This window comes from Rhodococcus sp. UFZ-B548, from assembly GCF_903819475.1.
GTDB lineage: Bacteria > Actinomycetota > Actinomycetes > Mycobacteriales > Mycobacteriaceae > Rhodococcus_F > Rhodococcus_F erythropolis.
Map to the genome: position 1 here is coordinate 1 of NZ_CAIJDS010000050.1, position 57,671 is coordinate 57,671.

Here is a 57,671-nt window from a genome sequence, read left to right on the forward strand (position 1 = left end):
GATCAACCGGTCGCACACAAATGACAGTGTGTGCATGAGACCCGGGATGGTTCAGTGTCCATGATGTCGACGATCGGGGTCACCGACTCCGATTGCAGCAGCCGGATGACCGACGCCACCCCGATCAGCCGGCCGGCGTCGGTGAGCACGTGCACCTTCAGCAGAGCCTCGGGCTGCATGGACCGTGCTGCTGAGATTGCCGACAGGGCCTGCGCCGCAGTGGCGGTGGCGGCGCAGGAGATGACGTCGACGCTCATCAGGCCGCCGGCGCTGGACGAATTGAACCCCATTAGTGTGATCACCTTCGTGCGTTGGCCGGCCGGCATCAGATCGAGCACTCGTCGACGGCGGGACTGTCGTAACTCTGCGACTGCGTCGGCGGCGTCGTCTGCGCGCATGAGACCAAGCACACCGGCCACCTCGACGTCGCTCATGTCGGCGAGCAGCTTGTTGGCCTTGCCCGGGTCGAGCTCTTCGAAAACGTCCGCCTCAAGCTCGGGGTCGGTGTGGACGCGGTCAAGGATTTCCCCACCCTCGCGCTTGTCTGCGCCCTCGAGCAGATCTGCAATCTGCGCCGGTTTAAGGGTGCCGACTCGCCCGCCGACCCGCCGCACTACCATGCTGTGTTTGTGGCCGATCAAGGGTTCGAACGCTTTCCAATCCCGACTGGCGTGTCCTCCATGGGATTTGATTAAGCCGAAGAACCGGGCCGGGCGGCGAGTGTCGAGCCGTGCGAGTACCCACCCGTGACCGGGGTTCTCGAGTTCGATGTCGTAGGCGTGCACCAGCTCCGCGGCCGGGACGTCGATCAGCCGATGGCCAAGGACGTCGGAACGCAGCAGTACCTCGCCCTCGCGGCGCTCGAACCCGCGCAGGTCCACCTTGTTCTGCGCCAGCATCACCCGGTCCCCGTCGAGGTGCTCGATCCGTTCGACAGAAACGTACACTCGCCGACCACCGACATTGACTACCAGCCCGGATACCGTCGGGTAGGTGTCCACGCCGAGCAATCGCACGATCAGATCGTCTAGGGCGCCGACGATGTCCCCATTCCGTGCGATCACTGGTCGCTTCAGTAGCTGTGAGAGATGGATCACCGGATGCGTGGGGGCTCCGTCGGTCGCTGACTCGGTCATCGGCACTCCTCGCGTCGGTGGGTGGTGGGACGAGCCACGCAGGATGCGCACACTCGCGCGACGGCTATTGATGTCCGATTGAAAGGTCGGTGGACGGACAAGCGTGGCCTAAGTTCGGCGCGGCTCGGTCAGTTGCGACTCAGTTCGCCGGTGACGACGCATCTGCATGGTTGAAACTCGCGACCAAAACTTCAAGCACGCCACCTTCTCGCTTCGCGGACAAGCCTTCCCGCTCCGGTATTGTTACATGCGCACCTATGCATGTAAAGTCCGGTTTGGGAGCCGTTTGGGGCGACTCTCAAGCTCGGCGACTTCTGGCGTAGCGGTTCGGGTTGTGAGGTTGTCGGAGCAGAGGCTCAATGCGGATGCACGGTCGACCCCGCCTTTGGTGAGCGTATTCATACATCCGCCCATCTATCGCGCACGTGGTCCAGTGCACCTAGAAGCGTTGCCGTGAGCGCGAAGTCGCGTCCCCGGAGGGTCGGTCAGCAGATCAATGCGTCAACGTGTTCGCTCGGTGACATGGCAATGTTCGTTGCGTCAGCGAGCCCTTGCGCCCTGAGGGGTTTGGCATATCACTCAGCGCCGCGGAACGCGGTATCCGACGGCAGCCTCATTTTCCGGGTGACTCCCCGTTGAGCCACACAACATTGACTACTATCGGGCATAGTAGTCAATATGTGCCCTCGCCGACCTCTACGGGCATGCTGATCTGAACGGACGACTGATCGAAACCGCAGTGCGCCGAGGTCGGGCAATGACGCGTACGGCGGGTCCGGCGCATCCCAGACGGAATTGTAGGTTGTGCGATTCTGCCAAGTCTGCGGCACGGATTAATGGACCACGAATGACGTACGAGTAGTAGAAACTCGCTGGACGGGTGCGGCCGCATCTGATCTGAGAACCCGGATGGCTCAGGAGAGGACCCACCGTGCCCATCAACCAAACCATTGCCAGGCTGAGTGACCTGTCGTTCCAGTCGGCCTTCGCCGTGTATCTGTTAGCCCTCGTGTTGCTGATCTGGCACTACGCCGCGACACGCACCGACCACGTCCACCGGTTCGAGTTGGGGAGCAGGAAGCTTGTGGCGGCAGGGGGAGTCTCGGCGCCGTCGCCGGAAGTGCCCGGACGGATCGTTTCGGCTCCGCCGAAGCCAGTGCCCGAGCGTCTCGGCAACATGGGTGCCGCGGTTCTCGTCGTGGGCTTGGGACTGCACCTTGTGTCGATCGTGTTGCGTGGCTTCGCAACCGGACGTTTCCCGTTGGGCAACATGTACGAGTTCGTCACCATGGCCACCGCGGCCGCAACGGCGACTGGCATCGTGTTTCTGCGTGGGCAGACATACCGCGCGATGTGGGTTTTTCTTCTGGCGCCGGTCCTAATCCTGATGTTCGTTGCGGCAACCCTGCTCTACGCCGACGCAGCGCCTGTCGTTCCGGCTCTGCAGTCCTACTGGCTTCCGATCCATGTCACAATCGTCAGCATCGGCAGCGGCGTCTTCCTGGTTTCCGGCGTGGCCAGCCTCGCGTTCCTACTACGGATCCGACAGCCCGCCGGCGCGGAGCGCCGCGGGCCTGTAGGTTCGATGGCTCGTCGTTTGCCCGACGCCCAGACACTCGACCGGTTGGCCTACAGAACCGTCATCGTCGGCTTCCCTCTCTTTGGTATCGGAGTCATCCTCGGCGCGATCTGGGCGGAGGCAGCCTGGGGTCGGTTCTGGGGGTGGGATCCCAAAGAGACGATGTCGTTTATCGCCTGGGTGATTTACGCCGCCTACCTCCACGCCCGAGCGACCGCAGGTTGGCGCGAGACCAAAGCCGCTTGGATAAACATCGCAGGATTCGTCTCGATGCTGTTCAATCTGTTCATCATCAACATGGTCGTGTCCGGATTGCACTCCTACGCCGGTCTGAGCTGAGCGATTCGTGATCGAATTGAAGCTCGACGGGCACGTCCACGGTGGCGTTCGAAGCGAAGACAACGTATGAGTGCCCAAAGAATGATCTTCGTAGGCTACGTCGCGGGGCGCGACTGGTGCGTTCGAGGCGGCGGGGGGTTCCTTCGTGTCTTGCCTTCCTGCTGCTTGTTTGAATGCAGTCACGGGTTTGGTTATAGGTTATTCGGGTGAGGGCGTGACGGAAGGCGAGGTTCGAGTGCCGGTGGAGGGTGGTCTTACTGCTGGAAGCCGGTGGGATTCGCCGACTCGGCGGATTTGTCAGAACTGCCCCTGCTCGGTAGTTGTCGCGAGTATGCCCTGGGTGCTGGTGAGCCGTACGGAACCTGGGGTGGCATGACCGAAGCCGATCGAAAGCTGGGATCATCCTTTGACCCCGTCGGAGACAGGTGTGTAATTGTCCCGTGGGTCAACCGCAAATCCACGTTGCGAAGTCCGCTCGGCCGGGGAATGGTCTTCGAGATTCTCTTGCGGCGCCGCTGTATCAAGGAGGCGATTCGATGACGAATGACGAGGCGCCTCTGTCGGTTTACCGAATGACGGGCGATGACCTGGTCGCGGAGTACCAATACTTGTACGACAGGTTTGATCGCCACACCCCGAATCAAAAGGCGCGGTTCTACTATGTGAACGGGGAAATGAAAGCTCGTGGGCTCGAACATGGCATGCCAACTCCCGCTGCGCGCGATCACGACGATGCCTGGGATGGAGAGATCCGAGATTCGCGTGTTACGCGAATAACTGCACTGCATGGCTTCCCGGTCGATTTTACGGTGTCGAATCGGTGCGCAATACACACTCATCAAGGGCCTGGGATCAACGAGCACTGAGGCGGTCGCTGAAACCACTCACGCCCGCGGACTCAGGCGTTTGACGGATCACGGTGATGCTCCCTCTTCGGGTGTGGTGTCATCAGGTTCTCCTGACTGTATTGCGTAGAGGTTCGGCTTGCACTGGACTGCTTTTCGGCGGCTAGCGCACAGATAATCGAAGTTACAGATTGGAAAACTTGCGCTGCAGGCGTAGCACCGACCGTCTTGACTTTGCGACACGGCGAAAAATGCTGTGGTGGCATGGAGTTCGCTTTCGGACTGATCTCGTGAGGTCCTCCGTGCCGTTCGTGGTTCTCTGGCCGAGATCGACGAGTGAGAGCGAGCTTTCGGTGCAACTGCGAGATTGGGCCGTGCATCATTGCAGGACCATATGTGCTCTACCCAACCGATGGGGCGCTGACGCCGGGAGGGCAGTCTCGACGACCATACAAGGCAGAGGACCGATGAGACCGGTAGATGCCGGCGCCCGCTCCCGGACGTGTACGACTAGGCCGTACGCTTCGCGGGCGGTCGAGGTGAGGTTTGTCCTGTTTGCCGTGGTGCTTTGCCCCACTCTCCTCATTTCGGAAAATGCTGCCATGCACTCGCGAGTGAAACGCGACGCGATCGCACGGGTACGTGCTGAGCACACGTCGACACCATCAATCCATGTCTGCCACCATGGGGGTCGCGTAGACGAGTGTGTGTTCTAGGCGTTGCCCCCGGCCAGGCGTTGCGGCAAGATCGAAGGTTCCTAGGCGCTGTCCGGGGTGAAATTCTTCTGTACCCATGTTTTCGGCGGCCGAGCGAGGGTATGTGTTTTCGCCAGTTGGGGGGACACAGTTCCACCGTGGTTCACCAGGTCAGGGTGAGACGTCCGACCTGATGGGCCGTGCGGCCCGGTGTCAGGGTCGACGGGCGCGCAGTCAGAGGCGGCCCACCGAATTTTCGGCCTGCGCGACATCGCGTTCGGTGGGCCGAGTGCAACGCCACGTCGGGATGGTGCTGCATTGATCGACTGTAGCGAAAGCATTGTCTGCGTTCGACTCCTGACGTTTCCGCTCGGACAGATCCGCCCTGTGAAGATGCAGTCCGCGAAGGTGGGTGTGGTGGCGTAGCGGAGAGTATTGGGGGAGGGGTGATGTCGGAGGTGCTGGGCGTATTCGGGTGATGCGCCGGGTCCGCTTTCTTGCTGTTGAAGTTCGGTGTTGATGCGGCGGGCTTCCGCGAGTTGGTCTTCGAGGAAGATAATGCCTCACGCCTCGTAGAGGGCGGTGCCGGCGGCGACCAGTTTGGGCCGTTCAGTAGTAGACATCGCATCGTCGACACAAATGGTGTGACGAGATCGGTGAATCGTGGTGGGCGACAGCATCCTCGGCGGCAACGACGAAGTAATCGGTAGTGCCGGTCTTTACATAGACGTCACCGAAACGCTCGACCGCATGGGTCAGGGAGTCGGTCGACGAGTTGGTCGATGAGATCAGTAGCTCCCGTGGAGCGATCGAGCAGGCCAAAGTGATGCTGATGATCGGGTACGGAATTTCCGCGGAGCGGGCCTTCGACATTCTCATCTGGCGCTTGGAGCAGAAGAACGTCAAACTCCGCCAGGTGTCCGAGCAGTTGAGCGCCCGTGTTCGCGCAGACTTCGCTCTACTCGGTGGGTTGCGTTCGCAATTCGATCAGCTGCTGCTCGGTTTGTGACCGATGACAGACTGAATCGCGTTGTGGTCGGCACCTGCGGCTGACTGCTTAACCACAGGCACCTCGCCGACAGCACCCATTACGGCTGTCGGCTTCAATCCATTTCTACCCGTCACCGGCGGGCACAGAAACGGTATTGCCCGGACGGAGGCCGAGAAGAGGCGCAATGGACCCGATGCCCCGGATCGAACTGAAGACGAAACAACCGCTGGGTACACATCTAGGGTGATGAGATGCGCACACATTTCGCCGACAGCCTCGACGACCTCTCGTGTGGCCTGGCGTCGATGTGCGGGCTCACCGTGACAGCGATGTCGGAGGCAACGGCAGCCCTCCTCGATGCCGACCTTCGCACCGCCGAGCGAGTACTCGACGCGAACACCGACCTCGAGCGGGCCGCCTCCGACTGGGAACACAAGTCATTCTCACTTCTCGCCTTACAAGCCCCTGTGGCACATGACCTCCGATTTACCGTTGGCGGTTTGCACATCGCCGCAAGTCTGCAACGTATGGGCGCACTGGCCGTCCACATCGCCAAGATCGCGCGCCTGCGCCACCCGACGTCGGCCGTACCGCCCGAAGCGCGGGCAGTCGTAGCGGACATGGGAAGGACAGCAGTGGCTCGGGCGACCGAAACCCAGGTAATACTGCGGCACGTCGATTCTGCTCACGCGCAAGAGCTTGTGGCCGCCGACACGGTCATGGACGAACTGCACCGGCGCCTGTTCACCGTCACCCAAGCCCAACAATGGCCGCACGGAGTGCAAGCTGCTGTCGACATCACCCTGCTCGGACGGTTCTACGAACGATTCTGCGACCACACTGTGGAAATCGGACGACGCATCATCCTCCTCGAAACCGGTCGACTCCCCGCCCGACCCGACGCGCTCCTTCCGTAGGTTGAAGCTTGCCGGGATGTCAGGAGGGGAGATGACGCATTCCGGCCCCGATGTGGAAGCCGGCTGTCTGGTCAGTCGGAAGACGTGGACAGTGTGATGAGATCCGATTTGGTGTTGCGTTGGGAGTTCGATTCTCGCGCCCGACCTTGGCTGCACGACGTCGCCTCTCCCGAGGAAGGATCTTGACCCCACGTCCGTGGTCCCGCTCGTGGTTGCGAGATGAGATGCAGCACGAGTGTATCGGCGGTGAGCATGGTCGATGCCGTGCCGGGCTACTGTGCGGCGTTCTCCGAATTGAGTCGACTGATCTCCGCGCGCATGCGTCGCATCGGTCGGTCAACTCGGCTCTTTCTCTCGTTGCCCGCGGTCATCAGTCCAATTATGGCGGCCATTCCTGCTGGAATTCCGAGAACTACGACGAGGAACGGCGCCAAGCTCATGGAGTTCTCCTATGCTCGGATCGAGCGGTCTGGGACAGTGTCGATCAACAACCTACTATCGTCAATAGTAGATTGCTCATGGCGGGTGGTCCATTGACGGCGTCCCGCGGCAAAACTCGCGGGTTCCCTTCGCCACTACGTAGCGCGCAGGCAATCGAAGGCGGACGACCTTTGCTTGGGAGATGTACCTCTTCTCTAGATGGATCGAGCCCGGCGCCACCCGAGGTTGCCTGTCTCGTAGCGCCACGCGCGTTGGGAAAGTAGTCGCATTCCGTTGAGTCCGACGATGACGGTGGAGCCTTCGTGTCCGGCGACGCCGAGGGGTAACGGTAAGTGCCCGAACAGGTCCCACAGGACGAGGGTGGTGATGAAGGTGGCGGCGATCGCGAGGTTGGCGATCACGATGCGCCGGGCACGGCGTGAGAGGGCGATCACGCGCGCGATGGTGGCGAGTTCGTCACGGACGATGACGGCGTCGGCGGTGTCGAGTGCGAGGTCGGATCCGGCGCGGCCCATGGCGATGCCGGTGTGCGCGGCGGCGAGTGCGGGGGCGTCGTTGACACCGTCACCGACCAGTAGCACTTTCGCGCCGCTGCGTTCGAGGTCGGCGACGGCGGTGACCTTGTCCTCGGGGAGGAGTCCGGCTCGCATGTCGGTGATCCCGACCTGTGCGGCGAGCGCAGCGGCGGCGCGGGGATTGTCGCCGGTCAGTAGAACCGGAGTGTGTCCGGTGAGGGTGGTCAGTTCGTCGACGACGTCGCGGGCGCCGTCGCGGAGTTGATCGGCCAGTCCGAGTACTCCGATCGGTGCGGCGTCGACAATCACCACGATCGCGGTCTTTCCGCCGGCTTCCATTTCGGCGGCCGCAGACATCGCTTGCGCCGTGGCACGGTCCGCGATCGCGGCCGACGCCGCTGGAAGCAGGTGTGCGGGGCTGCCGACCTGAATCCGGCGACCGTTCAGGCGTGCTCGCACTCCCCGGCCGGGGGCGGAGTCGAACTCTTCGACAGGGGGCACCTGCAACCCGCGTTGGCGGGCAGCGGCGACGACCGCGTCAGCGAGCGGGTGCTCACTGGGATGCTCGGCCGCGGCGGCGAACGTGAGCAGCTCGTCGGCGGCGAGGTTCGCCCCGCTCATCGGCCGGATGTCCGTCAGGGCCGGGGACCCCTTGGTGAGGGTTCCGGTTTTGTCGAATGCGACGGTGGTGACCGAACCGAGCTGCTCCATCACGACGGCGGATTTGACCAACACGCCGTTGCGGCCGGCGTTGGCCATCGCCGCCAGTAGCGGCGGCATCGTGGCCAGCACGACTGCGCACGGGGAGGCGACGATCATGAACGTCATCGCTCGCAGCAGCGACGGTTGCAGGGCGCCGCCGAGCGCGAACGGGATGAAGAACACTGCGAGGGTCGCGGCCACGACTCCGACCGAGTAGTACTGCTCGACCTTCTCGATGAACAGCTGCGACTTCGCTTTGGTGGCGGACGCTTCTTCGACCATCGCCACGATCCGCGCGACGACCGTCTCCGATGCCGCGTGATCGATCCGGATTCGCAGAGTGCCGGTCCCGTTGAGGGTTCCGGCGAACACCTCGTCATCGCGATGTTTTGCCACTGGTAGGGGTTCTCCTGTGATCGAGGCCTGATCGACATCGCTGCTTCCGGAGATGATCCGGCCGTCGCCGCCGATCCGCTCGCCCGGCCGGACGACGATCACATCACCTGCCGTCAACGACGCCGCATCCACCATGGTTTCGTGCCCGTCAGGGCCGATGACGGTGGCACGTTCGGGAGCAAGATCGAGCAGGCTGCGCACCGAGTCGGCGGTGCGCTGGGTCAGGAATGCTTCCAACGCGCCGGAGGTGGCGAAGATGACGATCAGCAGGCCGCCGTCGAGGACCTGGCCGATCGCCGCGGCGCCGATCGCGGCGACGATCATGAGCAGGTCGACGTCGAGGGTTTTCTCTCGAAGCGCCTGCAAGCCCGCCAGTGCGGGCTCCCACCCGCCGGTGACGTAGCAGCCCAGATACAGCGTCCACCACAGCCAGGTCGGGGCACCGCCGAACTGAGCGGCAAGCCCGAGGACGAACAGCCCGGTCGCGATGGCTGCCCACCGCACTTCCGGGAGTGCGAACGGCCGGGTGCGGACGGCGGTTGCGGCCCGGGGCGCCGCGGGCTCGGTGTGTGGATCGCTGCGTACAGGGGTGGTCATGGCACGGCTTCCGGCTGGGGGCAGGGGGGTAGGAACGAACGCCACGATACAGGAAAACATGAAGACCTCTTCATGTAATCATGATGGGTAAGATGCTTCACATGGGTCACGGAGTCGAAGGCACGTCCACACCGCCCGCGCAGCTCGATGCGGAGTCGGCCGCGACGGTGGCTGCCACGTTGCAGGCGTTGGCGACGCCGAGTCGACTGCGGATGTTGACTCGGCTGCGGCACGGGGCGTGTTCTGTGGGTGACCTGGTGGAGGCGGTGGGGATGGAGCAGTCCGCTGTCTCGCATCAACTGCGACTGCTGCGTGCGATGGGGTTGGTGACGGGGACGCGGCAGGGCCGCAACGTCGTGTACAGCCTGTACGACAATCATGTGGCGATGCTTCTCGACGAAGCGGTCTATCACATCGAACATCTCGGGCTCGGAATCGCCGACGACCCGATCCCTGCCCTGTAAAGAGCTCACCCCATATGTGGCCAATCGACGCCGGAGTCCCTCGGCGGCGCGTCCGACGACCAGGTGATCAGTGCGTGCGGCGACACACTCGCTGAAGCTCATGCTGCAGTGGTGTTACCAACCTCGATCTACTCGCTGGGGCGAGATGAATGTGTTGATCAATCGGCAATCTCCTGATCGGGCTACCCTTCATTTCGACCCCTGACATCTCCTCCCTTGGTCGGTGGAACAAAGAAAGCGATCCAACCCGATGGATATTCGCAGTCTGCCTCGGTACATGACGGTGGCGGCTGTGGTCGCCGCCGCCGTGACATCACTCACGGCCTGCACGAACAGCGGTACCGATAGTGCGGAGCCTTCCCTTCAGTCATCGTCGAGCAAGGCCGGCGAACCCTCGGCAGTGATGAATGGGCTCGAGTCCAGCACCTCCGATATGGCGCTGATTACTGATGATTCGATGATTCCCGCCGGTCAAGCCACGACGTGGAGATTCCGAATCGACGATTCAGGGGGTGGCGCGGTAACCGAGTACGAGGCAGAGCAAGGCCAGCTCATGCATCTGTATTTCATTCGGGATGACTCGACGAGATTCGCGCATCTGCATCCGATCATGGCTGGCGACGGCACGTGGAGCGCCCCGATCTCAGGCCTCGTACCCGGGAGATACCGCGTATACGCCCAGTTTAGGGCTCTTAGCGGGAAAACCTCTGAAACGCAGGTGCTTTCGCAGCTGGTCACAGTTCCTGGGGAGGGGACTCCGGAAAGGCTTCCACACGCCATGCCGTCGACCTCGGTCGACGGCTACACGCTCACGGTCGCGGGGAAACTCACACCCGGCCAGTCGGGAGAGCTCACGGTGGACATTGCCGGAGGCGACGAGCAGGGATCCGACGTGCAGCGCTACGAGGGCGCCTATGTCCATGTCACTGCAATCCATGCACAGACTCTCGCCTTTGCTGATCTGACGCCACTGGACAGCGATCAGCGAGGTCCGGAATTCGATGTACCTGCGAAACTCTCGAAATCCGGCGACTGGCGACTGTTCATCGAGTTCCAGACAGGAGGCCAGTTGCACACCGCGGCGATCACCATCGCTCTGTAACGAACCTTCAGCAGGCGCAATGACAATCGGGATGTGCCCGCCGGCGCCTCGTGCGTGCACCCGACATTCCTGAGCAAGGCGGGGTGGCGATTCCACGCAGCGGGTGCGAACGGTCCCGAGGTCAGGAGCATTGCCGTTCTGGTCCAATCCGGTACGACAGCACGGTTAGCCGATCTGTGGTGCGCGAGGGAAACATGTGACGCTTTTTGTCATATGGGGCAGTTGATGATGTTTATCTACTATTGTCCTTAGTACATGGGTGTCGAGCGCAGTTTGAGTCGTCGAGGACGAGGGGTGTTTGTGAGGCAACGGAATCGACTCACGCATGCTCGCACGAGAGTCGCTCACGCCGTCCTTGGTCTGGCTCTCGCCGGATCGATCGTCGCAACCACTCCCGGTATCGCGATGGCGGTTCCGCCGCCGCCACCGAATCCGAGCGATACCGAGTTGCAACAGGCAGACTCACGCGTGGATCAAACTCTGGGCCGTATCGGCGATCTGATCAACGACGTTGCGTCGGCGAATGCGCAACTCGCTGAGATCGCCGCCCAGGTTGCGATCAAGCGGGAGGACGTGAACAAGGCGTTGGTGGACCTTCAGTCATCCCGTGATGTCGCGGTGGCCGCCACTGCTGCTGGGGCAGCTGCACGCACCGACATGGGAGTGGCTGGGCAGGCAATCGAGGTGGCGCAACAGCAGTTCGACGATTTCGTTGCCGCCAGCTACAGACAAGGCAGCACCGCCGGCTCGCTGACCGTCTTCCTCGGAAGCGACAGCCCCGACGATCTCTTGGCCAAAGCTGACCTGGTGCGGATGATTACGAAGAAGCACAACGCGGTCATGGACGAGCTTCAGCGCGCACGAACGGCGCGATCGAACACGGAGTCTGTGGCACGGGCGGCCCAGGCGACCGCCGACGCTGCTGCAGCCAGAGCAGAAGACAACAAAGCCCTCGCAATGGAAGCAATCCAGCGCGTGACGGATGCGCAGAAGTCGGCAACAGAGCAACAGGCAGTGGTCATGAAGGAGCGCGATTCCGCGCAAATCGAGTTGGAGGCAGCGAGAAACAGCGCGACGGGATTGCAGAACCAGCGTCAGGTCTACGACCAGTGGGATACTCAGCGCAGAGCAGAGGAAGCAGCTACCGCTGCGGCGATCGCCGCAGCGCAGCAAGCAGCATCGGAAGCTGCGACCCGGGTTGCTGCGGATCAAATTGCACGTGATCGCGCCGCGGACATTGCCAGCAGACAGCGTCCGCATACCCAGATCAGCGATGATTCCTCGGAGACGAAGGTGCCGTCGGTGACGACTACGCCGTCACCGTCTGCTGCTTCTACAAGGGCTCCCACGTCGGTGACGGCTACGCCGTCACCGCCTGCTTCTCCAACCAAGGCTCCGTCGGTTACGACGGAGCCCGGAGGTGGCGTGAGTGACGACGGTCAGAATTCGGTCACCGGTGACGGTGCCATCGAAACTGTCATCGACCGGGCAATGTCGCAACTCGGTGTCCGCTATTCGTGGGGAGGCGGAGACGCAAACGGGCCGACCGTCGGAATTCGTGACGGCGGAGTCGCGGACACTTTCGGTGATTTCGAAAATGCAGGCTTCGACTGTTCCGGAATCATGATCTATGCGTTTGCTGGTGTGGGAATCTCACTTCCGCACTACTCCGGGTACCAGTACACCGCGGGAAGGCAGGTTCCAGCCTCTCAGATGAAGCGAGGGGATCTGATCTTCTACGGGCCCAACGCAAGTCAGCACGAGGCGCTCTACCTTGGCAACAATCAGATGCTTGAATCCCCGCAGTCCGGCGATGTGGTCAAGGTTTCCCCGGTGCGTTGGGACGGCATGGTGCCCAATGTGACCAGGCTTCTCTAGCTCTTCTCCGTCGGCGGTACGGTTGGCTTCAGAGGTCGGCGAAAATCGTTGCGTACGTCTGTCTCCATAAGAGTTTCGCCGGGCGTGCGCGCGGACATGTGGGGATCGTGGGGTTGGCGTTATCGGGATTGGTGGAAGGGGCAATTGACTTTCGAGTCGCCGATGCTGTTCTCGATCAGTTTCTTGATCACCTTCTTAGTCGATGGTCTTTCGGAGGTGCTTCTGGCCAGACCACCGTTCGATTTTCAGGTCACCGACAGTTACTTCGGCGTGGCACATTTTCACTACGTGGTCTTCGGTACGGTTGTGTTCACCACGTACGCGCGGATCTACTTCTGGTTCCCTAAGATGACTGGCCGAGTGATGGATGAGTGGCTGGGCAAATGGCATTTCTAAGCGGCGTTCGCGGATTCCACATGACCTTCCTCGTGCAGCACTGGCTCGGCGTCGAGGGGATGCCGCGCCGCTAAGCGGATTACCTACCTTTGGACGACTTTGCGGTACTGAACTCCATCTCGACCGTAGAGTCCTTCGTCTTGGGTGCATTCACCATTCACCTTGCCGTTCATCTGGAACGTCTTCAGGAGCTACAGATTTGGTGAAGTCGTCACGGTCGACGATCCGTGGGGCAATGGCAATTCTCTCGAGTGGGCGACCAGCTGTCCGCCGCCACGCCACAACTTCACCGAGCCCCTATCCGCTCCGAGTGTCCGGCGTTCGAGATGCACCACCCACACATGGTGGAACGGATTCGGGCTGAAGCTCACACCGGAAGGTTCCATCCCACAACGAGCACACTGGCGGGAAACGGATCCGAGTGAGCCGTGTCGTCCGCAAACTACGTGTACGCAATATATGTCGCACGTATGACGGGAAGAAGTGAGGACACGAAGTCGCCATGAGTTCGTTCCCAATTTCGGTGATGACTGTGCCGGCGACGGATGAGACTGGCATGACCCCCATCAAGTGACCCGCAAGCTATGAGAATCCTTCCGCCCTGATCAAGGGCATGAAAGGCTGCAACTCATGGCTGGACGCAAACGGCACACGCCCGAACAGATCATCCGAAAACTGCGCCACGGCGACGAACTTGCCGCCACAGGCGCCGACGTCGAGGAAATCGCCCGACAACTCGACGTCTCGGTGCCGACGCTCTACAACTGGCGCAAGCAGTATGGCGGCATGAAAGCCGACGACGCCAAAGAGTTCAAAGAACTCAAGAACGAGAACGCCCTGCTCAAGAAGCTCCTCGCCGAAGCCGAACTCGAAAAGGCTGCACTCAAGGAGATTGCTCGGAAAATTCTGGGTCAGGCCGTTCCGTCAACGGGTTGATTCCATTATCACTGGAAAATTCTGAGCCTGACCGCCAAACGAAACGCTGTCGTCATGCTCCAGGAAACGATGGGGCTCTCACAGCGTTTCGCCTGCAAAATCGTCGGGCAACCGCGATCCACCCAACGAAAAGCGCTTGCGAGAGACACCCCGGACGATCCGGACGCCGATCTGCGGAAGTGGTTGCGAGACTGGGCCAAAGCGAATGCCCGCAAGGGGTTTCGTCGGGCGTGGGCGGACTTGCGTGCCATGGGCTGGGTGATTAACAAAGAAGAAGGTTCAGCGTCTCTGGCGCGAGGAAGGGTTGCGGGTGAAGGTCCGCAAAATCCGCAAACGAGCCGACGCTTCGACCACCCCGATTGCCGAGGCACATGCACCGAAGGTGGTGTGGGCGATCGACTTCCAGTTCGACTTCACCACCGACGAACGGAAGTTCAAGATCGCGTCAATGGTGGACGAGCATTCGCGCCAGTCGGTGCTCAACATGGTCGAGGGATCCATCCCGGCAGAGGATCTCGTCGCCGCCCTGGAGAAAGTGTTCGCGCTCTGGGGCGGCCCGCCACAGGTGTTGCGGTGCGACAACGGACCCGAATTCATCTCCGAGGCGTTGCGGACGTTCTGCGAGGACCGACTGGGAATCGGATATGTTCCCCCTGGTCAGCCGTGGAAGAACGGCTACATCGAATCCTTCAACAACCGAGTCCGTGACGAATGCCTGAACATGAACGAGTTCCACAGCCTCCTCGAAGCCCGGGTGGTCATCGAGGACGGGAAGGAGGACTACAACACCCGACATCGGCATTCATCGCTGGCTTACCGCACTCCGAATGAGTACAGCTGCCAGCTGTATTCACACGCATTGATTCTCTGATAGCGAGTGGCTCACCAAACGGGGTCCTACCAAGACGACAGCCGCACTGACCGATTCGTTGTTACGCGAACTCTTACCGCGCTCACGTTTGTCGGTGCGGGCCTCGGTTGCCCTGCCTCGACGCTGCGCAAACTCCCGCTGTCCCGCGCATCGTATTCGATCGCCGTGGAGACTTCGCTTTCACACACGTGCACCTCGGTGATACCCCTGTCGGGTGGGATGCAAGTCGTTGAAGGATTGCCGTTTCCGGTCGTCTCATACAGTGAACTACTATCTCTTTTAGTAGTTCACTGTATGAGGGAGGGACATCGGCGATGACGAATTGGTCGCTCTGGCGTTGGATTACTGCGTCGGCAGGTGCGGTGGCAGCAGCGCTCATCGTCGGCGTCCCCACCGGGATAGTGCCGACTTCGTTCTACCAGCGGATGACTCCGGTGCTGTGGTGGAACTATCCGGTGTGGATCGCGAACGCGATATTGAGTGGATTGATACTCGCGACGTATGTGCGAACGCAATCCAGTTCTGCAGCACCCTCGCGCGTGGGCATTGGCAGCAATGCGCTGGCTCTGTTGGCCGTCGGCTGTCCGGTGTGCAACAAATTGGTGATCATGACTGTCGGTGTGACGGGTGCGTTGAATCTGTGGGCACCGATACAACCGGTCCTGGGGCTGATTTCACTGGCTTTGATGGCGGGCGCGTTTCGGCAGCGGTTGAAAGGTGAGCGGGCGTGCGGAGTGCGTACTTGTGTGTCGAAGGACTCGATCGGTACTGCGGTCCCCGAACGCTCCTAGTGCGCGATTGGATGTTGTCAAGAAGGATGGGACCCCAAGGAAACGGTCTCCTGTTGACGACGGTTGAAAACTAGTCCAGAAACGACGGGTGGTCTAGTTTTCAACCGTCGTTCACATCTCCTTCATCGCTTGGGTGATCTACGCCGCCTCTCTGCACGCGCGTGCTACTTCTGGTTGGCGCGATACCCGTGCCGCCTGGATAATCATTGCCGGTTTCGTCGCAATGCTGTTCAATCTCTTCATCATCAAGATGGATGTCTCCGGCCTCCATTCGTACGCGGGACTCAACTGAGAGCGAGCGGGTGAGAGTGGCGCGGGGGCATATGGATCAGGGGAGCCCCGCGCCTGCATGCCGGGGGAGTGGCGCAGCCATTCTGATGTGAGTGTGTGAACGTGGTGATCAAACTTGTCAATCATGCGCACTTCCTGCCCTTGCAAGGCGGAAGCCGTTGTGGCGCCGCGTCAGGGAGTTTCTTTTCCCGACATCCTGCGCGACACTCGAGTTCATCGTGTATCAGTGTCAACCTGATGTGGTCGCACCTGCTCAATACCGGCTGGCTTTCGAGTCGGTACGCCTCCGCGATCAACTCGGAGTCGGTCATCCCCCGCCGAACGTCCTGCATCATGACCTCCATGTCGTCTGTTCTCGTTTGCGTACCCGGCCTGTCCCTCGTTAATCGATGGGCTCGGTTTGCGCCTGGACCTGATTGATGCAAATAGATCGGTTCGGTTCAGGCGTGGGTTTTTGTGCACCCGTTCCTACCTCGTGCTGGTGGGTATCCCACGGAGCCTGACCAGAATGTTGAGCCCGACGAATGTGACCGCGCACGCAGGACGGCGCGTGCGGATCTCGGGATATCTTCGGGTGTAATTACCAAACCCTCCAACAAATGAGGTTGCCTCGATAGTGTTCGGTGTCCTCCGGGGTATTGACCTGTCGCCTAGAAGGCTCGGTGCCTCTGCCGAGGTCAATTGTCAAGCAGAGACACCGAGCCGCGTGCGCTCACATCCGACTGAAATCTGAGCAATGAACGCCGGAAGTCGTGATCACAGCGTGGCGAGAATGCCTTCCATCGTGGTGATTTCCTGGTTTTGCGCGCTGATGATGGTCTGCGCCATGGAGATAGCTTCGGGATACTGTCCGGAATCAACTTCAGTTTGCGCCATTGCGACAGCTCCGCGGTGATGGTCGATCATCTGAGCGAGGAACAGTTTCGCGGCATCGGTTCCCTGTGCATTCTGCAGCGCGGTCATGTCATCGGCGGACATCATCCCCTCCATCATTCCCGGCGTCATCCCCATGCTCTCTGAGGGCATCGGCATGTTCATGCTGGTAGAGGGTGTCATGCCTTCCATGCTGTGGGAGGTGGTCGGCATATTCATGCCAGAGGAGGACGAACTCTGTCCCCAGCTGGTCAACCAGGCCTGCAGCTGCTCGATTTCTGGGGCTTGCGCTGCCTTGATCTGTTCTGCCAACGTCGTCACTCGGGGGTCGATACCGTCTTTGGAGAGGAGCATGTCGCTCATCTGGACGGCCTGACTGTGATGCGGGATCATCTGCTCGGCGAATGTCACATCTGCCTGATTGTGAGTGCTCGCGTTCGCCGATGAACTGGATTCGGCACTCATTGACGTTGGCGTGGAGGTAGTTTCATCGGTATTGGAGCTGTTACATGCGGTGAGGACGAATAGTGCTGCAGTTGCTGCAGCACTGATTGCGAGGACCTTCTTCATATCGGGGAATCCCTTTCGCTGGGAGATCGGTTGTCGGGTCATGAGACGTTCTGTGAGGTGGACTTCGTAGTGCTGGGTGAAGGCCGGTGTTGATCTGGGGGAGAAGGGAGGCGTAGCCGCTTCAGCAGTAGTGCATTGACTGCGACGATGAAGCTGGACCCGGACATCGACAGCGCCGCGATCTCGGGGCGAAGTACAAGTCCGAGGGAGGGTTCGAAGACTCCAGCGGCGATGGGGAGGGCGATGACGTTGTACCCGACTGCCCATCCGAGGTTCTGTCTCATCTTGCGGAGGGTGCCTCGCCCGATTTGTAGAGCGACCGGTACGTCGAGTGGGTCCGACCGCATCAGCACGAGGTCCGCTGTTTCGATTGCGACGTCGGTACCTGCGCCGATGGCGATACCGAGGTCCGCTTGTGCGAGCGCGGGAGCATCGTTGACTCCGTCCCCGACCATCGCAACCTTTTTGCCGGCATTTTGCAGCTCGACGATCTTGGCGGCTTTGTCGCCGGGGAGCACTTCCGCGATGACGGTATCGATACCGAGCTGGCCCGCGATGCGCTGTGCGGTGGCTTCGTTGTCGCCGCTGAGCATGACGACTTCGACGCCCAAGTCGTGCAGCGCCGCCACTGCGGCGGCGGAAGTCTCTCGGACAGCGTCGGCGAGTGCGATCACCCCGACGCCCTGTCCGTCGACGGCAACGAGTACTGCTGTGCGCCCGCTGGCCGCGAGGTCGTCGCGTGTACCCATCAATGTGCCGAAGTCGACGTTTTCGGCGATCATCAGTTTGCGGTTGCCCACCGCCACTCGACGACCGTCCACCTCCGCAGCCGCACCATGACCTGGCACATTACGGAAATTTGTGAGGGGAAACTCCGGGGCGCCGCGTTCGGTCGCGTAGCGGACGATCGCGCCGGCGAGGGGGTGTTCGGACTCGCGTTCGACCGCCGCGACGAGGGAAAGGAGTTCATCGGTGCCGATACCGTCGACGACGACGTCGGTGACTTCGGGTTCACCCTTGGTGAGGGTGCCGGTCTTGTCCATCACTACCGTCTCGATGCGCGCCGAGGATTCCAGCGCGGTGGCATTTTTGAACAACACTCCTCGTTGAGCTCCGAGTCCGGTGCCGACCATGATGGCGGTGGGCGTGGCCAAACCGAGAGCGTCGGGGCAGGTGATGACAACGACGGTGATCGCGAACAGAAGCGCGGTCTGCACTCCTGCACCCGCCGCCCACCAGACGAGGAAGGTGCCGGTGCCGCCGATCAAAGCAACAAGGACGAGCCAGAACGCGGCCCGATCAGCGAACCGTTGCCCCGGCGCTTTCGAGTTCTGCGCTTCCTGGACCAACGCCACTATTTGGGACAGGGCGGTGTCGGCACCGACTTTGGTTGCTCGGACGCGAAGTGTGCCCGTCGTGTTGATGGACGCACCGATGACTGTGGATCCCGGTTCTTTGGACACGGGAAGGCTTTCCCCAGTCACCATCGACTCGTCGACTTCGGAAGTTCCGCTCTCGACCGTTCCATCGACCGGGACTTTGCCGCCTGGTCGGATCAGTAACAGGTCTCCGACGACAACGTCGGCGGTGGGAACTTCGACCGGTTCGCCGTCTCTCAACACGATTGCCAATGGCGGGGTCAGTTCGAGCAGTGTGCGAATCGCGTCGTTGGCTCCACCTCTGGCTCGCATCTCGAACCAATGTCCGAGCAGGACGAAGGCCGTCAGCACCGACGCGGCCTCGTAAAAGACCTCGCCGCCGCCGGTGAACGTGACGGCGACGCTGTAGAGCCAACCCGCTCCGACGGCGACGGCAACGAGGACCATCATGTCGAGGGTGCGGGCCTTCAGAGCCCGATAAGCGCCGTCGAAAAAGATCCAGGCCGAATAGAACACCACTGGCAAGCTCAGTATCAGGGTGAATACGTCGTCGCGGAGTCCGAACGGGGCGGGAACTGTGAATCCGAACATGTCGCGCCCCATCGGGGACCACAGCATGATCGGAATGGACAGAACGAGAGCGACGAGAAAGCGATTTCGCATGTCCCGGACCATGTCGTCCATCGACATTCCGGCGTGGGCGCCTCCGTGCCCCATCATGTCCTGTGCAGAGTGTTGAGCATGTGGTTCGTGCGCCGTGTGTTCGCCGTGAGGAGATTCTCCGGGGTGTTCGACCGGTGCGTCGGTTGACGCGCCGGCGTGGTCTGAATGAACGTGGTATTCAGAGGGCGCGGCGCTGGTGCTGTCGTTTGGTTCGGAGAGGGGGTCGCAGCTGTGGGAGGGCACCGATCGCCCGGCGCAGTGATAGCCGCAGTCCCGGATCCATTGGGACAGTTCGGGTATCGAGGTTGCAGCCGGGTCGTAGGTGACCGTGGCAGTTTGGTTGAGGACGTTGGCCTCGGCAGAGACGACTCCGCGTCGGCGAAGGAGAGTTGATTCGACTGCGGCTTTCGATGTCGCCCACTGCAATCCTTGTACTTCGAGAACGGTGGTTCGATTCATCTCTGCGCCCTCTCGTTGTGACCGCCATTCTTGCGGCAGCGACTGTACGGATACCTCGGTGGCATGTTCCCGTGTTGTGGCAGATCGTCGGCACCTCTGGGCGTGATGTTGTGGGGTCCACGTGTGTCTCAATACTTGAGCCTGCCGGTGGCGGATATGCCTTGGTTAGCTGTTTGGTGAAGATTCGATGAAGGACCATGGTGTCCCCCGCAGTCGACGACTGCCCTCGTCCGCGATGGTGGTCGTCGTGGAGTGAAACCTTTGGATTCGTTGCGGGTGGACAGTGGGACCTCGCCGCGCCTCGCATCCGAAGAGTTCAGGGCAGACGGCAATTACCGGGGCAATCGAATTCGGGACCAAGTCAGTGATCGGAGTTTGTGGCATGACTGGTGAATCGTCGTAGGCGCAAACTGTTCGTGACGACGAAGATGGAGCTGAAAGCCATGGCGGCGCCGGCGATCAGCGGGTTCAACAACCCCAGCGCCGCCAGAGGCAACGCCGCCACGTTGTAGGCGAAGGCCCAGAAAAGGTTCCCTTTGATGGTTTTCAACGTCGAGCGCGACAGACGGATCGCATCTGCGGCGGAGCGCAGGTCGCCTCGGACAAGGGTGAGATCGGAGGCTTCGATGGCGACATCGCTGCCGGTGCCCATGGCCAGACCTAAGTCTGCTTGTGCCAGAGCAGCGGCGTCGTTGACGCCGTCACCGACCATAGCGACTGTGTACCCACGGCTTTGGAGGTCTTTGACGGCGTTGACTTTGTCCGCGGGCAAGACTTCGGCGATGACATCGGCGGCTTCGATCCCCACTTGTTTTGCGACGGCGACGGCGGCGCGAGCATTGTCGCCGGTCAGCAGGATGGGACGTAGTCCCAAGGTTCGGAATGCAGTGATGGCCTCTTTCGAGGTGTCCTTGACAGTGTCCGACACGACCACGATTCCGCGGATCGAACCGTCCCACGCAACCCACACCGGGGATTTTCCGTCGGCTTCCGCGGCGTGTGCGGCCACCTCCAGATTCTCGGGTGCGACGAGAGACCAGTCCTGCTCCAACCAGGTTCGCCGACCTATAGCAACGGCTCGGCCGTCTACGACACCGGAGACGCCTCGGCCGTCGTGGTTGGAGAAACCTTCGATTCTCGGCAACGATCGGCCGTCAGCTCGAGCTGCGAGAGTGATGGCCCGGGCGATCGGGTGTTCGGAGCCGTCCTCCAACGCTCCTGCGACAAAAAGCAATTCGTCGATATTCTCGCCATCTGCGGTCACTGTCGAATCGACACTCATGCGCCCGGTGGTGACGGTCCCGGTCTTGTCGAGCACGATGGTGTCGACCTGACGGGTGGATTCGAGAACCTGGGGGCCTTTGATGAGAATCCCCAACTGGGCGCCGCGGCCCGTTCCGACCATCAGAGCCGTCGGTGTGGCCAACCCCAATGCGCAGGGGCACGCGATGATCAGCACGGCAACGGCGGCGGTGAACGCCGCCACCATCGAGTGACCGGTCAAGAGCCACGCACCCAACGTCATCAGTGAGAGAACGATGACGACCGGGACGAAGATTCCGGAGATGCGGTCGGCGAGACGTTGGACCTGAGCCTTGCCGTTCTGTGCATCTTCGACCAGTCGTGCCATCTGAGCGAGCTGAGTGTCGGCGCCGATACGAGTTGCTCGAACGAGGAGTCGCCCTCCAGCGTTGACGGTGGCGCCGACAACGGCGTCGCCAGGGCGCACTTCCACTGGCACGGATTCGCCGGTCAGCATGGAGGCGTCCACCGCAGATGCGCCGTCGGTGACGATGCCGTCGGTCGCGATCTTTTCGCCGGGGCGGACGACGAAGATGTCACCGACCACCAATTGTTCGGTGGGAATTCGGATCTCGGTGCGTTCCCTCAACACCGCTACGTCTTTGGCTCCCATGTCCATCAGTGCGCGTAGGGCTGCACCCGACTGCTTCTTGGCGCGGGCTTCGAAATATCGCCCCGCGAGTATGAAGACGGTGACCGCAGCAGCGACTTCCAGATAGATGTGGTCCGCTCCGCCCTCCTGCTGTGGGAACAGACTGAACTCCATCTTCATGCCGGCCATTCCGGCGTGACCGAAGAACAACGCCCACAGTGACCACAGATAGGCCGCCGACACCCCCACCGAGATCAGAGTGTCCATCGTTGCCGCGCCGTGTCGAGCATTCGTCAGTGCAGCCCGGTGGAAGGGGAGTGCGCCCCAGACGACGACGGGGGAGGCAAGCGTCAAGGCCAGCCACTGCCAGTTCGTGAACTGCAATGGCGGGATCATCGACAATGCGACCACCGGCACAGTCAATGCGAGCGAGACGAGCAGCCGGGTCCGCAGTTGCGAAGCCTCGTCCTGGGTCCGAGTGTTCACCCCGTCGGTAGTGCCGACCTCCCCGGACGAGCCCTTGGGGGCAGGCAAGGTGGCGGTGTATCCCGTTGCCTCGACGGTGGAGATCAAGTCTTCAGGTGCTACCGCACCCGTGAAATCGACCTTCGCCTTTTCGGTCGCGTAGTTCACTGTCGCGGTGACGCCGTCGATCTTGTTGAGCTTCTTTTCGATTCGCGCGGCGCAGGAGGCGCAGGTCATGCCGCCGATGGCCAGTTCGACACTGTGTGCGGACTCGGCAGCGACGGTCGTGTTGTCCAGGGTGCTCATCAGATGTACCTCTCCTGACCTGCCTACGCTGGCGGTGTGGACGCCTGGTCAGATGTTCGCGAGATGATAGTTGCCGGCGTCGTCGAGAGCGGCAGCTACTTGTTCCTCGGTCAGCGGCGCTGAAGCTGTGACGGTCACGGTGGAGACTCCTCCGGCGACGAGATCGATATCCACCTCGCTCACTCCGGGGAGGGCGCGCAGCTCGTCCGTGACGGCGCCGACGCAATGCCCGCAGGTGAGACCGGTGACCGCGAAGGTGTTGTTGGTTGCAGACATGATGTCCTCCGTAGTGGTGGGCGCGGATGTGGTGGGTGATTTCTTCGTCGAGTTGCATCCACAGCCGCGTTGCGTCTTGTCGAGTAGATTCGGCTGCGAGTGGGTCTGACCGCTCATGATTCCCTTCCTGTCTGGTACCCCAGGGGGGTACCAGTTTCTACTATACTCGCGTTCGGAGAAGGTGAGTCAAGGCTGCGCCTCGACTACTTCCGTCGGACATTTGGTCGGATTCTCCCTCGTGTATTCGCCCGCGCAGAGAACGTCGAATTTCGAGCGCCCCGTGGAGTGCCGGCAGGTGTGCACCGGAGCCATGGGCAGTTGCGCTGTTCGCGGGATTTCGATCCCAGTCCAGCGCAGAGGCAGAGGCCGGGGATTCCGGGACGCTGACCCGATGCCGGGGCGGCGCAGTCTCACCTCGCCGAACGAGGCAGGAAGAGGCATCGAATGAGATGCCGGCCCAATCAGGTCGCGCCTCCCGTGCTGGTTCGATCGTGTGTTCGGACGTCTCCACGTGTCAGACGATGTAGTCCAAGCGAGTCATCATACCCGACTCCTGGTGATATCCGTTGTGGCAGTGGAGCATCCAGTCGCCCGGGTTGTCGGCGATGAGATCGACAGCGACAGATTCCATCGGACGAACGATGACTGTGTCCTTGCGAGGTCCGACACCGCCGTCACCTTTGACCACTTGGAAGGTATGCCCGTGCAGATGCATGGGATGCCACATCATCGTCATGTTGGTGAACGTGAGCCGGGCGCGGTCCCCTTCTTTGACGGTCAGAGGTTCGGTTTGGTCGTAGTTCCGACCGTTGATTGTCCATTGGTAGCTCATCATGTCTCCCCCGAGGTCTGCCACGAGATCGACACCGGTGCCATCGCTTCGCGGCAGAACGACACTTTCGGCTGCAGTGAACGTCTCGACCGTGCCCACTCGACCTGCCAATTCCCGAGGGAGGAACGACGCGTCGGGCGCAGCGCCCGAGCCTGTACGCAGCAGCGCCCGAGCCTGAGCGTTCTTACCCTCGGCCGCGGCGATGAGCGGGAATACACCGTCCTTGACCGTGACGATCACGTCGTAGCGCTCACCCATGCCGAGGAGAAGCGCATCGACTTCTGTGGGTACGACCGGAAAGCCGTCCGTATGGGTCACGGACATCACGTGATCGGCAAGGGCGACTCGAAAAGCGGTATCCGCACCCGCGTTGATGATGCGAATTCGCACACGCTGACCGGGAGCGGCCGAGAATGTTGTCGGTGCGGAAGCTATCCGCCCGTTGATCAGATAGTAGGGGTAGCTGACGTCACCCGCGTCCCCGCCGAGCAGAGCGCTGGATGCTGCTGAGCTCGGGCCACCCGAGGTGGGGGGCGGCGTGGTTTCGTTCGACCCGTGGTTCATGCCACCCATGCCGGGCATGTTGCCCATTCCGGATCCGCCCATCGAACCCATGCCGTTTCCGGACTGGAGGTCGGAGAGGATCTGTTGCGGGCTCGTGCCGATTCCATCCGTCCAGTCGTCGAGAACGACGATCCATTCGGCGTCGTAGTCGGCGGGCTCGCGGGGGTCGTCGACGATGATGGGGAGGTAGAGGCCGTAGTCGGTGTCGAGACCGACATGGGGGTGAGCCCAGTACGTTCCCGAATGAGGTACGGAGAAACGGTATGTGAAGTTCTGCCCCGATTCGATGTTCGGGCTTGCCGGCATGGCGCCGTCCATGTCGTTGCGAAGCGCGATGCCGTGCCAATGCACCGATGTCTGATGATCGAGTCTGTTGTTGACGGTGATTGCGAGCTCGTCACCGACATTCGCGCGAATCAAGGGACCGGGAATACTGTCGCCGTATGCCAGGGTGCGCACCGTGATGCCGCCGAGATCGATATCGGCGCCCTGCGGATTGAGCGTGTAGTCCACGGTGCGACCGGTATGCGGGCGCGCTGCCTCAGCGGTCGTGATGGCATTTTTGTCGAACGGCGGGGGGGTCGGGTTGGACGATCCGCTGGTGGTGCATGCGGTCAACGCCAGGCCTCCCGCCCCCGCCGCCGTGGCGGCGAGAAACGTACGTCGACTGAAAGCCGATCCTGTGGACGGCGCAATAGCCATGATTGTGATTGTCCTTGTCTAGTCGTTGTGGAGAAGCGGAACTGATACGCCACCGGGCCCGGGGCGGGCGTCCCAGAGTCAACGACTCTCGTGTCGATGAGAGGATCGATCCAAAGCTTCTCTGCGGGAGCGATACTCGTCATCGTCGATCTCGCCGCGGGCGTAGCGCTCATCCAACAGGTGCTGCGCATTCGTACCACGGAGTTCGCTGCGGTCACTGCGTCTGGGACGAAACAATGCAAGTAGGGCCGCAATGACCAATCCCCAAAATGCGATCATCGCCAGCGCCATCAGAATCCAGCTGACCCAACCCATTCCATAACCCGAATTCTCGCTCCACCACATCATGTCCGTTCACTCTCCTCACCTTCGATAGTGCTCGCCGAACCCTCTGGGATTGGTGTGCTTTCTATGAAGATTCGCTGAAGAGGTGACCGCATACCGTGTATCGCGTGCGCAGCGGCGGCTGAGGAGTCCACGATGGTGGCATGGACAGTACGTCAACACGGTCAACCGACGGGTACGCAGGTTTTCGGGCACTGGTCGTCGATGACGAACGCCCACTGGCCTCGATCATCTCGAGTTACCTCGAACGAGAGTCATTCGAGGTGAGTGTGGCCTACAACGGTTTCGACGCTCTCGCCCTGGCACGTGAGGTCGATCCTGATGTGGTGGTCCTCGATCTCGGGTTGCCCGGTATCGACGGCATCGAGGTATGCCGGGAACTTCGTACATTTTCGGATGCATACGTGGTGATGCTGACTGCTCGCAGTGAGGAAGTGGACACCATCGTCGGGCTTTCTGTCGGTGCCGATGATTACATGAGCAAGCCGTTCAGCCCCCGAGAGTTGGTAGCGAGGATCCGCGCGATGATGCGCAGACCCCGCAGCGGAGTCGCGCACGGTACAACTGCGAGAGCGGTAACCCGAGACGAGGAGAGTCCGCCAATGACGTTCGGGGTGCTCAGGATCGACGTTGCCGGGCGAGAGGTCTCGGTCGCCGAGAAACCGGTTCTGCTGACTCGGACGGAATTCGACGTGTTGGCGGCATTGGCCGCTCGGCCGGGGATGGCGTTCAGCCGTCGGCAACTGATCGAAGCAGTGTGGGGTCCTGCGTGGACGGGGAACGAACATCTTGTCGATGTTCATATCGGTCATCTGCGCCGCAAACTCGGCGATGATCCCGCCGCGCCTTTGTATGTCAATACCGTGCGCGGCATCGGGTACCGAATGGGTTCCGGAAAATGACTACCCTGGAAGAACTTTCGTCTCATCAGGGGCGTACCCGCCGAGGACTCGGTGTCGGCGTGCGTTTGTTGATGGCCCAAACGCTGGTCTTGGTGGCAGGAGCGGCCACCTCATGGGTCGTTGCAGTCACTGTCGGTCCGAGTTTGTTCCGCGAGCATCTGCGCCGCGCGGGCGTGCCTCCGATGTCTGAGGAGCAAATGCATGCCGAGCAGGCATATCGCTCGGCAACTGCGGTCTCGTTGTCCGTGGCGATCGGCGCAGCTGCGTTGTGCGCGCTGGCTGTGACCTGGTATCTCAGTCGTCGGCTGCAGCGGTCGGTGACTGCGGTGTCAACTGCCGCCACGGCAGTCTCGGCGGGAAACTACGCGGCCAGAGTCCCGCCGCCGCAGCTCGGTGACGACTTCGACGCACTTGCGACGGCCTTCAACGAAATGGCGGTCCGTCTCGAGTCTGCCGAGTCGATGCGTCGACGGTTGCTGGCAGATCTCGCGCACGAGATCCGGACGCCGGTAGCTGTTCTCGAAGCATTCATGGAAGCGCTCGAAGACGGAGTGGAAGCTCTCGATGATCACACCATTGCGATGCTCAGAGATCAGACCCGACGTCTGGCACGGTTTTCCGGCGACGTCTCGGCGCTGTCCGATGCCGAGACGAATCGAGCTGCAATCGAACCGACATGGACCAGACCTGAGGTACTGGTGAGCTCAGCGGTAGCGGCGCACGAAGAACGATACGACACGAAAGCAGTCATTCTGAGCGTGGACGTCCCCGGAAATCTGCCGTCGGTGTGGCTGGACCCGGAGCGCATAGGGCAAGTGTTGAGCAATCTGCTCGACAACGCACTGCGCCACAGTCGATCACAGAGCACAGTGAAGGTGCGGGGACGGGTGAAAGGGGATCGGTTCATCCTCACACTCACCGACGAAGGCGATGGAGTCGCCGCCGAGCACCTCCCCTATCTGTTCGAGCGTTTCTATCGCGCCGACGCAGCACGCGATCGTGCTCACGGAGGGGCAGGGATCGGACTGTCCATCGCGAAAGCACTCGTCGAAGCACACGGTGGACAGATCACCGCCGCGAGTGACGGAGCCGGGCAAGGCACCACCTTCGTTATCGCGTTGCCAGTACATCGTCCGAAAGGGCGGCACATCGACTGCCGGGGAACTGTCGATGCGTGACATTCGACGCGACATTCGAGGTAATGGAAACGCTCCGGGAACACCCACTCACCCCGCCGCTACCGGCACACCTGGTCAAGAACTCGTGAGGTGAACCGATCAATGACGATTCAAGAGACCAGAGCGCAGAGGTGACCCGGCCCGGGGACTTACACTTCGATCGCTGTGACGTAGGCACTCGCGCACACCGAACCCGAGACCAGGAACCAACTACTCAGGCTCTCCCCTGAACTGTGATACCGCACGGTCACGTCGTTTCCCGCGGTGATGGGAGAGCGATATTCGAGAATCGCTCGGTAGGGGAGTGGATTTCGGGGTCCGGCCCAATCTCTGATCAGGTCTTCGACAGGCTGCCAATACGTGGCGTTGTTGACGTGGTTGAACGGATCGATATCGCTCGATCGTAAGACGAATGTCGTTTCCTCCCCATCGCCCGGATGAGCGGTGTGCCAGGGTTTCCACTTCAATCGGTGATCGTTGGCGGTCGAACCGAGTCCGGCCATGAAACTCTCTTCGATCCTGGAAGGCATCCCGTTGACCGGATTGAGATTTATCCAGAATCCTTCGGTCTCGATCAAGCCGCCGCCGTCGGATTCGATGCGGACACGCATCGTGCACCACCTGCTCGACAACCCCGAGCACCATCTGCGCATGCGCACACGAGCCGGCCAGCTGACCGGACGAATGACATCGATGACTGTGCGGCGCACGACCCACACCGGGTGGGCAGCCGCTGCGCCGCTCGCATCGAGATCGTCGAAACCGATGTCCTGCAGATAACGTGCAACGCCATCGAGTCGCACCGTCCCGGAGACGTCGATATCTCCCGTCCGTACCGGCCGAGAGGTTTCGAACACCGCGCCATTGGTCGGCAAATCCACCAGGCGGTGGTTGCGCATCGCGTCAGCTTCCATTTTGCAGATCCCTTAGATGTGATTGTTCGCTTCGATACTTTGCACACCCTTGCTGCAACGTAGTGCGATCCCTACGCCCAGTCCCGCATCAGCCGCCGGGTCTGCCGCAGTCGTACCCAGTAGTCCGTGCCCGGTCTCCGAACATGGTGAACAAGGAGCCTATCCAGTCTCGCAAACTACTACACTGTCCGCGCGATTGCCGGTTGACGTTCGATGTCCTTTCCAGGTCCTTCTTGAGTGTGCCCAAGATCGTTGCGGCACCATGGAATTCCCATATTCCTCGGCTCGGCCTCGAAGCGCCTCGTCTCGCCGCAGTGCCCACCCGCGCGTTCGCGCTCGACCTCTACCTACTATCCAGGTTCGTAGTTCAGCTACTATCGACCTTAGTAGTTCGGTGGGCATCCGCGCCAACCGAGAGATTGGGGCGACGGTGAGCAAAAAATCAACCAAAACCCGCGCGAAACAGCGGTCTACGACGCAGAGTCGAGCCCGACGCGCCACGTCACCGAAGCGGAACCCCACTTCACGACCGCACGACGAAGTCGGCACAACACCCCGTGCTAGGCCCAGTCCGGCCGGTAGTGCCGTGGAAGAACTGGCCGCAGCGGCCGCAGCGGCGTATCTGAGTAAAGCAGCGCCGACGCCAGCCTCGGCCTTGGCTCAAGCACCGCCGGCGCCGGCCATCGCCGAAAAGGCGATGCCCACCAAGCCATCGGGCACTGAACGCGTTGCCCGGCCATTGGGTGACGACGAGTCGACCGCTGCAACGGAACTCGCTGCGCCCGGCGGTGGGTGCGCTGAAGCGTTCACGCAGATAGAACCACAGGGGCTCGCAGCAACGTACTGGGGAGAATCGCCCGAGGTTACTTCCGATCTGTCGATTCTGTTCCGAGGAGCCCGCAACAGCCCGGGCAGCGAACCGGAACGTTTCGAGAGGGTCACCCACGTCAACGGTGTTCCAGCGGGGGAACGCTTCGCGGTGACTGCGAGAATCCGCGGAATCGCCACTGGTAGTTGGACTGTCAGTGCCGAGCGCATCGAAACTCCGGACGACACCACCGGGCAGTTCGACATCGCAGCTCCGCAGACCGCCACGGCCTGGACTACCGCAGCGCCATTGGTGCACGGGCCCGGCGTGCGACTCTGGACGTGGCCGCTGTTGGTCGGTTTGGGTGCAGTGTTCGCCATCGTCATGCAGGCACTGCTCTTGACCCGTATGAGCGAGAACGCCACTGCGGCAGTTCTCATTTCGATCCTCGGCTGCCTTCTCGGCTACGTGGGTGCGAAGCTCTGGTACTTGGCACTTCACCGCCAGAGCCTTCGAAAATTCGTCTCTGCCGGCGCATGCATACAAGGATTTTTGGTGGTGTCGCTCGCGGTATTGGTGCTCGGCGGAGCAGCCTTCGGTCTGGGCGTCGGTGTGTTACTGGACATGACAACGCCCGGGTTGTTTCTCGGGATTGCGATCGGGCGCCCGGGATGCTTTTTGACAGGATGCTGTTCGGGTCGACCTACCAGGTCGAGATGGGGAATGTGGGCTTCGGACCGGACTCTCGCGGTGCGCCGAATCCCCGTGCAACTGATCGAAGCGTTCGCAGGCTTGATCATCGGCCTCGCGACACTGATTTTCGTCCTCTACGGCACCGAAACGCCCTATGACGGAGCAGTATTCGTTGTCGCCGCGGCTATCTACACGTGGGTCCGTCAAGGGTTGTTCCCCTATCGTGCGGACCCTCATACACGGCGCGGGCGGCTTCTGACCAGCGCGGCATGCGGAATTGTCATCGTCGCGACGATTCTGCTGGGCGTGGTGTGATCGTGACCCAGAGTAGTAGCCTTTTGCGCTTTTCTGCCGATGCCACGTGCGCAGAAGGTGAGTCTCACGAAAATTGGGATGGCCACGAATCAAGTTTCGCGCGGGATCTGGCCAATTCGATTGGCGCCGCGTTCGGTGCATGAGGCCGGTTCAGTTCGAGGAGGGGGTGAACCGGCCTTGAGCACTGGCCCCCTGCGGGCCGGACTCCTTGTTCGTCCACGACCCGGTTTCGCACTGTTTCAAGCACCTGCTGCGCATGAAGCCATCGCCATCGCACCCAGTAGCGCCAGAAGAGGCGCCGCAGGTAGGACGATCGCCGTTCCGCAGGCAGCAAGGGTGCGGAGGTAGCGAATGGGCGCCGGGTGGTGGGTGCGGTGGGAGGACAGACGATCAAGTCGCAACGCCAGGCAATCCTGCGCTATTCCCAGAGCCGCCACGGGCACCTCGTGAGGTGTCATACTGCAGAGTGCGCGGTGCACGGATTCGCGCCCATGCTGACGAACGGCTCGGGAGTCGGCTTCGATTTCCACCAACGCACGGACCAATGGGGGCGAAGATCGCATGATCGGAAGCCACGGGAACGCGTAGGCGAGCGTTTGCGCTGCACTGACGAGCAGATGGTGACGGCCCGTGATGTGTGCCCGTTCATGCGCGAGCACTGCAGCCAGAGCCTCGGTGTCGAGTTGATCTCTCAATCCATCGCTGGCAACGACAAGCGCAGGGCGCCCAGCGATGCTGTAGGCGAAGGGCACAGAAACCGGGAGCCAGAGCAGTGACGAGGACCGTGCACCCCCCAGAATGCGCAGCAACCCGAGGTGCTGCTGGTGTAGCTCGCGGCGGGTACGGGAGAAGCTGAACAGATGGACGGTGCCTCGCACCGCCCCGATGACCAGGGCTGACCCGCCGAGTACACCCACCGCCGTCTCGAGCCTGGCCGGCGCGTCGTCGTGAAGGGCGAGCCAACAGCTGTGGGCGAATTCGATCAGCGACGAGACACCCCCGTGACTGGGTAAAAGGCTCAAGATCACCGGGACACTGATACTCACTACAGTTCCGAGTGCCAGAGCGCCCCACAAGACGAGGACGACATGCGGATCAACGCCGCGACGCATCATCGATCCGAGGAACAGCGGGGAGAGTGCGGCAACGAGAAGGCCACCGACCGCCCACGCGAGGACGGCTGTCACTTCTTGCCTCGTTCACGCAATCCACGCGCCAGGATCTTCGATTCGACGTCGGATGTCCCGCGAACAAAATGCAACAGGACCCCGGTCGGGTCTCCTGTGGATTCGAGAAGTGCGCGCAACCCGTCAGCTGCCGCTTCCTCGCGGCTTCGCGTGGCTTCGTACCAGTACGCGCGCCCGTTTCGCTGACGATGCACCCAACCTTTGCGATGAAGATTGTCCATGACGGTCATCACCGTCGTATACGCCGGTTCACGGTCGTCATCGAGGCCGTCGATGACGTCGCGAACACGGACCGGTTCGGTGGAGCGCCACAGCACATCCATCACCAGCGCCTCGAGCTCTCCCAGACCTTGCATTTTTCCTCCTCGTAGAGCTGCATTCGTCACCGCACCGTGTGAGTGCCCAACCTGCAACCTCCGTCGCTTTCGTACGGGGCCCAACCAGCGCTGTCGGTGATTCGTCGGTCACAGTGATGTGGGACCGCTCGATGAGGGTGTCGTGTCGACTCTGCACGCTGGAGGTTGCCGAGACGGCGAACCGGAGCCCTGTAGAAATACTATCTGTTCTGCTTCCCGTCGCCGCCCCGATACGGCGGCGGTGTCTGGCGACCTCCTCCAGCGACGATCTGCCGAACCCCTGTCAGCTCTGACAGTGTCAAAGGTTTATCCAGCACTTTCGCGTCGACTACGGGAGAACGTCTCGCGCTCAACGACACGATGGCCAACGACATCAAGCGCATGGAAATGCTCGCGATTCCCGCCGTCGGTGCGGAGCTTCTGTTTGCGATTCAGCATCGTTTGCCGGCAGGGCGACAGGTCTTACAGCGCGCTGCCTTCCGACCATCGGTCCCACGGCACACTCCAGTCGCCGTTCTGCCACAATTCGAGAGGGGCGCCGCCGGTATTGCGTATCTCCACGACATCTCCGGGAAGCGAAAAATCATAGAACCATTGAGCATTGGCGCGACTGAGGTTCAAGCAGCCGTGTGAAACATTGGTATTGCCTTGCGCCCAGACTGTGTCTTCGAGTTCGTGAAGGTAAATTCCGTCGGTGCTTATTCGGGTGGCGTAGTTGATTTTTTCCTTGTACCCCAGCCGGGAATTGACGGGAAGTCCGTAGGTCGACGAGTCCATGATCACGGGGTTGGCCTGATCGAGGACGGTGTAAATGCCTGGTTGGGTCCAGAAGGAGATCGTTTGGCCGTTGACGAGCTCGGTTCCTCCCATGCCCATCGATGTCGGCATAGTGCGCACAGTTTTGCCGTTGCTCGTGACCGTCACTTGCTTGGTCGTATCGTCGGCGACGGCGATATGCGAGTCGCCGATGGTGAATGCAGTCGTGGCGTCTTCCTGTCCGAACAGTCCGCCACCGAGCGGGACGCCGAAGACCGCAGCCCGGACCGTGACCTCGGTGCCGGGGGGATAGTACGCACGAGGTCGCCAGTGAACATTCTGGTCATCCACCCAGTACCACGAGCCTTCGAGCGGCACCGACGTTTGCACAGTCAGGCTTTTCTCCGCCGCTGCACGATCGAGGATCGGCTCGTCGAAATGCGTGACAATAACGATCCCTACCCCGAAAGTGCCACCATCTGTGAGGAGGTTACCCCCGGCCGTCACGAAGGATGGTTTGGTCAGGTTCCGCGGCTTGACTGTGGAGAAGGTGCTGGACTGATCGAGACGTGAGCCATCGTTTTGGGTGGCTGACGCTGTCATCGTGTAGGTCTTCCCGTAGTCCAAGGACGCGCCGGGTTTCCACACCTGCCGGTCAGGGGTGAAGATGCCATCGACCACAGCCCCGCCCACTTCGGTGAGCACTACCGAGTCGAGCCTCCCGCCAACAGATTCCACCGTGACCGGATCAAGGGGGTTGACGGTATCTGTCCCCCCGGAAGGAGTCATCACCAGCGCGGAGACAGGAGAGTCGTTCTCGGCGGGCGCACCCGTGTCACTCGGTGCGGACTGCGGTGCTGTGGAGGTGCATCCTGTCAGCGTTGCGACCATAAGGACAAGGACGACTAACCCTGTATGCCGTGTTGAGGCCATAATTGTTCCTTCACGTCAGTGGGTGGGGAGCGCCGACGAAGACAGTGATTCGCAAGGGACGCAAGTAATCAGATGGAAGATCAGAGCGGACAACGAGAAGAGAGGCTTCGACGGACAGGCCTAGCCACTCGCCAGTTTCCGGATCAGTTCTGTTGCAAAAGTGCTTGCATCGCGGTGATCTCGGACTGCTGTGCGGCGATGATATCGGTAGCCAATTGCTTGGCGTCGGCGTTGTCGCCATCGGATAGTTCCGATTGGGCCGTCGCGATCGCGCCGGAGTGATGTTCGATCATCATCTTCAGCCACGCGGTGTCGAAGTCCCCATCGCGCAGCCCCTCCAATTGAGCGATCTGCTGCTGGGACATCATTCCTGAATCAACCCCGCCGTGGTCCATTCCATCCATGGAGTCCACAGGGGAGGTGGCGTCGGACGTAGGTTGACCCCATTGTTCGATGAGCGCTGCAATCTGATCCATTTCGGGCCCGCGAGCGGTTTGGATCGAAGCGGCGAGTTCGAGTATTCGAGGATTGGTGGTGCGACTGTCAACCATCTTTGCAATCTCGACGGCCTGTGCGTGATGTGGATACATCATCGCGACGAACTGCATATCCGCGCTGTTGGCGCCGTTGGGCTGCGAGGCCGCGGAGGAGTTGGACATGTTTCCGCTGTCGTTGCTCGACATTTGGCTCATGTCATGGCCGCCGCAGCCGGCGATCAGCATCAGACCGGCGGCAGACCCCGCTGAGACTGCGATACGTGTGGAAACAGCACGTGTAAGCATCATATTTTTCTCCTGGAATGTGTTGTTGTGCAAAAAATTCTTCTGGGGAGGGGCCGTCGACTCGGATGGTCAGTAGTTCCGCTATGAGCGTCTGTCGTATCCGCAGCGCCGACAGTTGGTTGTGTAGGGGCAAGGTGTCGTGCACGATGCACGTCTGCGGCAACAGGGGAACGTGCAACCCTCCACTCACGCGTGCCGGTATGATCCTTGTCTTCGCGCTCGATGACGACTGTCGCGGTGATCAGCGTGGTGTCGTGCGCGCCGGGCAGGACCAGCGAGGTGACGGTGGAACCTGCAATCAGAAGGTTGCGGTGATCAAGACAAGCGACAGCAGGGGATGAGTGGTTGAACAGACTGCAGGCCAGAGCCACCGCTACCGGTTCGTCACCCTGCGTATGCCGTAGGAATTTCGAAGGCCTGGGCGCGGCCAGTGCGCGGGTGCGACAGAACTGGCAGGGGTGAATGAACGAGTAAGGGGAGATCATCGCAGCTTCCGTTCCTATTGCACGGTGACAGTTCACTGGACGTGAATATCTCGTCAGTTCTCCCCCATCAGTTCACTTCGGGGTAGACGAAGGTGCGGGTGATGAGATGTTTTGCATCGCTTAGTGTTTCGGAAACTATTCGTCCAGTTTGGTCGAGGTCGAGCAGTACGTTCATACCCGCAGCCGGATAGCCCAATGCCAGACGGAGTTGCCGTCCGGCGCTGGGTAAGCGCACCGCGATGGGCGCAGTCCCGTCCGCATACGGCTCCTGGGCGAGGAAGAACTCGCTGGACAGACTTAGTTGCTGAGGTTCGGGTCCGACGTTTGCGGCATCACTGGTCACCGATTCGTAAAAGGTCAGATTCTTCTGAGTGCGGGTGATATCTACGGCTCGAGCGAGATCGGTGTCCCCGGACTGAACAGGCCATGGAATTAACATGCTGACCGTCCCGCCCAGCCACCCTGTCGCCGCGGCCTCGAGCGTGAGCATGCTTTCACCCAGTGGCCAATCGGCTTGCGCCACGAAGCATCCGGATCCGCACCCGCGCAAGGGAAGGGAAGTGTTCTGCCCGCTCGCCCGCAGTGCGCCGATCAAGGTGTATTCCTGGTCCGGTTCCTGAGCGTAGTAGTCGACGCGGCGCGGAGTCGACAGTCGAACCACCAGCTGCCCTTCGCTGGCGGCGACGCTCACCCCAATCTGTCCAGCCAATGTTCCCAGCGGCAGAACCGGACCGATGGCTGCAGGTGGTCCCGGCTGGGCGGGTGAATTGGCAGGCGCCGTCGAGACTAATGCAGCACTGATGGCGAGCACGGAGATCAGGAGGATGCTCTCGATACGAATCTGATTGCGCAGTTTGCCCACTTGTTCAGTTCTGCGCATCGTCCGCCGTGCAGATATCGCCACACCCGAGGCGGCGATGACGAAGAGTAGTTTGACCGTCAGAAGTTGCCCGTACGGGGTGGAAAACATTGCGGCAACGGGGATCAGCAACAATGCCGAGATCGTACCGGTGGTCACGACGACGATGAAGGTCCACAGCGCAAGTCGTGTGTAACCGGCCACGACCCACCGAACCGGGGCATGCTGACCCCGCCACGCGAATGCAGTGCGAACCGTGTGGAGCAAAGCGCCGACCCAGATTGCCGCTGCCGCGAGATGAACGGCGGTGAGAAACGCGCCCCATCCGGGAGCGACGACGTTTGCGTGCGAGCGCAGCCCTTCGGCGGCAATGACCAGCAGAAGGGCTGCGCTCGCAAGTCTGGTGCTCCCCGCGGCTTTCAGCGCCAAGGCCAACATGAGCCCACACGTCTCTACGAGCAAGATGATGCCCGCACGTTCTTGCCATAGCGCAGCAACGCTGGACGAAGCGGCGAGCGAAACCATAAGGCCTGCAACACCTACCAAAGCAATACAAGCGCCGGCCGGAAACCAGGTGCGCAACTTCTTCAACGAAGGGTTCTCGGCGTGCGGTACAGACGACAATCTCTCCGCGACAAGTGTCCCGAGCGCGAGGGCGAACCCGACGAACAGCAGCCACCGGAGCACGGTTTCCGTCCACGAGGTCGAGGCGCTGTCGTCGCCACCGCCACCGCCGCTGTCGGTCAAAGCGAGGCCGACGGCAAACCGAAAGTCTTCCTCGACGAGGTCACCATCTGCGCCGATCACTTGCCACCGGACGGTGTAGGTGCCCGGCGACGGAGCATCCGAGAGCCGGGAAGTGATTGCACGGCCACCTTTGGACGACTCTGCTGCCTCCATCGGGCTCTCACGGCCTGCGCCGTCCAGGACTTTGATCGCATCGGTCCCGGCGGTGACTTGTTCGTTGAAGATCAGGGTGATGGCTTGCGGAGGCTCGGAAACGGCAGTCTCCGAGCCAGGTTCGGTAAAGAGCAGCGTGGGGTGAGCGTTGGCGATGCCGGCGCCCAGAACCACAAGGACTCCCGCAACGAGCACAAGTGTGATGCTCTGGAACATTCGAACGAACAACGACATGTTCAGGTCAGTTCAAGGCATACAGAGACTGAGAAGTCGCCGCGTACGCGCTGTCGTAACTCGCCGCAGTCAACGCTTCGACTGCTCCGACATTAGCGCGCTTCTCCCAGCCTTTTCCCTCCCTGCTCCGCCAGGCGAATCCATCTTGATCGACCCCCCACAGTGCATCCGAGGAGCCCGCGATCAGCACCATGGACGGCGCTCCAGCGAACTTTGTGAAGGTGCGCCCGTCGTCGCTGCTGTACTGCAGCCCTGACGAGGTGACAGCCCATGTCCCACTCTCGGTGAGAGCGAGGGACGCCACACCCAGGGCACCGCCGGATTCCCACGACTTTCCCTGATCCTTCGACACCGTGACACCTCTGGCCCCGTCGAAGCCGACGAGTGTCGTGCCATCTGTAACCAGAGAATGAAAGTCGACCTGTCCCGCGAGCGAGCTATCCGTCCAGGTTCGGCCGCCGTCGTTGCTGGTGCGTAGGCCAAGTGGGTTGGCTGCGGTACTGGACGGTCCCGGGTGCCCTGAGGAAAAGAGCGTGTCACTGCCCGCCACGCCCGCCAACCCCATCAAATCGTCGTCGGAATCACCCACTCGCACTGTGTCGCCCGAATCTCCGATCGCGAACAGTCCGCGATGCGTACCCGCCAAGATGGTGCCATCGGCGTTGATATGCAACCCGTGCAGATGGTCAAGTTCGGGTGTGAGCTCCACCCCTGGTATGGGCGGGACGATGGACTGGCCGGCCTTGTCGTCGTTTCCCTGCGTCGAACAAGCCGCAAGAGAAACGGCGATGAGAGCGGCGCCGACGAGCCCCACGATTGGGGACGTTCGCGCACGACGACTATTGGGCATCTGGGTGTCTCGTCCTGTATTCGAAGGGATGGCAACATTTCCGGGCGACTGGTACCTTATCTACTAAGATGCATAGTAGATGAGGGTGTTGGCTGGCTGCGAATTCACCCCCTGCAATGGTCTAGTGCAAGGGAAATGCTCGCCGTCGAAGCCCCTGATCTGATACGGCAGGGAGGTGCAATTGGTCTGGTCCCACGCACGGGTCGACGGGATGACGGCGCATCGCGTCATTGGTGGCGCAACCGGCGGTGGGCAGGAAGTTTGAACACAGGGCGGGTGCAGCGGTACTGCCTAGCCCTGGTGGCAGGAATGATTGAGAGTTCTTCTCGTGTGGTCACTTACCCGGAGATCTTGCAGTTGGCGAAGCGCCCATACAGACGGGATGCTGCTCAACGTGCCTTCGTGTGTGCCACTGCTGCACTACACCGTAGCCAGGGCAGGTCCAATCGATTGTCGCCCACCATGGAGACGACGTGATTTCGCGTCTGGCCCACTACGGGCGACGAGACCAGGGGAATCTCGTGGGCACAACTAATCCGGTTGGTCCAGGCCGTCGTGACTATGCGACCCACGGATACATCAGCGCAAAGGACTTGTACCTCAAACGCCTCAAGCGTATTGAGGGTCAGTCGCGAGGGCTGCAGCGAATGGTTGAAGAAGAAAGGTGCTGCATTGACATCCTTACCCAAATATCGGCGATGAAAAAAGCGCTGCATGCAGTAGCTATGGAATTGCTCGAAGACCATCTCAGTCATTGTGTCGTCGATGCCGCCGCAAGAGGGGGCGCCGAATCCGACGCCAAGATCAGGGAGGCCGCCGAGGCGATCAGACGGCTCGTGAATTCGTGAGGACCCTCCCATCTGATGTCCGAAACGATCTACTAGTCGGTGGGGCGGAATTTCGATGCCGTTTTATCGAAAGTCATTTACTTAGAATGTAGTTACGATCGAATCATGTTTTTTGAATGCGGGAGCGGGCGGCACATAGGGAAGCACTCCGCATGTTCCGTATTCCGGAGCGATTTCTGCTCGCCACAACCGGGATCCGAGGTCCTCGACGGGAATCGAGTTCATGATGAGCGCGTGCGGTGGCAGTCCCCACCGGGTGGGGATCGCCGAAGCATCATGGTGGCGCACCCGGGCTTATCGTGGGCCTGGGGTATCTGACGGTGATGGGCTCGTCGTGGTGGTGCTCGGTGTCGAGGATCCGTCACTTATGTACAGGGTGATGGTGGAGCCCGGAAGTGCCGCTCCCGACGGAGCTGTCGCGGTTGCTGTCCCTCTCGCGCTCAGACTTGACGTGAGGGAGACCGTCACTTTGAACCCGGCGTTCTGCAACAGAGATGTTGCGGCGGACTCGGTCATCCCGACCACGTCGGGTACCTGATCCCCGGCCGAACCGCGAACATATTTCTGGTCCAGCGGGGGTAGCGTGATGGGTCCGAAGTTGCTCGCGATCGGTCCCATCGCGTTGTACCACGTTCGGGCAGGTTCATTGCCGCCGTACAAATCGTCATTGGTGAACTCGTTTCGCTTGTGCACTGGCACCGACACTGAATTACTATCATGCATAGTAATTCATGTTCTCGTTCTTTCACCCCGCCGAACCCGGTACATGCCTCTGAAGAGTGCCGAAGCGGCGAGAGAAAGCACGATCGCAGACAACGCGAGTTCCGGAATCGAACCCACACGTGTTGCCAACGTGAGATCGGAGCGAACGGCGATCTCGTCGGTCAATGCTTGTGCTGTGAAGATCTCGCTCTGTTGACGCACCACACCCGCTGGCGTGATGATTGCGCTGACACCGCTGGTTGCTGCGATCAGCACACTGCGGCCGTGTTCGACCGCCCGCACCCGCGACATGGCCAGCTGCTGAAAGGTCATCTCGGTCCGGCCGAAGGTCGCGTTGTTGGTGGGAACCGCGATGACGGTGGCTCCTGCCTTGACGGACTCGGTCACCAGATCGTCGAAGGCCACCTCGTAACACGTGGCAACAGCTACCTGAATTCCGTTGAGGTCGACGACGCCGTTCCCGTTCCCGGCAACGAAATTGCCCGCAGAATCGGCATATGACGACACCGCACTAACGATCGATCGGAGCGGCAGGTACTCCCCGAAGGGCACAAGCTGCCGCTTGATGTGTTGCTGCCCAGGGCCGTCCGTCGGATCCCAGACCATGGCACTGTTGATCGATGTTCCTGGCTCGCCCTGCAGGACCGTACCGACCAGGATCGGGGCGCCGATAGAACGGGCTGCTCGGTCCAGTCGATCCGCCGCATCCCGATTCGTCAAAGGATCTATATCCGAAGCGTTTTCGGGCCAGATGACAAGTCGTGGCCGGGCTGCTCGGCCCGCTGTGACCTCAGCTGCGAGTTGTTCGGTGCGGGCAACATGATTGTCGAGCACAGCTCGGCGTTGGGCGTTGAAATCGAGGCCGAGTCGCGGCACGTTGCCCTGAACGACGGTCGCAGTGACGACCTCGTCAGGGGCGGCACCGGGAGAACCGGTCACCAATGCACTCACAAAGATGAGGACGATGCAAGCGCCACCTTTCGCCAATGCTTGCCATCGAACATTCAAGGGCCCAGCCAGTGACCAGGCGATGAGTGTTCCGATCAGTGCAGTCACGAAGGAAAGACCTGGCGCCCCCGCGATCGAAGCCAACGGCAGCAGCGGGCCGTCTGCCTGCCCGAAGGCCAAACGCCCCCACGGGAAACCGCCGAACGGAACTCGGCTACGAAGTGCTTCTGCGGTGACCCATGCACCCGCAATCCACACCGGGGAAAGCGGAGCGTGGCCGACGGCCACCGCCAGTACGCCGAACACTCCGAACGCGAGCGCTTCAATCGCCGCCAACGCCAACCAAGGCGTTGCACCCACGTACGCTCCGACCCATGGCAGCAAGGGAACGAAGAATCCCAGTCCCGCGGCATAGCCGAATCCGAAACCCGCACGGAGACTGCGCCCCTGGAGAACGACGGTCAGCAGGGCGATGGCTACAGGGGCGAGAAACCACAGCGTGCGCGGCGGAAAGCTGAGAAACAGCAGCCACCCAGCGCCCACCGAAAGAGCGAGACGCAAAGCGATCCCACCGTGGTGCCGTTTGGGGCGACCACTCTTCAGGCATGCATCTAATTCACTGTCGGCAGTGATCGCACGGTCGACCGAAAGGACCCTCACAGGCCCGCTCTCGTAGAAGGAGAACTGCGCTGGTCAGTCAACAATTTCTCACAGAGATCGTCGAATTCGCCGCCCCAGCCGGCATGATCGGTCCGCGCGAGTCCACCGAGTTCGAGATCAGCCTGCTCCGGTCCCGTCCCCGGGCGTAGGCGGATCCACACTCGCCGCCTCCTGATCACGAGCGAGATCAGAAGTCCGAGCATCATCGTGATCGCAAAGACGAGAACCCACTGTTGCGCAGGGTCGTACGACACCTGCAGATTGGCGAATTCCTTGGCGCCGTCGAACCGAACCTGTGTTCCATCGGTGAGAGTCCGCGTCTCTCCAGGGCGGAGGTTCACACGATCTTGTTTGACCAGCCTTCCTTGGTTGATCATTTCCTTGTTCAACGAGAAGATCGATTGCGGGATGCCGGTGTCCAGACCCGTATCGCCCTTGTAGATGTCGATCGCGACCGCAGGGTCACGCGCATCGGGAAACGACGAAGTCAGAAGCGTCCCGCTGAAGGAAGCGGTCGGCGCGAAGAGTCCCTCGATGGCGATCTGATTCTTCCGGCGCTCGTCCGGATTCGGAAACGATCCACCTGGCGGATCGAACCGCAACGCCCCACTGCTCAGGAACGTGACCGCATCGTCCGGTTGAAACTGCATCGTCTCGGTACGGGACTGTCCGTCGGGAAAAGTGACGGTGAACTGCGGCGCGTACCCATGGCCGGTCAGATAAACACGGGCACCGTCGGTACGCAGCGGTTCGTTGACCCGAAGACGATAGTCTTTCCAGGTATTGGTCGCGATATCCTGCCCGCTCTGATACGAAATGTTGGAGGTGAACATTTCGGCCTGACCAGTATCGAGATAATCTGCGGAAAAGTCGTTGACCTTGATGCAAAAGGGCGCGAGACCCGTGCCGTCAGTAGCACTTCCCGCGCGGAACGAGTCGTACACGGCAGGTGACGTATTACAGAAACCGGGGCCGCCGTCGGCAATGACGATCACCGAACCCTCGTACCCCACCAACTTGCCGATCGCGACGGTGACGAGCAACCCGATCAGCGAGAAGTGGAACACCAGATTCCCGGCCTCACGCAGATACCCCTTTTCCGCGGAAACCGATACCTCGGAATCCTTTTCGGACCTGACGGCTACCCGCCAGCCCTTGAGCGACTGCCGCACTCTGGTGAGGGCCTCGTCATGCGAGATGTCAACTACGCCGTGGAAATGGTGCGGCAACCTGGACAGATTCCGAGGTGCTCGTACAGGTTGGCTCCTGAGTGCGCCGAGATGCGCCTGCAGGCGTGGAACAAGACAGCCGATGAGAGAGAGAAACAGCAGGACGTAGATCGCAGTGAACCAGAAGCTGGAAAAGACGTCGAACAACTCCAGCTTGTCGAATAGCGGGCCGAGGGTTGGCTGCGCCGCGATGTACTGGGAAACTTTCTGTACGTTGAGATTTCGCTGAGGCAACATAGCACCGGGAAGTGCTGCGAGTGCCAAGAGGAACAGGAGCACGAGCGCGGTGCTCATCGACGTCAACCGGCGCCAATTGTGGCGCAGTAGTCGAACGCTTTCTCGGATAATCAGTCTCGGTAGGCGGCGGATGCGACCTCCCGCGGTGGCGTTATCTGTCATATCGGCAGCACGACCGAACTGACGAATTCGTTGCGTAACCAGCCGACGAACATGCCCCACACGCCGGTGACCAGTGCGAGCCCGACAGCGACGAGCATTATTCCGCCGACGATCTGAATCGTCCGTGAATGGCGTTTGAGCCACCCGACGCCGCGGAGAGCTTTCGCCGACCCGAACGCAAGCACGATGAACGGCAGTCCCAATCCCAGACAGTAGGCGACAATCAGTATCACGCCCCGCGCTGCTGTCGTGCCTTCAGTTCCGGCCGCCACCGAAATAACTCCGGCGAGGGTGGGGCCGAGACATGGTGTCCAACCCAACGCGAACACGCCCCCCAACAAGGGCGCGCCGGCAAGGGAGGAGATACGCCGCGGGGCGAACCGTGTGTCTTTCTGCAAGGCAGGAATCAAGCCGATGAAGGTCAACCCCATCACGATGGTGATCACACCACCCACCCGTTGGAGCAGGTCTTCGTTGATGCGCAGGGTTCCGATCACCCCGAACACCGACGCGGTGGCGAGAACGAACACCACGGTGAATCCGGCAACGAACATCGTTGCCGCGCCGGTAACCCGCCATCTGCCTGCAGGTTCCGAGGTCTCGTCGCCACGGGTCACCGCTGGAGAATCAGCTCCGGAAATGCCGGCCAGATACGACAGATATCCGGGAACGAGCGGCACCACACACGGCGATGCGAACGACACCAGACCGGCCAGAATGCACGCTGCTACGGCGAGCAGTAACGGGCCGCTCGCGGCGGCGGTCTGGAAGCTGGAGCCGACACCTTGGGCGAGTTCGTTCACCGCTCGGCCGCCACGCGCTCGATGACCGGTTGCAGATCCTCGGTGAGAAGTGCGCGAAGAAACACAGCGGCGACGCGCTGTCTGCGATCCAACACCAAGGTGGAGGGAATCACGCTTGTCGGATAGTTTCCGCCGAGCGCTGTCAAAGTTCTCATCGACGGGTCGTAGATCGAGGGGTAGCTGACGTTGTTGTCGACGACGAAGTCCTGGGCCTTGTCTCGTTGAGGATCTCGAACGTTGATCCCGAGAAACTGAACACCGAGACTTTCGGTTGCTTCGTACGCGCGCTCGAGATCGTCGGCCTCGGACCGGCACGGGGCGCACCATTGCCCCCACAGATTGATCACGACGACCTGACCGGCGTAATCAGTGAGTGAAATATCGCTACCGTCGGCCATGAGGTCAGGTCCGGCCAATACACCGATCATGTTTCGCGATTCGGGCGGGTCGTACAAAATATCGGTTTGTCCTCCCGGTGACACGAAATCGAAATTCGCACCCGAAGCGACTGCATCGGTGCCGGTTGCACATCCACTCGCGGCGACGACGATCGCAGTGAGAATAGCGACCAGTGGGAGGATGCGGGTCGGTTTTCCGAGTACGCGTTGTCTCGATTTGCGAGGGAGTGCGGGGGCATTCATTTCATCAACTCACTTACAGCGGAGCGTATTTGGTCAGTGTTTTCGAAAACCATGGGGGTTGTAATCTGTTCGACGGACCCGTCACGTTGGACGAGAAAGCTCAGCGGCAGAACTGGCGGCGCCGATAGCGCAATTCCGATGTCGTCGACCGCAGCGAACGAGGGATAGTGCACGCCTGCAGCGGTGAGAAGCGCTAGTGCTGTGGACATGTCGTCCTGGACGTTGATCCCGACTACTCGGATGGAGCCCGGAGTACCTGCATAGTCATTCAGGACCGGGATTTCCGATCGGCACGGCCCGCACCACGAGGCCCAGAGGTTGATCAGGGTCGGCTCCCCGGACAGCGCTGCACCGAGGTCGACCACAGTATTCTCGCCAAGACACGTCGCTTTGATTCCCAGGAGTTCTCCTCCAGCGGGCGGTACTGCCGGGGCCACAGGACAGGGAACCGCTGCTGCCGCGGACTTCGAGGAAAACCCCGAGTCGACGCGATCTTCATCTGCCTGGGCGGCCGGAGGCACTTGAGGCCGGGTCGAGGAATGGGTCTCGGTTGACGTTGATCGAGGCCAGATCGCCACGACGAGAAGACCGATCACAACCAGGAAGAGCAGGAACCACCGAGACTGTGCCTGCATGCACTTCCTCCAAGCGTGGTGCGGTGAACCGGGACAACACTGAACTACTATTGTGCATAGTAGACATATGGTTCGTTCTGTCGCCCCCGCCAACCAGAGGCGGGATCCGAACCCGAGAATCGAGCATCGTGAAACGCCAGTCCGCTCCGAAGGGCCGTATCAATCCACCAGTCAGCCCAGAAATTGCGGCACTGGGTGCCCATCAAGCACCGCAGACGCGCGTGGCGCGGATCAACCGTGTAGCACGGTCAAAGCTCGTGCGTCTGGTGATGTACTACACCGCGGTTCGACTCGCCCTGATCGCCGGCCTCGCAGTGATCATCATGGGAATCAACGCCATACTCGAACTCGAAATCCCCGGTGTGTTAGCACTGTTCGGGGCGGTGCTGCTCGGATTCGCCATCTCTGCGATCGCGTTCCGGTCATTGCGCCGCCGGATCAATGAAGAAGTGATGGTCGTAGATGAAAAACGGCGTGCAATGCGCACCCGGTGAAGGGTTCCCTCCGGTTAGGTGCGCGTGAAAGCTCCAGTAACGAAAATGCCCAGCATCGGTGCCACAACCTGTCTTTTTTGGACGTATGACCGCTCAAAGCTGCCTTCCTGGGTGATGCCGAGGGCGCGCGATCATGCATTGATTGGCATTGGGATGAAGATGTCAGGTGACGGGATCAGGTGCGGAGTCGGCGGTATCCGTGGTGGTCTCGAGTTTCGGAATCGGTACAAGCTGCGGGATCAGGCGGACGAGACTCGAGCAGGCGCAGTACGGAGGACCGTTGAGTCAGCTCGCCCTTGTGAGGAACCCCGGGGCTGCTGCTGGAGACGACCCTGTTGGGACCACCGGTGGGTGGCCGATACTTTCACTCATCGCCCTCTACATCAGCTGTGGGCGCAGCCATACCGAACGCACCCCTCAGTGCAGCAACGGTAGGAGCGCCACCGACCTCGCCCGTGGAATCTCGATAGAGCCTGCATGACACGTTGGGGACCTGGTCCGGTTCGGCAAACGGATCGCGGCCGTCGACGAGCAACGTCGGCGATCCGGTCATGCCCGCAAGCCTTGCGGATCGAGGATCGTCGACGATTACGTGGCGCAGTTCCCAATCGATGGACTCCTCCGCGAGAACGTGCTCGATCCGTTGTTCGAGGAGCTGCACGTTCGGGCAGTCCGGGACTTGCAAAATTTCAAGGTGCATCATGGTGTTCCTCCGTCGGCGTGTGGTTTCGAGTATGCGGCAGTGCAGGACAGCTCGCGGTAAACGAAACCCAGGACTGGTAGGTCTGCATTTTCTCGGCAAGATCGTCAGGTATCGGCATCGGTGTCATAAGACCGGCACGAGTTCGTTCGGTGTTGCCCTCCGGATAGCGGCCCAGTGCGGATCCCGGGGCGGCGACGACGATGATGCGAAGAACCTGCCCGACGGCTTCGCGGCAGTCACGCTGATGTAAGGCCAGGGGAGCATGGCGAGGTGGTTTGTGTGGCCATGGACAGGGCTGGGAGAGGACATGTGTGCGTTCGAGGTGATGCCAACGCTGGGTGTCATCGCTGGTGCGGCCGGCTGCGGTCCTCTTTGCGGGCCGAAACGCGACGGCGCTGTGTCGGTCGTGCAAGCGATGCGCTTCGTGTAGACACTGCGCAATTGTGCGAGCATTCGGTTCATCGGATGCAGAGCCGGCGGCAGGTGCTGCAGGTCTTCGCCCATCAGAGCAACATCGGCGGTCTCGATGGCCACGTCGGAACCCATCGCGCCCATGGCAATGCCCAAGTCGGCGGTGGCCAGGGCGGGGGCGTCGTTGACACCGTCCCCGACCATTGCCGTCGGGCGGCTCGCACGCAAGGTTTCCACGATCCGTGCCTTGTCCTCCGGGCGCAGGTCGGCGTGCACGTCGTCGATCCCGACGTCGGCGGCCAGCGCCTGGGCGGTGCGTTCGTTGTCGCCGGTGAGCATCGCGACGGTGTACCCGCCGCGTCGTAGCCCGGCGATCACCTCATGTGCTTCCGGTCGGAGCTCGTCTCGTACGGCGACTGCCCCGATGACGGTTCCGGCGCGCTCGATCCACGCCACGAGTTCCCGAGACCTCTCACCGATGGCGTGGCCGCCGCACCCGGACTGAGTCGTCTCGACGGATGCGCCGACGTGTGCGTCGGCTACCCAGAAAGCGGTACCTCGCCTGGGCACTCGACGACCCGGACGGCCCACCCCCTCGGGTGGGCGCCCGAGAGGAGCGAACGGCCTACCCGAGCGTATACCCCCAGGGGTACTTGCATACCCCCCTGGGTATATGCAACAGTGGGTAGACGCTCGTCAGAAAGGACTGTCTATGTGTTACCCCGTCCCGTGCCCGATATGCGACAAGATCGCGTGGGCAGGTTGCGATCGACATGTCGACGACGTCACGAAGGATGTTTCACGGCCTCGGCAGTGCACCTGCTCTGCTGAGACCGTTGGTCCTATCGATCGGCGCCAGCGCCTCGCGATCGCTGTTTCGCCGCCAATCCCGGTCGCGAGTGCAAGGGCCTAACCTTCCAATTGGGTCAGGTTTACCGAGGTCTAGCTCGCTCATTTGAATACCCCAGCCCGTATTTTAGGAGAAGTTATGTCTGTGCCCGACACCGTGACGGCCACCGGTCGTGACGATCGTGATCGCGTATCTACACCCGGCATACTCGGACGCCTGGGAAGCGCGATGGTCGCACGCCGCCGATGGGTGTTCGGTGTCTGGCTGATCGCGCTTGTCGCGCTCGGATCTGCAGCGCCGTCGGTTTTTTCGTCACTGGCGGGTGCTGGGTGGCAAGCCAACGGATCCGAATCGGTCCAGGTCCGTGAACTCGCGCAACAGCATTTCGGCGGGAACTCCTCGGCCGCGGTTCAGGTGGTGGTCCATTCGGACACCGCGTCGATCGACGATCCCACCGTGCAGCAGAGACTCATCGACGTCACAGCTGTGTTCGACGGTGACACCCGGTTCGGTGCCGTCATCGCCCCACAGCCTGGTATGACCATCAGCCCCGACGGCCACACCGGCATCCTCATCGCCGGCGCCAACGCAAACGCGGACGACATGGTCAAAGCCGTCGACGATGTCAAAGACGAGCTGACCGCACTCTCCGGCGACGGTATCGAGGTCTATCCCACCGGATCCTCCGCGTTGTGGTCCGACTTCAACAAAGCCAACCACGATGCGATGATTCAGGCTGAACTATTCTCTTGGCCAGTCACTTTGGCGATCATGGTGCTCGCATTCGGCTCCCTCGTCGCTGCCGGGCTGCCGCTGTTGCTCACAGTGGCCGGACTCGTCGCCTCCGCCGGCGGTTTGGTGCTGCTCAACGAGGTCACACCGATCTCGGTATGGGCGATGAATTTCGCGATGATGTTCGCCCTCGCTCTCGGCATCGACTACGCCTTGTTCATCGTCGCCCGCTTCCGCGACGCCCTCCGTACGGCCGATCCACGAGCAGCCGTTGCCGAAACCATGGACACCGCAGGCAAAGCGGTGCTCCTGTCCGGACTTACCGTCCTGGTCAGCCTCTCGGCAGTGCTGCTCGTTCCCGCACCGGCCGTGCGCACCATGGCCGTAGGCATCATGCTGGCCGTCACGTTCGTTCTGATCGCCACCATGACACTTCTTCCGGCCACGCTGGGCGCACTCGGCCCCAAGGTCAACGCAGCATCCCTGCCTTACGCGAAACGCCAACAGCACCGATCCCCGAAGTTCGCTGCGTGGGGCGAATTGCTTCACAAGTACCCATGGCCGTTCGCGCTGGTCTCCGTCGGCATCCTCGTCGCCCTGGCCTTACCTGTCCTGGGACTGAAGGTGGCAATGCCGTCCATCGCTGTCGTTCCCGACGATGCGCCCGTTCGGCAAGGTTACGAGTTGGTTCAGGCCCAGTTCGGTGACGGGGCACCCGGCGCGCTGCAGATAGTTGTCCCGTCTTCCGATGCGGCTGCTACCGCCGCGGCAGCGAGCAGCGTCGACGGGATCTCGATGGTCACCCCGCCCACACCATCAACAGACGATTCGAACTACACACTGCTGCAAGCGTTTCCTGCCGTGGACCCTTCCGCAGAGGCCATGGGCACGATCCTCGGTGACCTACGCGCACAACTACCGGAGTCCGCGCTCGTCGGCGGCGCGCCAGCGGAGAACCTCGACCTGCAGCAAGCCCTGAACGACTACCTACCGTTGGTTATCGGGATCATCCTCGCCCTCGGCTTCATCCTGCTGCTCGTCGCTCTGCAGGCACCACTGATCGCGATCCTCGGCACCGCCGTCAGTTTGCTGTCGACCGCCGCAGCGTTCGGGGTTGCGAAGCTGATCTTCCAAGACGGACACGGATCGTCGCTGCTCGGCTTCACCCCTCAAGGTTTCCTCGACGGCTGGGGGCCGGTGTTCTTCTTCGCGATGATCTTTGCCATCGCCATGGACTACACCGTGTTCCTGCTCGCCACCGCGAAAGAACACTACGAGAAGACCGGGGACCCGAAGGCTGCTCAGGTCGACGGCCTCGCGCACTCCGGACGCGTCATCTTCGCCGCTGCGGCGGTCATGGTCGCCGTGTTCTTCACCTTCGCGCTCTCCGATCCGCTCCCACCCAAGGAAATGGGCATCATCCTCGGCGTCGCGGTGTTGCTCGACGCCTTCCTGATCAGGCTGATCCTGCTCCCGGTCCTGCTCCGGCTGAGCGGTCACGCTGCATGGTGGGCACCGGGCTGGCTGCGCAGAATGTTGCCGTCGATCCGCTTCTCGCACTGACCATTACAACACCTCACGGAGGAATCATGACCGATCCGAACATCACGCATTCGAGCACGTCTGCCGGGTGGCCGATCGAACGTATCGTCCCCGCACTGGCCGCCGGCGTCACCGCGACGGGCCTGACCCTCGGCGAACTCCACGCACCACGGTGGAGGCTGCTCAGCGCCTTCGCCGCCGCGAACCTCGCCCTCTACGCCGCGGTCGGCTGGTGCCCGGCAAGTGCGCTTCTCACCAGAGCGGGCGTACCAAGTCTTCGCCACCCCCGAAGCGGATAGGCACACAATTGCCGCAGTTCGACGAACGGAAGGAATTCTCCACCATGACCATCGCACTCTCGACCACCTTGACCGACACCGACTTCGAGACGGCGGTCACCGCCACCAAAGCAGCACTGTCCGAGCAAGGCTTCGGTGTGCTGACCGAAATTGACATGCAGGCCACCCTGAAAGCCAAACTTGGCACAGACATGGAGAAGTATCTGATCCTAGGCGCGTGCAATCCCACGCTTGCACACCGCGCCGTAGGAATCGTGCGTGAGATCGGCCTGCTACTGCCCTGCAACGTCGTCGTCCGTGCCGACACCACCGCCGGATCGGTCATCGTCGAGGCGATGAACCCGGACCTCATGGTCCAAGTGACGGGCGAACCAGCACTGTCAGATGTCGCGGCCGAGGCCACCACCAAACTCCAAGCCGCCCTGGACACGCTCGGCAGTCGGGATGCAGTGCGCAGTTGATGACGTTGACCCTGGCGCTGGCGCTCGGCCTCACCGTCGGAATCCTGCTCGGTCTCCTCGGAGGCGGTGGATCGATCCTCGCTGTCCCGATCCTCGTGTACGCTCTCGGGTTCCCCCTGCCGGAGGCGATACCGACTTCGCTGTTGGTGATCGGTGTCGCCTCCGCGGTCGGGGTCATCTCCAAGGTGCGGGCGCGGCTCATCGAATGGCGACTCGCGGCAATCTTCGCCGCCACCGGAGTCCTCGGCACCCTGGCCGGCACTGCCCTTGGCAAGCATCTACCTGAAACTGCCGTGATGATCGGCTTTGCGATCGTCATGATCCTCGCGGGGGCACGCATGCTGCGCAGCCCCGACAATCCCGGAACCGCCTGCAGGACGAGCAATTCCGGGATCAACTGGCGCCGATGCGCACCTCGGTCCATACCGACCGGATTCGGCGTCGGTGTCCTTACCGGACTGTTCGGCGTCGGCGGGGGCTTCTTGATCATCCCCGCATTGGTTCTGCTGCTGGGAATCGAGATGAGTGTCGCCGTCGGAACCTCTTTGGTGGTCATCGTCGCCAACTCCGCCGCCGGACTCATCGCTCAGGCCGACGGCCTAGGTGGAAACTGGCCCTTGACGGCAGCGTTCGCAGGTTCAGCCATTGCGGGTTCGTTGGTGGCCGGACGATTCGGTACACGCATCGCCACGGACTCACTTCGGCAGTGGTTCGCCTACCTGGTGTTTGTCGTGGCAGGTTACGTCCTCATCGACACTCTCGTTCTCGGATGATCTACCGTGCACCCCGTTGGATGCCCCCGGGGGTAATCTGGCAATTTCTGGCATCATCATGCATCTGAAGGAGACCCCATGATCGGCGACGAAGACAGCATCGCATTGGTCCTCAACCGCCTCCGCCGCGCACACGGCCAACTCTCGGGAGTGATCGGCATGATCGAGAACGGACGCGATTGCAAAGACGTTGTCACCCAGCTCGCCGCTGTTTCCAGGGCCCTCGACAAAGCTGGCTTCAAGATCGTCGCTACCGGTCTCCGAGAGTGCATGACAGGCGAAGCGGCAGACAACAAAGAACCCATGACCGAAGCAGAACTGGAAAAGCTCTTCCTGGCGCTGGCCTGAACGCCCGCTTCACATCAGGAACGAGGCCGACCGACAACATGTAGGAGCTCCCCATGAGCACGACCGACCCGGACATCGCCATCATTGAAACTTCCAGCCTCGGCGACCGCAGCTATCTGATCAGCCACGACGGTATCGCCGTGGTGATCGATCCACAACGCGACATCGACCGCGTCCGGGCGCTGGCAGCAGAAAAGAACGCTGTCATCACCCACGTGCTGGAAACTCACATCCACAACGACTACGTCACTGGCGGCCTGGAACTTGCGCGCGCCACGGGTGCCGAATACGTCGTCCCGGACGGCGATCCGGTCGAATACGAGCGCCGAGCAGTCGTCGACGGCGATGTCGTCGACGCGGGATCGACGACGTTCGAGGTCATGCACACCCCAGGGCATACTCATCACCACGTCAGTTACGTTCTGCACCGGCGCGGCGAGCCGATCGCAATCTTCACCGGCGGCTCCATGCTCTACGGGTCCACCGGGCGCACTGACCTGCTCGGCTCCGAGCACACTGATGAACTGACCCACGCGCAGTACCATTCGGTCCGCCGTATCGCGGCCGAACTGGCCGCTGAGGTGGAGGTCTACCCCACACATGGGTTCGGTAGCTTCTGTGCCGCAACTCCGACCAGCGGGGACTCATCCACCATCGGTGAACAGCAGCAGTCCAACCCCGCACTGACTCAGGACGAACACACCTATGTCGACGAGCTGATCGCGGGCCTGTCTGCATATCCCGCGTACTACGCCCATATGGGCGTCATCAACACCAAAGGGCCGGCCCCGATCGACCTGTCCATGCCCGAGCCCGTCGATCCAGACGAACTACGTCGCCGCATCGACGCCGGGCAATGGGTCGTTGACCTACGAGGACGCACCGCTTTCGCCGCCGGCCACGTCGATGGCTCTCTCGGGTTCGAACTGTCGACCAGCTTCGTCACCTATCTCGGATGGCTTTATCAGTGGGGCGTGCCGTTGACGCTGATCGGTGAAACAACCGACCAGATCGCCGAGGCGACCCGCGAGCTGGCTCGGATCGGCATCGACAGTCCCTCCGGATCCGCCGTCGGTGAGATTCACTCGCTCGTCGGCGACGGAAAGGTCCGCTCCTACGATGTATCCGACTTCGCCGGACTCGCGGCGGCCACCGGCGAACGTGAGATAAGCGTCCTCGATGCGCGTCAACAGTCCGAGTACGCGGACAGCCACCTTCCTGGTGCCGTGAACATCCCCCTCCACGAGCTACCACACCGACTCGAGGAAGTTTCCGCGGCCGAAGTGTGGGTGCACTGCGCATCCGGTTACCGCGCATCGATCGCCGCTTCACTTCTCGACCGCGAACACCGCACAGTGGTCCTCATCGACGATGACTACGAGCATGCCGTGCAGCTCGGCCTCCACACATCGCCCGCCTGACGAATGCGCCGCCGCTGCGCAAGCCGCACGATGCGAGTGGTTCACGGGGCTGATCTCCCCGATTTCAGCAAACGGCCATCGGATAATTCCGACAGAGGGCAGGAAGCCCAACCCCTGCCCGTGCCGACGTCCGAGAAGGCGGCCACCGCTGGTCCAACGATCATTCGGGCGCCGTCCGAGTTTGTCGTTCTGCCAATTCGCACTGGATCTTCCGCTCGCCTTTGCTTCGGTGGCCGGACCGTTGTGACGCGCCATGCACGGTTCCGGCCGGGATGCGGTGCGCGGAGTCGCAGACATCCGCGTGCCCCGGCGACCGCGAGGAGCCGGGACGGATCAAGGTGCCACCGTGCCAGCAGTGTCGGTCATGCCGCGGCGGCGATCAGGCGGCCGATCACACCGGATTCGAGCAGGATGATGACGCCCAGCCCGATGAAGACTGTGGGCACGAGCCAGTGCTCGACGCGCTCGAGGGTGTCGATGACCTTCTTGTGGGTGCCGAGCATTCTGCCGGCGGCGCACCAGAGTCCGACACAGATCAGGAACACGGCGATGGTAACGATGGTCTGGGGCGCACCGAGAGTGCGGAAGACCGGGGTGTAGACGGCGATGTTGTCGGCGCCGTTGGCGATGGTGATGGCGGCGACGCTGATCGTCCCGGCCGCGACCACTACGGGTTCACCGTCTCCGTCGCTGCGTAAGCCCTGGATCAGTCCCCAGATTCCTAGCGACAGGGGAAGTAATCCGAGTAGTCCAACCCAGTCCTCGGGCACGATCACCAACCCGAGGGCGGCGACCACACTGATCGCGACGAGGGTGATCAGGCCGAGGTACTGGCCGGCAACGATCTGCCATGCCCGCGGCCGTCCTTGACTGGCGGAGGCGACGAACAGGACGGTCAGTACGACGATGTCGTCGATGTTGGTGCCGGCGAACATCGCTACCGCCGCGGCGATGGTGCCGATCATCCTCGCATCCGGCGGCTGCCGCGGCGCGGCCTGATCTCGGGTATTGCTGTCATTTCGAACTCTCCTGTGCGGGCGGGGGATCGGCCGGGTCGTGGGTGGACTCAAAGATCAGTGATGCGACGAGCAGCACGACGCCGCAGGTGATGTAGGTGTCGGCGAGGTTGAAGGTGGGCCACCAGCCGGTGTGGAAATAGTCGGTGACCTTTCCGTCGACGGCACGATCGATCACGTTGGCGGCAGCTCCGGCGAGGATCGCCGACCAACCCACCGTCCCCACCAGTGAAGCGGTGGGGACGGTGCGCCAGGCGTAAATTCCGACGCCGAGAGTGATGGCGGCGGTGACCGCGAGGATGATCCAGGCCGGAAGCTGTTGGCCGATGCTGAACGCGACACCGCTGTTGTACGCCAACTTCAGTTGCAGCAATCCCATATCGACGGTGCGTGCACCGGAAAGGGTACGGCGCGCAACGGGTTCGGCCGACAGTGCGATCGCGATGAGAGCGAGACCGACGACCACGAGAATCACCCGCCGCGTGCTACCTGTGCGGATTGATCGAGCCGCTAATTCGCTCACGTGCGGGCCTCGACCTTCCCCGCCGGTGCGGGTACCGATCCGGTGGGGAAGGCTTGCGCGCGGCCGGCCCGGACACCGTTGGCGATGACCACGATCTCAGCGACCTCGTGCACCAGGACCACGGCGGCCAGGCCGAGAACCCCGAACAAGGCCAACGGCATCAGAACGGTGATGATCGCCAGCGACAGTCCGACGTTCTGCAACATGATGGTCCGGGAGCGGCGCGCGTGCGCCAACGCCTGCGGCAGGTGCCGCAGGTCCTCACCCATCAGAGCAACATCGGCGGTCTCGATGGCCACGTCGGAACCCATCGCGCCCATGGCAATGCCCAAGTCGGCGGTGGCCAGGGCGGGGGCGTCGTTGACACCGTCCCCGACCATTGCCGTCGGGCGGCTCGCACGCAAGGTTTCCACGATCCGTGCCTTGTCCTCCGGGCGCAGGTCGGCGTGCACGTCGTCGATCCCGACGTCGGCGGCCAGCGCCTGGGCGGTGCGTTCGTTGTCGCCGGTGAGCATCGCGACGGTGTACCCGCCGCGTCGTAGCCCGGCAACCACCTCACGTGCTTCCGGTCGGAGCTCGTCACGGACGGCGACCGCCCCGATGACCGTTCCGGCGCGCTCGATCAGCACCGCAGTGGCGCCGGCATGCTGCATCCGCTCGATATCCCCTGCCAGCGGACCCGGGTCGATCCAGCCCGGTCGACCGAGGCGCACAGGTATGCCGTCGATGGCCCCGGTCAGGCCCGCCCCTGTGACCGCGTCCACGTCGTCGGCGGGTGCGTAGTCGTCGACGGCGGCGAGAATCGCGCGAGCGAGAGGGTGCTCGCTGCGCGCCTCCAACGCTGCGGCCACCGCGAGAACGTCCTCGCGGCTGGCGCCGTCCGCCGTGGCCACATCGATCACGGCAGGCTGGTTGCGGGTGAGGGTGCCGGTCTTGTCCAACGCAACGGTGCGGATCCGGCCGAGGGCCTCGAGTGCACCGCCGCCCTTGACCAGGACACCGAGCTTGGACGCCGCACCGATCGCGGCGACAACGGTGACAGGGATCGCGATGGCCAGCGCACACGGGGAGGCGGCGACCAGCACCACCAGGGCGCGTTCGATCCACACCAGCGGATCGCCGAGCACACTGCCGACCGCGGCGATAACTGCGGCGACGATCATCACACCTGGAACCAGCGGTTTGGCGATCTTGTCGGCGAGGCGTTGCGCCTCGCCCTTGCGGGACTGCTCGGCCTCGACGATCCGCACGATTTTGGCCAGCGAATTGTCCTGCGCATCTGCGGTGACCTCGACTTCGAGGACGCCGGTGCCGTTGATCGATCCTGCGAACACCTCGTTGCCGGGACCGGCTTCGACGGGCACCGATTCACCGGTAATCGCGGAGGTGTCCAGAGCGGTGCGTCCGGTGCGGATGACCCCGTCGGTGGCGATCCGTTCCCCAGGCTTGACGACCATGAGCTCGCCGAGCTGGAGTTCGGAGGGCGGAACGGTTTCCTCGCGGCCGCCGCGGAGAACTGTCGCGGTGGCCGGCACCAGAGACAGCAAGGCCCGCAGGCCCCGGCGAGTGCGGGTGACCGCATACTCTTCGAGTCCCTCGCTGATCGCGAACAAGAACGCGAGCATGGCCGCTTCGCCCACCTCACCGAGCAGTACCGCGCCGACAGCCGCGATCGTCATCAGGGTGCCGACCCCGATCTTGCCCTTGACCAGGCGTGCGAGAGTGGACGGGACGAACGTGTAACCGGCAATGAGCAGGGCGCCCACCTCGAGACCGAGCCCGAGAGCATCCGGCCCACCGGTCAGGCCCACTATCAGCGCCGCGATCAGCAGCACGCCCGCAGCTGCAGCCGCCCGGATCTCGGTAACCTGCCACCACTTTTCGGGCCCGTGTTCTTCCTCGCCTTCGACGCGGGGTTCGTCGTGACCGCAACCGCATGCGTCACTCACGGCTATCTCCGATGGCGGTGCCGTAATTCGGGCACAAGGCAACCGCGTTCCCCGTCGCGGCAAGCAGCGTCTCCGCCGAGGCGAGTAGGTCCATCAATTCCGGCCGGGCCAGCGAGTAGAACACCTGCCGACCTTCCGGTCTGCCGTCGACCAAACCGCAATCACGTAGGCATGCAACATGTGCGGACACCGTCGACTGGGCGAGGCCGAGTTCACCGATCAAATCCGCAACCCGCGCCTCTCCTTCGGCGAGACGGCGCACGATCGACAACCGGGTGCCGTCCGAGAGACTGTGGAACAGTGCCACTGCCGCATCCAGACTGGACCCGCTGCCGGTTGCAGCGAGGCATCCCGACTCGTTATTCATCGTCATAAAACGATGATAGCAATGTAGGGCGATTCGAGGAAGATGATGCACCGGACTTGGAAGTGAATGCGGTACGCCAGCCGAACGGTGGCCGGCCGACGTACCTCACCAGGAACGGCGAAGTGACATCGGTAGATTCCGAGTTGCTCGCCACGGCATCACATGGGGGGACAGCAAGGACCCATCGCTCGACACAGCCAGTCGCACAACATCTCCAGTGGGTTCATTTCACACCTCCTTCTGAGCGTTCGCCGTCAGCGCGACGACGAGCGGTCCGAGTCACCTGCGGTTCCCGAACGTCATCCATAATGGACATTCCAGTGCGATGGAAGGTCAAGGATCTCGTGAAAATTGGTGAACTGGCCGCTCGGAGTGGCGTTGCCCCGAAGACGCTGCGTTTCTACGAGGACAGTGGGGTGATTCCCGTCCCGGTCCGAAAGTCCAACGGCTACCGGGATTTCGGTCCGGAATCTCTTTCGCGTTTGCGGTTCGTCCGCAGCGCCCAGTCTGCAGGTCTCACCTTGCGAGAGATCCGCCAGATCCTCACCACCCATGACCGCGGGGCGGCTCCTTGTGAGCAGGTCGTGGAGATGCTCTCGGAGCATCTCTCCCAGGTTCGTGGCAAGATCCGCGAACTTGCCACCCTCGAAACAAACCTTGTTGCGCTGCTGGGTCGAGCGGAAAGTGGGATTCCGCCGGAAACCGACGATGTCGGTGTGTGCTGGATCCTGGAATCCGAGTCTCAGGACGGTGTTGCTGAATCGTGAAATCGATTGCGGGTGCACCCCCCTGTTTCAGCAGGTTCGGCGCTCAGCAATGTGATGAGGTGAGCGAAGCGGTTGTAGCGGTGTTGCCGGTGTGTTGATCAGTCCGGTGCAGAAGTAGTGGTGTCGGGATCTGTCGGGAACATCGATTCGGCGGATTCTCCGGGTGCGGGAATTGACAGGCGCCGCCACTCGGGGGCCGAGGTCACCATTGAGCGTTTCCGGAACTTTCGTTCCCAGGGAGCCATGTGCACTTCGCCTTGCCTTGGAAAGCAGGAATCCTCTGCGAAACCTGCATCGCTGTGATCCAAGGTTGCTGGCGAGCATGAGTGGGGTTGTCTTGCGACGGTTCACTTGCCGGGTTTACTCGTGCTGTTTGTCGTCGATCCAGCGCCAACCTGGAAGTTGTTCGAGTCGTGCGGAGCGGGCGTCGGACAGAATTCCTCGGTGGTGGTGTTTTCGTTGGGTGCTGACCCATTCGCCGAGGGGATAAGTTCCGGTGACCGCGCTCTTGGATGGTCGAGCATGACCGGAGTTCGCGACGAACTGAGTCAATACGGAAAACCCTCTCTCCCATTGTGTTTGGAAAGGATCCCAGTCCCAGCCGGGCAGCGCTTCGAGGGCGGCGATTTTCTCGATCGCCAGGGTGCCGGTTTTGTAGTCGCGGCGCCGGTGGTGGACCCACTGTCCGAGGGAGAACCCGTCGAGGATCTCTGATTGTCGGGGGGAGGCTGTTCCGTGGATGGCGGTGTAGGCCTTAAGGGCCGAGA

The 57,671-nt window shown here is 61.7% G+C and carries 50 protein-coding genes and 5 pseudogenes (1 of these 55 running past the window's edge); 25 read left to right on the forward strand and 30 right to left on the reverse strand.

Features of this window, described 5'->3' with window-relative positions; all coding sequences use genetic code 11:
* Positions 1-35 precede the first annotated feature (35 nt).
* Positions 36-1,136 (reverse strand): annotated as a pseudogene (locus H7C86_RS29495) (magnesium transporter MgtE N-terminal domain-containing protein); the annotation flags it as partial.
* A gap of 931 nt (positions 1,137-2,067) precedes the next feature.
* Here H7C86_RS29495 and ccsB point away from each other — a divergent pair.
* The 6 genes from ccsB to phoU all read left to right on the forward strand — a co-directional run bounded on the left by ccsB (position 2,068) and on the right by phoU (position 6,502).
* Positions 2,068-3,054 carry a c-type cytochrome biogenesis protein CcsB gene (gene ccsB, locus H7C86_RS29500; protein ID WP_047270614.1) on the forward strand — a complete coding sequence of 329 codons (987 nt, stop codon included), beginning with the start codon at positions 2,068-2,070 and terminating at the stop codon, positions 3,052-3,054.
* Positions 3,055-3,324: 270 nt separating this feature from the next.
* Positions 3,325-3,594 (forward strand): WhiB family transcriptional regulator, encoded by a 270-nt coding sequence (locus H7C86_RS29505; protein WP_052959928.1) that lies wholly within the window; start codon positions 3,325-3,327, stop codon positions 3,592-3,594.
* Positions 3,591-3,920, forward strand: coding sequence for a hypothetical protein (locus tag H7C86_RS29510; RefSeq protein ID WP_054827429.1), 330 nt, complete (start codon positions 3,591-3,593; stop codon positions 3,918-3,920). Before H7C86_RS29505 ends, H7C86_RS29510 begins: the two co-directional genes overlap by 4 nt.
* Before the next feature lie 1,337 nt (positions 3,921-5,257).
* Positions 5,258-5,380 carry a hypothetical protein gene (locus H7C86_RS37480; RefSeq protein WP_259349323.1) on the forward strand — a complete coding sequence of 41 codons (123 nt, stop codon included), beginning with the start codon at positions 5,258-5,260 and terminating at the stop codon, positions 5,378-5,380.
* Between the two features lie 46 nt (positions 5,381-5,426).
* Positions 5,427-5,603: a hypothetical protein gene (locus H7C86_RS37485; protein ID WP_230691703.1), complete on the forward strand. Its 177-nt coding sequence runs from the start codon at positions 5,427-5,429 to the stop codon at positions 5,601-5,603.
* Positions 5,604-5,836: 233 nt separating this feature from the next.
* Positions 5,837-6,502: a phosphate signaling complex protein PhoU gene (gene phoU, locus H7C86_RS29520; RefSeq protein WP_182262738.1), complete on the forward strand. Its 666-nt coding sequence runs from the start codon at positions 5,837-5,839 to the stop codon at positions 6,500-6,502.
* Between the two features lie 272 nt (positions 6,503-6,774).
* Here phoU and H7C86_RS29525 read toward each other — a convergent pair whose 3' ends face one another.
* Both H7C86_RS29525 and H7C86_RS29530 read right to left on the reverse strand, forming a co-directional pair.
* A complete protein-coding gene (locus H7C86_RS29525) occupies positions 6,775-6,942 on the reverse strand; it encodes a hypothetical protein (RefSeq protein ID WP_155419211.1) in 168 nt (55 codons plus the stop codon).
* Positions 6,943-7,137: 195 nt separating this feature from the next.
* The gene (locus H7C86_RS29530; protein WP_047270622.1) at positions 7,138-9,153 is read right to left on the reverse strand and encodes a heavy metal translocating P-type ATPase; all 2,016 of its coding nucleotides are present in this window, start codon (positions 9,151-9,153) and stop codon (positions 7,138-7,140) included.
* Positions 9,154-9,254: 101 nt separating this feature from the next.
* On the opposite strand from H7C86_RS29530, the gene H7C86_RS29535 reads away from it, so the two are divergent.
* From H7C86_RS29535 to ccsA, 7 genes and pseudogenes are all read left to right on the forward strand, one after another.
* Complete coding sequence (locus tag H7C86_RS29535) at positions 9,255-9,617, forward strand: helix-turn-helix transcriptional regulator (protein WP_047270658.1); 363 nt, start codon at positions 9,255-9,257, stop codon at positions 9,615-9,617.
* A 778-nt stretch (positions 9,618-10,395) separates the two neighbouring features.
* Positions 10,396-10,719, forward strand: coding sequence for a hypothetical protein (locus tag H7C86_RS37000; protein ID WP_134929860.1), 324 nt, complete (start codon positions 10,396-10,398; stop codon positions 10,717-10,719).
* 255 nt (positions 10,720-10,974) lie between these two features.
* On the forward strand, positions 10,975-12,597 hold the full coding sequence (locus H7C86_RS29545) for an NlpC/P60 family protein (RefSeq protein ID WP_081377629.1): 1,623 nt from the start codon (positions 10,975-10,977) through the stop codon (positions 12,595-12,597).
* 132 nt (positions 12,598-12,729) lie between these two features.
* A pseudogene (locus H7C86_RS29550) lies at positions 12,730-13,418 on the forward strand (cbb3-type cytochrome c oxidase subunit I); the annotation flags it as partial.
* Between the two features lie 205 nt (positions 13,419-13,623).
* A pseudogene (locus tag H7C86_RS29555) lies at positions 13,624-14,800 on the forward strand (IS3 family transposase).
* 314 nt (positions 14,801-15,114) lie between these two features.
* Positions 15,115-15,591, forward strand: coding sequence for a hypothetical protein (locus H7C86_RS29560; RefSeq protein ID WP_047270626.1), 477 nt, complete (start codon positions 15,115-15,117; stop codon positions 15,589-15,591).
* 115 nt (positions 15,592-15,706) lie between these two features.
* Positions 15,707-15,883, forward strand: a pseudogene (ccsA, locus tag H7C86_RS29565) (cytochrome c biogenesis protein CcsA); the annotation flags it as partial.
* A gap of 755 nt (positions 15,884-16,638) precedes the next feature.
* Here ccsA and H7C86_RS29570 read toward each other — a convergent pair.
* The 6 genes from H7C86_RS29570 to H7C86_RS29595 form a co-directional block, all read right to left on the reverse strand.
* Entirely contained in the window at positions 16,639-17,325 is a 687-nt protein-coding gene (locus H7C86_RS29570; protein WP_047270628.1) for a DUF305 domain-containing protein, read from the reverse strand.
* 38 nt (positions 17,326-17,363) lie between these two features.
* Positions 17,364-19,826, reverse strand: a complete 2,463-nt coding sequence (locus tag H7C86_RS29575) for a cation-translocating P-type ATPase (RefSeq protein WP_064113088.1) — start codon at positions 19,824-19,826, stop codon at positions 17,364-17,366.
* Between the two features lie 361 nt (positions 19,827-20,187).
* A complete protein-coding gene (locus tag H7C86_RS29580) occupies positions 20,188-22,491 on the reverse strand; it encodes a cation-translocating P-type ATPase (protein ID WP_182262739.1) in 2,304 nt (767 codons plus the stop codon).
* Positions 22,492-22,539: 48 nt separating this feature from the next.
* On the reverse strand, positions 22,540-22,884 hold the full coding sequence (locus H7C86_RS29585) for a heavy-metal-associated domain-containing protein (RefSeq protein ID WP_231915845.1): 345 nt from the start codon (positions 22,882-22,884) through the stop codon (positions 22,540-22,542).
* Between the two features lie 397 nt (positions 22,885-23,281).
* A complete protein-coding gene (locus tag H7C86_RS29590) occupies positions 23,282-24,865 on the reverse strand; it encodes a multicopper oxidase family protein (RefSeq protein ID WP_182262740.1) in 1,584 nt (527 codons plus the stop codon).
* A 78-nt stretch (positions 24,866-24,943) separates the two neighbouring features.
* Positions 24,944-25,213 (reverse strand): SHOCT domain-containing protein, encoded by a 270-nt coding sequence (locus tag H7C86_RS29595; RefSeq protein ID WP_064113372.1) that lies wholly within the window; start codon positions 25,211-25,213, stop codon positions 24,944-24,946.
* 140 nt (positions 25,214-25,353) lie between these two features.
* Between H7C86_RS29595 and H7C86_RS29600 the strand changes: the two genes are divergently transcribed.
* Both H7C86_RS29600 and H7C86_RS29605 read left to right on the forward strand, forming a co-directional pair.
* Positions 25,354-26,112, forward strand: a complete 759-nt coding sequence (locus H7C86_RS29600; RefSeq protein WP_030537785.1) for a response regulator transcription factor — start codon at positions 25,354-25,356, stop codon at positions 26,110-26,112.
* Positions 26,109-27,290: an ATP-binding protein gene (locus H7C86_RS29605; protein WP_030537784.1), complete on the forward strand. Its 1,182-nt coding sequence runs from the start codon at positions 26,109-26,111 to the stop codon at positions 27,288-27,290. The genes H7C86_RS29600 and H7C86_RS29605 overlap by 4 nt, the downstream gene beginning before the upstream one ends.
* A 149-nt stretch (positions 27,291-27,439) precedes the next feature.
* On the opposite strand, the gene H7C86_RS29610 is transcribed toward H7C86_RS29605, so the two are convergent.
* Positions 27,440-28,204, reverse strand: a complete 765-nt coding sequence (locus tag H7C86_RS29610) for an acyl-[acyl-carrier-protein] thioesterase (RefSeq protein ID WP_030537783.1) — start codon at positions 28,202-28,204, stop codon at positions 27,440-27,442.
* A gap of 586 nt (positions 28,205-28,790) precedes the next feature.
* Here H7C86_RS29610 and H7C86_RS29615 point away from each other — a divergent pair.
* Positions 28,791-30,020, forward strand: coding sequence for a prolipoprotein diacylglyceryl transferase family protein (locus H7C86_RS29615; RefSeq protein ID WP_051720982.1), 1,230 nt, complete (start codon positions 28,791-28,793; stop codon positions 30,018-30,020).
* A gap of 239 nt (positions 30,021-30,259) precedes the next feature.
* On the opposite strand, the gene H7C86_RS29620 is transcribed toward H7C86_RS29615, so the two are convergent.
* The 6 genes from H7C86_RS29620 to H7C86_RS29645 all read right to left on the reverse strand — a co-directional run bounded on the left by H7C86_RS29620 (position 30,260) and on the right by H7C86_RS29645 (position 37,362).
* Positions 30,260-31,207, reverse strand: a complete 948-nt coding sequence (locus H7C86_RS29620; protein ID WP_019747376.1) for a M56 family metallopeptidase — start codon at positions 31,205-31,207, stop codon at positions 30,260-30,262.
* Entirely contained in the window at positions 31,204-31,563 is a 360-nt protein-coding gene (locus H7C86_RS29625) for a BlaI/MecI/CopY family transcriptional regulator (RefSeq protein WP_019747377.1), read from the reverse strand. The genes H7C86_RS29620 and H7C86_RS29625 overlap by 4 nt, the downstream gene beginning before the upstream one ends.
* A 462-nt stretch (positions 31,564-32,025) precedes the next feature.
* Positions 32,026-33,210, reverse strand: a complete 1,185-nt coding sequence (locus H7C86_RS29630) for an Ig-like domain-containing protein (protein WP_019747378.1) — start codon at positions 33,208-33,210, stop codon at positions 32,026-32,028.
* Positions 33,211-33,395: 185 nt separating this feature from the next.
* A complete protein-coding gene (locus H7C86_RS29635; protein WP_223304577.1) occupies positions 33,396-34,067 on the reverse strand; it encodes a DUF305 domain-containing protein in 672 nt (223 codons plus the stop codon).
* 519 nt (positions 34,068-34,586) lie between these two features.
* The gene (locus H7C86_RS29640; protein ID WP_182262741.1) at positions 34,587-36,512 is read right to left on the reverse strand and encodes a copper resistance protein CopC; all 1,926 of its coding nucleotides are present in this window, start codon (positions 36,510-36,512) and stop codon (positions 34,587-34,589) included.
* 7 nt (positions 36,513-36,519) lie between these two features.
* Positions 36,520-37,362, reverse strand: coding sequence for a F510_1955 family glycosylhydrolase (locus H7C86_RS29645; protein ID WP_030537778.1), 843 nt, complete (start codon positions 37,360-37,362; stop codon positions 36,520-36,522).
* A gap of 521 nt (positions 37,363-37,883) precedes the next feature.
* Here H7C86_RS29645 and H7C86_RS29650 point away from each other — a divergent pair.
* Complete coding sequence (locus tag H7C86_RS29650; RefSeq protein ID WP_051720984.1) at positions 37,884-38,210, forward strand: metal-sensitive transcriptional regulator; 327 nt, start codon at positions 37,884-37,886, stop codon at positions 38,208-38,210.
* A gap of 294 nt (positions 38,211-38,504) precedes the next feature.
* On the opposite strand, the gene H7C86_RS29655 is transcribed toward H7C86_RS29650, so the two are convergent.
* The 6 genes from H7C86_RS29655 to H7C86_RS29680 all read right to left on the reverse strand — a co-directional run bounded on the left by H7C86_RS29655 (position 38,505) and on the right by H7C86_RS29680 (position 44,248).
* Positions 38,505-38,915 (reverse strand): PASTA domain-containing protein, encoded by a 411-nt coding sequence (locus tag H7C86_RS29655; protein WP_259349324.1) that lies wholly within the window; start codon positions 38,913-38,915, stop codon positions 38,505-38,507.
* Positions 38,916-38,939: 24 nt separating this feature from the next.
* Positions 38,940-40,448: an apolipoprotein N-acyltransferase gene (lnt, locus tag H7C86_RS29660; protein WP_231917504.1), complete on the reverse strand. Its 1,509-nt coding sequence runs from the start codon at positions 40,446-40,448 to the stop codon at positions 38,940-38,942.
* A gap of 89 nt (positions 40,449-40,537) precedes the next feature.
* On the reverse strand, positions 40,538-42,169 hold the full coding sequence (locus H7C86_RS29665; protein ID WP_058228113.1) for a cytochrome c biogenesis protein ResB: 1,632 nt from the start codon (positions 42,167-42,169) through the stop codon (positions 40,538-40,540).
* Complete coding sequence (locus tag H7C86_RS29670; protein WP_003944619.1) at positions 42,166-42,972, reverse strand: cytochrome c biogenesis CcdA family protein; 807 nt, start codon at positions 42,970-42,972, stop codon at positions 42,166-42,168. The genes H7C86_RS29665 and H7C86_RS29670 overlap by 4 nt, the downstream gene beginning before the upstream one ends.
* On the reverse strand, positions 42,969-43,613 hold the full coding sequence (locus tag H7C86_RS29675; RefSeq protein WP_003944594.1) for a TlpA disulfide reductase family protein: 645 nt from the start codon (positions 43,611-43,613) through the stop codon (positions 42,969-42,971). The genes H7C86_RS29670 and H7C86_RS29675 overlap by 4 nt, the downstream gene beginning before the upstream one ends.
* Complete coding sequence (locus H7C86_RS29680; protein WP_182262743.1) at positions 43,610-44,248, reverse strand: TlpA disulfide reductase family protein; 639 nt, start codon at positions 44,246-44,248, stop codon at positions 43,610-43,612. Before H7C86_RS29680 ends, H7C86_RS29675 begins: the two co-directional genes overlap by 4 nt.
* Before the next feature lie 128 nt (positions 44,249-44,376).
* Between H7C86_RS29680 and H7C86_RS29685 the strand changes: the two genes are divergently transcribed.
* Positions 44,377-44,742 (forward strand): DUF4229 domain-containing protein, encoded by a 366-nt coding sequence (locus tag H7C86_RS29685; RefSeq protein ID WP_019747393.1) that lies wholly within the window; start codon positions 44,377-44,379, stop codon positions 44,740-44,742.
* A gap of 364 nt (positions 44,743-45,106) precedes the next feature.
* On the opposite strand, the gene H7C86_RS29690 is transcribed toward H7C86_RS29685, so the two are convergent.
* The 3 genes and pseudogenes from H7C86_RS29690 to H7C86_RS37495 all read right to left on the reverse strand — a co-directional run.
* Positions 45,107-45,445, reverse strand: a complete 339-nt coding sequence (locus H7C86_RS29690; protein WP_003944633.1) for a hypothetical protein — start codon at positions 45,443-45,445, stop codon at positions 45,107-45,109.
* Positions 45,432-45,857 (reverse strand): DUF3703 domain-containing protein, encoded by a 426-nt coding sequence (locus H7C86_RS37490; protein WP_087503898.1) that lies wholly within the window; start codon positions 45,855-45,857, stop codon positions 45,432-45,434. The genes H7C86_RS29690 and H7C86_RS37490 overlap by 14 nt, the downstream gene beginning before the upstream one ends.
* A gap of 56 nt (positions 45,858-45,913) precedes the next feature.
* Positions 45,914-46,300 (reverse strand): annotated as a pseudogene (locus H7C86_RS37495) (HAD-IC family P-type ATPase); the annotation flags it as partial.
* Between the two features lie 544 nt (positions 46,301-46,844).
* Between H7C86_RS37495 and H7C86_RS29700 the strand changes: the two are divergent.
* The 6 genes from H7C86_RS29700 (at position 46,845) to H7C86_RS29725 (ending at position 52,282) form a co-directional block, all read left to right on the forward strand.
* Positions 46,845-49,001 (forward strand): MMPL family transporter, encoded by a 2,157-nt coding sequence (locus tag H7C86_RS29700; protein ID WP_030538075.1) that lies wholly within the window; start codon positions 46,845-46,847, stop codon positions 48,999-49,001.
* Between the two features lie 26 nt (positions 49,002-49,027).
* Positions 49,028-49,279: a YgaP-like transmembrane domain gene (locus H7C86_RS29705; protein ID WP_003944652.1), complete on the forward strand. Its 252-nt coding sequence runs from the start codon at positions 49,028-49,030 to the stop codon at positions 49,277-49,279.
* A 44-nt stretch (positions 49,280-49,323) separates the two neighbouring features.
* Positions 49,324-49,740, forward strand: coding sequence for a DUF302 domain-containing protein (locus H7C86_RS29710; RefSeq protein WP_011133463.1), 417 nt, complete (start codon positions 49,324-49,326; stop codon positions 49,738-49,740).
* Positions 49,740-50,513: a sulfite exporter TauE/SafE family protein gene (locus tag H7C86_RS29715; RefSeq protein WP_003944622.1), complete on the forward strand. Its 774-nt coding sequence runs from the start codon at positions 49,740-49,742 to the stop codon at positions 50,511-50,513. Before H7C86_RS29710 ends, H7C86_RS29715 begins: the two co-directional genes overlap by 1 nt.
* A 78-nt stretch (positions 50,514-50,591) precedes the next feature.
* Entirely contained in the window at positions 50,592-50,861 is a 270-nt protein-coding gene (locus H7C86_RS29720; protein WP_003944639.1) for a metal-sensitive transcriptional regulator, read from the forward strand.
* Between the two features lie 53 nt (positions 50,862-50,914).
* The gene (locus H7C86_RS29725) at positions 50,915-52,282 is read left to right on the forward strand and encodes a rhodanese-like domain-containing protein (RefSeq protein ID WP_182262745.1); all 1,368 of its coding nucleotides are present in this window, start codon (positions 50,915-50,917) and stop codon (positions 52,280-52,282) included.
* 362 nt (positions 52,283-52,644) lie between these two features.
* Here H7C86_RS29725 and H7C86_RS29730 read toward each other — a convergent pair whose 3' ends face one another.
* The 4 genes from H7C86_RS29730 to H7C86_RS29745 are packed head-to-tail and all read right to left on the reverse strand — an operon-like array spanning position 52,645 to position 56,143.
* Positions 52,645-53,247, reverse strand: coding sequence for a cadmium resistance transporter (locus H7C86_RS29730; protein WP_003944587.1), 603 nt, complete (start codon positions 53,245-53,247; stop codon positions 52,645-52,647).
* A 49-nt stretch (positions 53,248-53,296) separates the two neighbouring features.
* Entirely contained in the window at positions 53,297-53,821 is a 525-nt protein-coding gene (gene lspA, locus H7C86_RS29735) for a signal peptidase II (RefSeq protein WP_011133466.1), read from the reverse strand.
* Complete coding sequence (locus tag H7C86_RS29740; RefSeq protein ID WP_073513734.1) at positions 53,818-55,770, reverse strand: cation-translocating P-type ATPase; 1,953 nt, start codon at positions 55,768-55,770, stop codon at positions 53,818-53,820. Before H7C86_RS29740 ends, lspA begins: the two co-directional genes overlap by 4 nt.
* On the reverse strand, positions 55,763-56,143 hold the full coding sequence (locus H7C86_RS29745) for a helix-turn-helix transcriptional regulator (RefSeq protein ID WP_054186437.1): 381 nt from the start codon (positions 56,141-56,143) through the stop codon (positions 55,763-55,765). Before H7C86_RS29745 ends, H7C86_RS29740 begins: the two co-directional genes overlap by 8 nt.
* 338 nt (positions 56,144-56,481) lie before the next feature.
* Here H7C86_RS29745 and H7C86_RS29750 point away from each other — a divergent pair, with 338 nt between their 5' ends.
* On the forward strand, positions 56,482-56,904 hold the full coding sequence (locus tag H7C86_RS29750; RefSeq protein WP_259349325.1) for a heavy metal-responsive transcriptional regulator: 423 nt from the start codon (positions 56,482-56,484) through the stop codon (positions 56,902-56,904).
* Between the two features lie 360 nt (positions 56,905-57,264).
* Here the strand turns inward: H7C86_RS29750 and H7C86_RS29755 are convergent, their stop codons facing one another.
* Positions 57,265-57,671: the final stretch of a helicase associated domain-containing protein gene (locus H7C86_RS29755; protein ID WP_011331631.1), read on the reverse strand. The gene runs 658 nt beyond the window's last position; only the last 407 of its 1,065 coding nucleotides appear in the window; the start codon falls outside the window, past its right edge; its stop codon occupies positions 57,265-57,267.

Excerpts from the sequence above, each read along its gene's own strand:
- H7C86_RS29545 (WP_081377629.1), top strand. The coding sequence starts at position 10,975 with ATGGGTGTCGAGCGCAGTTTGAGTCGTCGAGGACGAGGGGTGTTTGTG.
- H7C86_RS29700 (WP_030538075.1), top strand. The coding sequence starts at position 46,845 with ATGTCTGTGCCCGACACCGTGACGGCCACCGGTCGTGACGATCGTGAT.
- H7C86_RS29595 (WP_064113372.1), bottom strand. The coding sequence starts at position 25,213 with ATGATGTGGTGGAGCGAGAATTCGGGTTATGGAATGGGTTGGGTCAGC.
- H7C86_RS29590 (WP_182262740.1), bottom strand. The coding sequence starts at position 24,865 with ATGGCTATTGCGCCGTCCACAGGATCGGCTTTCAGTCGACGTACGTTT.
- H7C86_RS29580 (WP_182262739.1), bottom strand. The coding sequence starts at position 22,491 with ATGAGCACCCTGGACAACACGACCGTCGCTGCCGAGTCCGCACACAGT.
- H7C86_RS29605 (WP_030537784.1), top strand. The coding sequence starts at position 26,109 with ATGACTACCCTGGAAGAACTTTCGTCTCATCAGGGGCGTACCCGCCGA.
- H7C86_RS29745 (WP_054186437.1), bottom strand. The coding sequence starts at position 56,143 with ATGACGATGAATAACGAGTCGGGATGCCTCGCTGCAACCGGCAGCGGG.
- H7C86_RS29560 (WP_047270626.1), top strand. The coding sequence starts at position 15,115 with ATGACGAATTGGTCGCTCTGGCGTTGGATTACTGCGTCGGCAGGTGCG.
- H7C86_RS29535 (WP_047270658.1), top strand. The coding sequence starts at position 9,255 with ATGGGTCACGGAGTCGAAGGCACGTCCACACCGCCCGCGCAGCTCGAT.
- H7C86_RS29510 (WP_054827429.1), top strand. The coding sequence starts at position 3,591 with ATGACGAATGACGAGGCGCCTCTGTCGGTTTACCGAATGACGGGCGAT.
- H7C86_RS29710 (WP_011133463.1), top strand. The coding sequence starts at position 49,324 with ATGACCATCGCACTCTCGACCACCTTGACCGACACCGACTTCGAGACG.
- H7C86_RS29720 (WP_003944639.1), top strand. The coding sequence starts at position 50,592 with ATGATCGGCGACGAAGACAGCATCGCATTGGTCCTCAACCGCCTCCGC.
- H7C86_RS37485 (WP_230691703.1), top strand. The coding sequence starts at position 5,427 with ATGATCGGGTACGGAATTTCCGCGGAGCGGGCCTTCGACATTCTCATC.
- H7C86_RS29705 (WP_003944652.1), top strand. The coding sequence starts at position 49,028 with ATGACCGATCCGAACATCACGCATTCGAGCACGTCTGCCGGGTGGCCG.
- H7C86_RS29530 (WP_047270622.1), bottom strand. The coding sequence starts at position 9,153 with ATGACCACCCCTGTACGCAGCGATCCACACACCGAGCCCGCGGCGCCC.
- H7C86_RS29600 (WP_030537785.1), top strand. The coding sequence starts at position 25,354 with ATGGACAGTACGTCAACACGGTCAACCGACGGGTACGCAGGTTTTCGG.
- H7C86_RS29645 (WP_030537778.1), bottom strand. The coding sequence starts at position 37,362 with ATGCCCAATAGTCGTCGTGCGCGAACGTCCCCAATCGTGGGGCTCGTC.
- H7C86_RS29585 (WP_231915845.1), bottom strand. The coding sequence starts at position 22,884 with ATGAGCGGTCAGACCCACTCGCAGCCGAATCTACTCGACAAGACGCAA.
- H7C86_RS29640 (WP_182262741.1), bottom strand. The coding sequence starts at position 36,512 with ATGTCGTTGTTCGTTCGAATGTTCCAGAGCATCACACTTGTGCTCGTT.
- H7C86_RS29665 (WP_058228113.1), bottom strand. The coding sequence starts at position 42,169 with ATGACAGATAACGCCACCGCGGGAGGTCGCATCCGCCGCCTACCGAGA.
- H7C86_RS29680 (WP_182262743.1), bottom strand. The coding sequence starts at position 44,248 with ATGCAGGCACAGTCTCGGTGGTTCCTGCTCTTCCTGGTTGTGATCGGT.
- H7C86_RS29715 (WP_003944622.1), top strand. The coding sequence starts at position 49,740 with ATGACGTTGACCCTGGCGCTGGCGCTCGGCCTCACCGTCGGAATCCTG.
- phoU (WP_182262738.1), top strand. The coding sequence starts at position 5,837 with ATGCGCACACATTTCGCCGACAGCCTCGACGACCTCTCGTGTGGCCTG.
- H7C86_RS29575 (WP_064113088.1), bottom strand. The coding sequence starts at position 19,826 with ATGAATCGAACCACCGTTCTCGAAGTACAAGGATTGCAGTGGGCGACA.
- H7C86_RS29675 (WP_003944594.1), bottom strand. The coding sequence starts at position 43,613 with ATGAATGCCCCCGCACTCCCTCGCAAATCGAGACAACGCGTACTCGGA.
- H7C86_RS29625 (WP_019747377.1), bottom strand. The coding sequence starts at position 31,563 with ATGCAAGGTCTGGGAGAGCTCGAGGCGCTGGTGATGGATGTGCTGTGG.
- H7C86_RS29730 (WP_003944587.1), bottom strand. The coding sequence starts at position 53,247 with ATGATCGGCACCATCGCCGCGGCGGTAGCGATGTTCGCCGGCACCAAC.
- H7C86_RS29690 (WP_003944633.1), bottom strand. The coding sequence starts at position 45,445 with ATGATGCACCTTGAAATTTTGCAAGTCCCGGACTGCCCGAACGTGCAG.
- H7C86_RS37000 (WP_134929860.1), top strand. The coding sequence starts at position 10,396 with ATGCCGTCGACCTCGGTCGACGGCTACACGCTCACGGTCGCGGGGAAA.
- H7C86_RS29570 (WP_047270628.1), bottom strand. The coding sequence starts at position 17,325 with ATGAAGAAGGTCCTCGCAATCAGTGCTGCAGCAACTGCAGCACTATTC.
- H7C86_RS29610 (WP_030537783.1), bottom strand. The coding sequence starts at position 28,204 with ATGGAAGCTGACGCGATGCGCAACCACCGCCTGGTGGATTTGCCGACC.
- H7C86_RS29725 (WP_182262745.1), top strand. The coding sequence starts at position 50,915 with ATGAGCACGACCGACCCGGACATCGCCATCATTGAAACTTCCAGCCTC.
- H7C86_RS29630 (WP_019747378.1), bottom strand. The coding sequence starts at position 33,210 with ATGGTCGCAACGCTGACAGGATGCACCTCCACAGCACCGCAGTCCGCA.
- H7C86_RS29525 (WP_155419211.1), bottom strand. The coding sequence starts at position 6,942 with ATGAGCTTGGCGCCGTTCCTCGTCGTAGTTCTCGGAATTCCAGCAGGA.